At 70.8% G+C, this 56,297-nt stretch carries 54 protein-coding genes and 1 pseudogene (2 of these 55 running past the window's edge); 24 read left to right on the plus strand and 31 right to left on the minus strand.

Annotated elements, in window-relative coordinates; translation table 11 throughout:
* Positions 1-79 carry the 5' end (the start) of a transporter substrate-binding domain-containing protein gene (locus BCD48_RS13970; protein ID WP_083418603.1) on the minus strand. The gene continues 824 nt to the left of window position 1, outside the view, so 79 of the gene's 903 nt are visible here — the first part of the coding sequence; it begins with the start codon at positions 77-79; its stop codon lies beyond the left edge, outside the window.
* A gap of 189 nt (positions 80-268) precedes the next feature.
* Here BCD48_RS13970 and BCD48_RS13975 point away from each other — a divergent pair, with 189 nt between their 5' ends.
* A complete protein-coding gene (locus BCD48_RS13975) occupies positions 269-817 on the plus strand; it encodes an SDR family NAD(P)-dependent oxidoreductase (RefSeq protein WP_071048793.1) in 549 nt (182 codons plus the stop codon).
* A gap of 295 nt (positions 818-1,112) precedes the next feature.
* On the opposite strand, the gene BCD48_RS13980 is transcribed toward BCD48_RS13975, so the two are convergent.
* Complete coding sequence (locus BCD48_RS13980) at positions 1,113-1,586, minus strand: Rv1443c family protein (protein WP_071048794.1); 474 nt, start codon at positions 1,584-1,586, stop codon at positions 1,113-1,115.
* A gap of 393 nt (positions 1,587-1,979) precedes the next feature.
* Between BCD48_RS13980 and BCD48_RS13990 the strand changes: the two genes are divergently transcribed.
* The 5 genes from BCD48_RS13990 (at position 1,980) to BCD48_RS14005 (ending at position 5,200) form a co-directional block, all read left to right on the plus strand.
* Entirely contained in the window at positions 1,980-2,531 is a 552-nt protein-coding gene (locus BCD48_RS13990) for a hypothetical protein (RefSeq protein ID WP_131803985.1), read from the plus strand.
* Positions 2,532-2,875: 344 nt separating this feature from the next.
* Positions 2,876-3,151, plus strand: coding sequence for a hypothetical protein (locus tag BCD48_RS56595; protein WP_241841715.1), 276 nt, complete (start codon positions 2,876-2,878; stop codon positions 3,149-3,151).
* Complete coding sequence (locus tag BCD48_RS13995; RefSeq protein ID WP_241841716.1) at positions 3,076-3,537, plus strand: hypothetical protein; 462 nt, start codon at positions 3,076-3,078, stop codon at positions 3,535-3,537. The genes BCD48_RS56595 and BCD48_RS13995 overlap by 76 nt, the downstream gene beginning before the upstream one ends.
* Before the next feature lie 267 nt (positions 3,538-3,804).
* On the plus strand, positions 3,805-4,275 hold the full coding sequence (locus BCD48_RS14000; protein ID WP_071048797.1) for a nuclear transport factor 2 family protein: 471 nt from the start codon (positions 3,805-3,807) through the stop codon (positions 4,273-4,275).
* Positions 4,265-5,200, plus strand: coding sequence for a DUF7064 domain-containing protein (locus BCD48_RS14005; RefSeq protein WP_083418604.1), 936 nt, complete (start codon positions 4,265-4,267; stop codon positions 5,198-5,200). The genes BCD48_RS14000 and BCD48_RS14005 overlap by 11 nt, the downstream gene beginning before the upstream one ends.
* 168 nt (positions 5,201-5,368) lie before the next feature.
* Here BCD48_RS14005 and BCD48_RS14010 read toward each other — a convergent pair whose 3' ends face one another.
* The 3 genes from BCD48_RS14010 to BCD48_RS14020 form a co-directional block, all read right to left on the minus strand.
* Positions 5,369-6,730, minus strand: coding sequence for a hypothetical protein (locus BCD48_RS14010; RefSeq protein ID WP_071048799.1), 1,362 nt, complete (start codon positions 6,728-6,730; stop codon positions 5,369-5,371).
* 214 nt (positions 6,731-6,944) lie between these two features.
* Entirely contained in the window at positions 6,945-7,784 is an 840-nt protein-coding gene (locus BCD48_RS14015) for a MaoC/PaaZ C-terminal domain-containing protein (protein ID WP_071048800.1), read from the minus strand.
* Positions 7,785-7,867: 83 nt separating this feature from the next.
* Positions 7,868-8,482: a TetR/AcrR family transcriptional regulator gene (locus tag BCD48_RS14020; protein WP_071048801.1), complete on the minus strand. Its 615-nt coding sequence runs from the start codon at positions 8,480-8,482 to the stop codon at positions 7,868-7,870.
* A gap of 57 nt (positions 8,483-8,539) precedes the next feature.
* On the opposite strand from BCD48_RS14020, the gene BCD48_RS14025 reads away from it, so the two are divergent.
* Positions 8,540-10,081 (plus strand): FAD-dependent monooxygenase, encoded by a 1,542-nt coding sequence (locus tag BCD48_RS14025; protein ID WP_083418606.1) that lies wholly within the window; start codon positions 8,540-8,542, stop codon positions 10,079-10,081.
* A 79-nt stretch (positions 10,082-10,160) separates the two neighbouring features.
* Here the strand turns inward: BCD48_RS14025 and BCD48_RS14030 are convergent, their stop codons facing one another.
* The gene (locus BCD48_RS14030; RefSeq protein ID WP_241841717.1) at positions 10,161-10,907 is read right to left on the minus strand and encodes a methyltransferase domain-containing protein; all 747 of its coding nucleotides are present in this window, start codon (positions 10,905-10,907) and stop codon (positions 10,161-10,163) included.
* A gap of 401 nt (positions 10,908-11,308) precedes the next feature.
* On the opposite strand from BCD48_RS14030, the gene BCD48_RS14035 reads away from it, so the two are divergent.
* From BCD48_RS14035 to BCD48_RS14045, 3 genes are all read left to right on the plus strand, one after another.
* The gene (locus tag BCD48_RS14035; protein WP_071048802.1) at positions 11,309-12,202 is read left to right on the plus strand and encodes a HalD/BesD family halogenase; all 894 of its coding nucleotides are present in this window, start codon (positions 11,309-11,311) and stop codon (positions 12,200-12,202) included.
* Positions 12,203-12,380: 178 nt separating this feature from the next.
* On the plus strand, positions 12,381-13,361 hold the full coding sequence (locus BCD48_RS53545) for a class I SAM-dependent methyltransferase (RefSeq protein WP_241841718.1): 981 nt from the start codon (positions 12,381-12,383) through the stop codon (positions 13,359-13,361).
* Between the two features lie 214 nt (positions 13,362-13,575).
* Positions 13,576-15,516 carry a choline/carnitine O-acyltransferase gene (locus BCD48_RS14045; protein ID WP_083418607.1) on the plus strand — a complete coding sequence of 647 codons (1,941 nt, stop codon included), beginning with the start codon at positions 13,576-13,578 and terminating at the stop codon, positions 15,514-15,516.
* A gap of 317 nt (positions 15,517-15,833) precedes the next feature.
* Here the strand turns inward: BCD48_RS14045 and BCD48_RS14050 are convergent, their stop codons facing one another.
* On the minus strand, positions 15,834-16,196 hold the full coding sequence (locus BCD48_RS14050) for an HIT family protein (RefSeq protein WP_349308016.1): 363 nt from the start codon (positions 16,194-16,196) through the stop codon (positions 15,834-15,836).
* 256 nt (positions 16,197-16,452) lie between these two features.
* On the opposite strand from BCD48_RS14050, the gene BCD48_RS51245 reads away from it, so the two are divergent.
* Positions 16,453-16,593: a hypothetical protein gene (locus BCD48_RS51245; protein ID WP_157910496.1), complete on the plus strand. Its 141-nt coding sequence runs from the start codon at positions 16,453-16,455 to the stop codon at positions 16,591-16,593.
* A gap of 219 nt (positions 16,594-16,812) precedes the next feature.
* Here the strand turns inward: BCD48_RS51245 and BCD48_RS14055 are convergent, their stop codons facing one another.
* Both BCD48_RS14055 and BCD48_RS14060 read right to left on the minus strand, forming a co-directional pair.
* Positions 16,813-17,883: a tetratricopeptide repeat protein gene (locus tag BCD48_RS14055; RefSeq protein WP_071048803.1), complete on the minus strand. Its 1,071-nt coding sequence runs from the start codon at positions 17,881-17,883 to the stop codon at positions 16,813-16,815.
* On the minus strand, positions 17,880-19,256 hold the full coding sequence (locus tag BCD48_RS14060; protein ID WP_083418608.1) for an AAA family ATPase: 1,377 nt from the start codon (positions 19,254-19,256) through the stop codon (positions 17,880-17,882). Before BCD48_RS14060 ends, BCD48_RS14055 begins: the two co-directional genes overlap by 4 nt.
* A 35-nt stretch (positions 19,257-19,291) precedes the next feature.
* Here BCD48_RS14060 and BCD48_RS54875 point away from each other — a divergent pair, with 35 nt between their 5' ends.
* A complete protein-coding gene (locus tag BCD48_RS54875; RefSeq protein ID WP_274536526.1) occupies positions 19,292-19,417 on the plus strand; it encodes a hypothetical protein in 126 nt (41 codons plus the stop codon).
* Positions 19,418-19,463: 46 nt separating this feature from the next.
* On the opposite strand, the gene BCD48_RS14065 is transcribed toward BCD48_RS54875, so the two are convergent.
* Together BCD48_RS14065 and BCD48_RS14070 are read right to left on the minus strand one after the other, a co-directional pair.
* The gene (locus tag BCD48_RS14065) at positions 19,464-20,582 is read right to left on the minus strand and encodes an RNA polymerase sigma factor (protein WP_083418609.1); all 1,119 of its coding nucleotides are present in this window, start codon (positions 20,580-20,582) and stop codon (positions 19,464-19,466) included.
* A complete protein-coding gene (locus tag BCD48_RS14070; RefSeq protein WP_071048805.1) occupies positions 20,564-20,944 on the minus strand; it encodes a YciI family protein in 381 nt (126 codons plus the stop codon). The genes BCD48_RS14065 and BCD48_RS14070 overlap by 19 nt, the downstream gene beginning before the upstream one ends.
* A gap of 677 nt (positions 20,945-21,621) precedes the next feature.
* On the opposite strand from BCD48_RS14070, the gene BCD48_RS14075 reads away from it, so the two are divergent.
* Positions 21,622-22,860: an ABC transporter substrate-binding protein gene (locus BCD48_RS14075; RefSeq protein ID WP_071048806.1), complete on the plus strand. Its 1,239-nt coding sequence runs from the start codon at positions 21,622-21,624 to the stop codon at positions 22,858-22,860.
* Between the two features lie 221 nt (positions 22,861-23,081).
* Here BCD48_RS14075 and BCD48_RS14080 read toward each other — a convergent pair whose 3' ends face one another.
* Entirely contained in the window at positions 23,082-24,281 is a 1,200-nt protein-coding gene (locus tag BCD48_RS14080) for an amidohydrolase family protein (RefSeq protein WP_071048807.1), read from the minus strand.
* 483 nt (positions 24,282-24,764) lie between these two features.
* On the opposite strand from BCD48_RS14080, the gene BCD48_RS14085 reads away from it, so the two are divergent.
* Together BCD48_RS14085 and BCD48_RS14090 are read left to right on the plus strand one after the other, a co-directional pair.
* Entirely contained in the window at positions 24,765-25,682 is a 918-nt protein-coding gene (locus tag BCD48_RS14085; protein ID WP_198543235.1) for an amidohydrolase family protein, read from the plus strand.
* Positions 25,683-26,007: 325 nt separating this feature from the next.
* Complete coding sequence (locus BCD48_RS14090; RefSeq protein ID WP_083418621.1) at positions 26,008-27,351, plus strand: ABC transporter substrate-binding protein; 1,344 nt, start codon at positions 26,008-26,010, stop codon at positions 27,349-27,351.
* Positions 27,352-27,501: 150 nt separating this feature from the next.
* On the opposite strand, the gene BCD48_RS14095 is transcribed toward BCD48_RS14090, so the two are convergent.
* From BCD48_RS14095 to BCD48_RS14115, 5 genes are all read right to left on the minus strand, one after another.
* On the minus strand, positions 27,502-28,173 hold the full coding sequence (locus BCD48_RS14095) for a TetR/AcrR family transcriptional regulator (protein WP_071048843.1): 672 nt from the start codon (positions 28,171-28,173) through the stop codon (positions 27,502-27,504).
* Positions 28,174-28,369: 196 nt separating this feature from the next.
* Positions 28,370-29,224 (minus strand): SDR family oxidoreductase, encoded by an 855-nt coding sequence (locus BCD48_RS14100; RefSeq protein ID WP_071048844.1) that lies wholly within the window; start codon positions 29,222-29,224, stop codon positions 28,370-28,372.
* Between the two features lie 55 nt (positions 29,225-29,279).
* A complete protein-coding gene (locus BCD48_RS14105) occupies positions 29,280-30,380 on the minus strand; it encodes a phosphotransferase family protein (protein WP_071048808.1) in 1,101 nt (366 codons plus the stop codon).
* Positions 30,381-30,431: 51 nt separating this feature from the next.
* On the minus strand, positions 30,432-31,640 hold the full coding sequence (locus tag BCD48_RS14110; RefSeq protein ID WP_071048809.1) for a cytochrome P450: 1,209 nt from the start codon (positions 31,638-31,640) through the stop codon (positions 30,432-30,434).
* Complete coding sequence (locus tag BCD48_RS14115; protein WP_071048810.1) at positions 31,637-32,803, minus strand: Rv3169 family protein; 1,167 nt, start codon at positions 32,801-32,803, stop codon at positions 31,637-31,639. Before BCD48_RS14115 ends, BCD48_RS14110 begins: the two co-directional genes overlap by 4 nt.
* A 304-nt stretch (positions 32,804-33,107) precedes the next feature.
* Here BCD48_RS14115 and BCD48_RS14120 point away from each other — a divergent pair, with 304 nt between their 5' ends.
* From BCD48_RS14120 to BCD48_RS14130, 3 genes are all read left to right on the plus strand, one after another.
* Positions 33,108-33,713: a hypothetical protein gene (locus BCD48_RS14120; RefSeq protein ID WP_071048811.1), complete on the plus strand. Its 606-nt coding sequence runs from the start codon at positions 33,108-33,110 to the stop codon at positions 33,711-33,713.
* Positions 33,710-34,480 (plus strand): SDR family NAD(P)-dependent oxidoreductase, encoded by a 771-nt coding sequence (locus BCD48_RS14125; protein ID WP_071048812.1) that lies wholly within the window; start codon positions 33,710-33,712, stop codon positions 34,478-34,480. Before BCD48_RS14120 ends, BCD48_RS14125 begins: the two co-directional genes overlap by 4 nt.
* 61 nt (positions 34,481-34,541) lie before the next feature.
* Complete coding sequence (locus BCD48_RS14130; protein ID WP_198543236.1) at positions 34,542-36,140, plus strand: AMP-binding protein; 1,599 nt, start codon at positions 34,542-34,544, stop codon at positions 36,138-36,140.
* An 87-nt stretch (positions 36,141-36,227) separates the two neighbouring features.
* On the opposite strand, the gene BCD48_RS14135 is transcribed toward BCD48_RS14130, so the two are convergent.
* The 5 genes from BCD48_RS14135 to BCD48_RS14155 form a co-directional block, all read right to left on the minus strand.
* Positions 36,228-37,142, minus strand: coding sequence for a cyclase family protein (locus BCD48_RS14135; RefSeq protein WP_071048813.1), 915 nt, complete (start codon positions 37,140-37,142; stop codon positions 36,228-36,230).
* Between the two features lie 456 nt (positions 37,143-37,598).
* Positions 37,599-38,024: a nuclear transport factor 2 family protein gene (locus tag BCD48_RS14140; RefSeq protein WP_071048814.1), complete on the minus strand. Its 426-nt coding sequence runs from the start codon at positions 38,022-38,024 to the stop codon at positions 37,599-37,601.
* 133 nt (positions 38,025-38,157) lie between these two features.
* Complete coding sequence (locus tag BCD48_RS14145) at positions 38,158-38,565, minus strand: nuclear transport factor 2 family protein (protein WP_071048815.1); 408 nt, start codon at positions 38,563-38,565, stop codon at positions 38,158-38,160.
* A gap of 97 nt (positions 38,566-38,662) precedes the next feature.
* The gene (locus BCD48_RS14150; RefSeq protein ID WP_071048816.1) at positions 38,663-40,321 is read right to left on the minus strand and encodes a class I adenylate-forming enzyme family protein; all 1,659 of its coding nucleotides are present in this window, start codon (positions 40,319-40,321) and stop codon (positions 38,663-38,665) included.
* Positions 40,318-41,115 (minus strand): enoyl-CoA hydratase/isomerase family protein, encoded by a 798-nt coding sequence (locus tag BCD48_RS14155; RefSeq protein ID WP_071048817.1) that lies wholly within the window; start codon positions 41,113-41,115, stop codon positions 40,318-40,320. Before BCD48_RS14155 ends, BCD48_RS14150 begins: the two co-directional genes overlap by 4 nt.
* Before the next feature lie 149 nt (positions 41,116-41,264).
* On the opposite strand from BCD48_RS14155, the gene BCD48_RS14160 reads away from it, so the two are divergent.
* Both BCD48_RS14160 and BCD48_RS14165 read left to right on the plus strand, forming a co-directional pair.
* Entirely contained in the window at positions 41,265-42,380 is a 1,116-nt protein-coding gene (locus tag BCD48_RS14160; RefSeq protein ID WP_071048846.1) for an acyl-CoA dehydrogenase family protein, read from the plus strand.
* Entirely contained in the window at positions 42,370-43,590 is a 1,221-nt protein-coding gene (locus tag BCD48_RS14165; protein WP_071048818.1) for an acyl-CoA dehydrogenase family protein, read from the plus strand. Before BCD48_RS14160 ends, BCD48_RS14165 begins: the two co-directional genes overlap by 11 nt.
* Positions 43,591-43,608: 18 nt before the next feature.
* On the opposite strand, the gene BCD48_RS14170 is transcribed toward BCD48_RS14165, so the two are convergent.
* A complete protein-coding gene (locus BCD48_RS14170; protein WP_071048819.1) occupies positions 43,609-44,394 on the minus strand; it encodes an SDR family NAD(P)-dependent oxidoreductase in 786 nt (261 codons plus the stop codon).
* Between the two features lie 36 nt (positions 44,395-44,430).
* On the opposite strand from BCD48_RS14170, the gene BCD48_RS14175 reads away from it, so the two are divergent.
* Positions 44,431-45,420, plus strand: a complete 990-nt coding sequence (locus BCD48_RS14175) for a phosphotransferase family protein (protein WP_071048847.1) — start codon at positions 44,431-44,433, stop codon at positions 45,418-45,420.
* Between the two features lie 26 nt (positions 45,421-45,446).
* On the opposite strand, the gene BCD48_RS14180 is transcribed toward BCD48_RS14175, so the two are convergent.
* The gene (locus BCD48_RS14180) at positions 45,447-46,742 is read right to left on the minus strand and encodes an acyl-CoA dehydrogenase family protein (protein ID WP_071048820.1); all 1,296 of its coding nucleotides are present in this window, start codon (positions 46,740-46,742) and stop codon (positions 45,447-45,449) included.
* Between the two features lie 143 nt (positions 46,743-46,885).
* Here BCD48_RS14180 and BCD48_RS14185 point away from each other — a divergent pair, with 143 nt between their 5' ends.
* Entirely contained in the window at positions 46,886-48,112 is a 1,227-nt protein-coding gene (locus tag BCD48_RS14185; RefSeq protein WP_083418614.1) for an acetyl-CoA C-acetyltransferase, read from the plus strand.
* A 145-nt stretch (positions 48,113-48,257) separates the two neighbouring features.
* On the opposite strand, the gene BCD48_RS14190 is transcribed toward BCD48_RS14185, so the two are convergent.
* The 4 genes and pseudogenes from BCD48_RS14190 to BCD48_RS14205 form a co-directional block, all read right to left on the minus strand.
* On the minus strand, positions 48,258-49,067 hold the full coding sequence (locus BCD48_RS14190; protein ID WP_198543237.1) for an enoyl-CoA hydratase/isomerase family protein: 810 nt from the start codon (positions 49,065-49,067) through the stop codon (positions 48,258-48,260).
* Positions 49,068-49,139: 72 nt separating this feature from the next.
* Positions 49,140-49,549 (minus strand): annotated as a pseudogene (locus tag BCD48_RS14195) (LLM class flavin-dependent oxidoreductase).
* Between the two features lie 17 nt (positions 49,550-49,566).
* Positions 49,567-50,538, minus strand: a complete 972-nt coding sequence (locus BCD48_RS14200) for an acyl-CoA dehydrogenase family protein (RefSeq protein ID WP_071048822.1) — start codon at positions 50,536-50,538, stop codon at positions 49,567-49,569.
* Entirely contained in the window at positions 50,535-51,689 is a 1,155-nt protein-coding gene (locus BCD48_RS14205; protein ID WP_241841721.1) for an acyl-CoA dehydrogenase family protein, read from the minus strand. The genes BCD48_RS14200 and BCD48_RS14205 overlap by 4 nt, the downstream gene beginning before the upstream one ends.
* Positions 51,690-52,168: 479 nt before the next feature.
* Between BCD48_RS14205 and BCD48_RS14210 the strand changes: the two genes are divergently transcribed.
* Together BCD48_RS14210 and BCD48_RS14215 are read left to right on the plus strand one after the other, a co-directional pair.
* Positions 52,169-53,023, plus strand: a complete 855-nt coding sequence (locus tag BCD48_RS14210; RefSeq protein ID WP_083418615.1) for an SAM-dependent methyltransferase — start codon at positions 52,169-52,171, stop codon at positions 53,021-53,023.
* A gap of 303 nt (positions 53,024-53,326) precedes the next feature.
* Positions 53,327-54,208, plus strand: coding sequence for a tetratricopeptide repeat protein (locus BCD48_RS14215; protein ID WP_071048824.1), 882 nt, complete (start codon positions 53,327-53,329; stop codon positions 54,206-54,208).
* A 130-nt stretch (positions 54,209-54,338) separates the two neighbouring features.
* On the opposite strand, the gene BCD48_RS14220 is transcribed toward BCD48_RS14215, so the two are convergent.
* From BCD48_RS14220 to BCD48_RS14225, 3 genes are all read right to left on the minus strand, one after another.
* Positions 54,339-54,776: a cupin domain-containing protein gene (locus tag BCD48_RS14220; protein ID WP_071048825.1), complete on the minus strand. Its 438-nt coding sequence runs from the start codon at positions 54,774-54,776 to the stop codon at positions 54,339-54,341.
* A 56-nt stretch (positions 54,777-54,832) separates the two neighbouring features.
* Complete coding sequence (locus BCD48_RS50640; protein WP_131803986.1) at positions 54,833-55,273, minus strand: hypothetical protein; 441 nt, start codon at positions 55,271-55,273, stop codon at positions 54,833-54,835.
* A 146-nt stretch (positions 55,274-55,419) separates the two neighbouring features.
* Positions 55,420-56,297, minus strand: partial view of an aminotransferase-like domain-containing protein gene (locus BCD48_RS14225; RefSeq protein WP_071048826.1) — the 3' portion only. It continues 550 nt past the right edge of the window; only the last 878 of its 1,428 coding nucleotides appear in the window; its start codon lies off the right edge, out of view; its stop codon occupies positions 55,420-55,422.

Consider the following 56,297-nt stretch of genomic DNA (forward strand, 5'->3'; position numbering starts at 1 on the left):
CGCACGCGGAGAGCGCCAGAATGACTGCGGTGGTGCCGGACACTGCTGCGGCGAACCGTTTGGGCCGTGTGATGGCCAAGAGTGTCTCCTAGGTGAGACGAGAGAAAACAGGGTCAGCGCCAAGCGATCCGCAAGCTGTGCTGCGTATCGCCAACAGGTGCTTGGCTCATGTGGCCTCAGTATTCGGACCGCGCGCCACGGCGGGCAAGCCGCGCGAGGAAACTTCTCGTTTCCACCGCAATCCCGTCATCCGGCCCGCAGCTGGACTGTGAAAATCACGATTCCGCCCGGCGGCGCGCCCACCGCCCGCCGACTCGTCGCCCAGCTCCGCACCGATACCCACGCCAGTCTCGACACCGACCTCGTCCTCGCCGACCTTCACCGCAGCCGCACTCGCCGCCGGCGACCGGGTCGTCGGCGCGGCCCGCGATATCTCGCCGCTCGACGACCTCGCCGCCCGGCACCCGGGCCGCCTGCTGGCCCTGCGCAGGGCCGCCTGCTGGCCCTGCGCCTCGACGTCACGGACCGCTCGGCGGTCTTCGCCGTCGTCGGCCAGGCGGTCGGGCACTTCGGCCGGCTCGACATCGTCGTGAACAATGCCGGGGTGTTGTTCGCCGGGATGGTGGAGGAGTTCACCGAAGCCGAGGCCCGCGCTCAACTAGACCCCAACTTCTTCGGCGCCCTCTGGGTCAGCCCTGGGACATCGGGCTTCGTCACGGGTCTGGCAAGGCCTCCCTGGCCGTCGCCCTACTTTGGGTGGAGTACGCGCCCACGCTCGCGCCTGGAGAAAACGCCGCGGTCCGGCTCGCTCCGCTGAGTCCGCACCTATGGAGACACCTGATCATCGGCGACGTGATCCTGATGCATGAAGGTCGGCCGGCTGTCGACATCGGCTCCGTCATCGAAGTCGCTCCCGCCAGCCACCCTGTCGACGGGGACGACGCCACGCCCGCAGCCTGATCCAAACGTGTGGCTGCCAGCGTGGCTGCCAGAAACGATCAAAGGTCGCCGTCCCTGATCGACTTGGGGGCGGCGACCTGCAAGAACTACAGAGTGTAAGTGTGGGGCGTGTGGGGCTCGAACCCACGACCGGAGGACTACGAGTCCGGACGTCACCGTTCGAAGTGGCGCCGTAGCCGGCGATGGCGGTGTCCGAAGAAGGCACGGAGCAGGACCTGGAGCAGGGGGCCCGCGAGCCGCAGGATGACGCGCGGTTCCAGAGTGACCCGGTCGGTGACGACAGCCGTGCGGTCGGTTGTGGCCTCGACGGTGCGGTCGTGGACCCATCGCCGCATGCTGAGCATGGTGGATACCTCGTGGAACCGGCGGCCCGGCTCGAGCTCGGTGAGTGTCAGCCGGTCGTAGTCGAACGGTAGGACGCCGAAGAGCCGCAGCCACGCGCGGCCGACGGGCACCCCGACACGGATCGTCTCGATGGAGACCTCACCCACGCCGCGGGGCAGCGACATCGTCATCCAGGGACGCATCTCGTCGTTGATGCCCTCGGGCGTCACGATCCGCCGCCAGACCATATCCGCGGGCGCGAGAACGAGGCTGGTCACCTCGAACGACCACTGGCTCCTCATCGCATTCACCCCAGTCTCGGCAGTTAGCGCCATGGCGGCAACGGGATCGCAGGATGCTACGACAGCCTTTTCGCGATCATTAGGCCCCCGCCGTCGAGGCCGGGTCGACGCGCCGCGAGCGAGCGCTCCATCACATTGCTTCGTGCAGGTTTCCGCGCGATGACGAAACCGAGACACCTAGGCCCGCCGCGGGCTAGAGTGCGCGCTGTTCCTGATCAGCCGAAGTCAGGCATGGGGGCGCCCATGGACAGCAGGCGCGACATCGTGAGCGAGCGGTTCCCATGCGGCGAGCCCATGCTGGCCACCGTGGTTCGGGCCACGGGGCCGCCCGCCACCCCGGCGACAACCACGCCGTCGCCCTGGAGTGCGCAGGGCGCGACGACGGATTGGTTTGTGCCGCAACCCCCGCCGGCGGACCTGGCTGGTCCGCCCGCACCGCCAGAGACGCCGGCCACCCGCGGGCGGGGCTGGCGGGCGTTGACGGCCGCGGCCGGCGCCGCGGCCCTGGCGACCGCGGTGACCATCAGCGTGCTGCTCGTTCCCGGTGGCCGGACGGCCGAGACACAGGACCCGCCGTCCCAGTTGGTGGCCCGGGCCGCGGGCCCCTGGGTGAACCGCTACACGCTGGCGGGCAGCCGCGCCGACTACCAGTTGACGATCGACGGCGCGCGGTGGCATCTCACCGGTGCGGACTACGTCATGGTCGGGAACCATCGAAACGGAATCCGACAGTCCTGCTCAGGAACCGTCACGGCAGACGCCTACCAGCTGACCTTCACGACCAAGACCGGCACCGCTGAGCCGATCGGTTCCGGCCTGCCTGGCCGCCAGGCCGGCGGCTCGTTCTGCGCCGGCGTCTTCAACGCGGTTCTCTACCCGGCGGGCCAGACACTCGACCTGATCGACCCGAGGTCGGTGCGGACCTACCAGATGCGCCGACCCTGACTCCGCCAGGAAGCCGTCAGGCCGGACGACGGCAAGGACGGTGCGCGGCTTGACGGCGCGACGAAGGGCCTCAGCTCCGCCACGCTCGCCGGAACCGGCGGCGACCTCCTGCTGACGTACAGCTATACCGCCACCACCGCCGGCGCCTACCCGATCTACCTCGTGAGCCACGAGATCGTCCGCACCAGGGGCCTGGACTCCGCCCAGACCGCATTGGTCAAATCGTTCCTGACCTACACCTCCTCCGAGGCTGGCCAGAAGGCGATCGCCGCCCTCGGCTGCGTCTCGGTGCTGCTCCCCCCTGGGGTGAGGGCCTCGCCCGCTCCTGGTACCGGCGTGCGCTGGTGGAGCTCAGCCGCCTGCCACACGTCGAACGCGTCGCGATCCAGACCAACCTCAGCCATCGCGTCGACTGGACGGCCGGCGCGGATCTGTCCCGGCTCGCGTTGTGGGGCACCTACCACCCGAGCCAGGTGCCGTACGAGCGTTTCCTCGGCAGATGCCTTGACCTGGCCGGACGTGGGGTGCGCTACAGCGTCGGCGCGTGGGGCAGCCCGAGCACCTGGACGCCGCGCGCCAGCTGCGCGCCGACCTCCCCGCCGACATTTACCTGTGGGTGAACGCGGCCGAGGGCCGCGCCTACACCGACGCCGAGGCCGCCCACTGGGCGGAGATCGACCCGCTCTTCGCCTACAGCCGCGTGCCACATCCCAGCCGTGGCCTGCCCTGCCGGACCGGGGAGACCGTCGTGTCCGTGGACGGCGAGGGCACAGTCCGGCGCTGCCATTTCGTCCCGACGGTCCTGGGGAACCTCTACGACGGCTCGTTCGGCGTGGCACTGCGCCCCCGGCTGTGCCCCCTGGACGTGTGCGACTGCCACATCGGCTACGTCCACCTGGAACCGCTCGGCCTCTACAGCACCTTCACCGACGGCATCCTCGAACGCATCCCCATCGCCTGGCCGCGCCAGAGCGCGGGCGCTGCCGGGCATGACGGCGGCCGGTGAACCGGGGATTTGTGTTCGCCAAGGGGCGCCCCGTCAGGTTTCCTTCGCCGGCTCACGCGTTCCGCCAACGTGCCCGAGGAGCTATAGCCGATTTCGGACAGAGAGCAGTCATACGCAAGTGCGGAGTCACGGGGTCATCTGTCACCGGCGACGGCCGTCGGCGACACCGGCTGGATCGCTGACGCCGGATGGATCGCTAGAGAGTGAACGTGTACTTTCCTGTGAGGGCGTGGCCGGTGGAGTCCGTGCTCAGCGAGGAGGCCGTGTATGGACAGGATCGACCGGCTGGAGGCGATCGAGGAGATCCGCAACCTCAAGGCCCGCTACTTCCGCTGCATGGACTCCAAGCTCTGGGACGACCTGTCGTCCGTGTTCACGGACGACATGAAGGTCATCACCCCGCGCGGTGACGTGTGGATGGAGGGTGGCGCGAACTACGCCGCGAGCCTCCGATCCAGCCTCACAGCCGCTGTGTCGTGCCACCAGGGCTTCACCGGGGAGATCGAGATCCTCGACGAGCGGCACGCCACCGGCGTGTGGGCCATGCAGGACGTCATCGAATGGGCCGACCGGCACCCGCGCGAGGGCTGGAAAAGCATCCTGGGCCGCGGCCACTACCACGAGACCTACCGCAAGGAGAGGGGCTGCTGGCGAATCGCCACGCTAACCCTGACCCGGCTGCGGCTGGACATCGAGTGGCCGCATGACACGACCATCGGAGCAACCTGTGGGTCTTGATGCCGGCGACGAAGCCTTCCATCACGGTGCGGACCCATACTGGCGCGAAAGCGCGTGGTTCCATTTCTCGGTTCCGGAGCGGAACCTGATCGGGTTCGTCTACTTCTTCTACGACCCGCGCACCGGTGTCCCGGGCGGTGGCCCAGCGGTATGGGACCCCAGCGGCGAAGAGACCTACGACTGTCTCTTCTACGACTGGCGATGGCTCCAACCGACAGTCGAGCACCTCGACTCCACACATGTCGAGCTGCCGAACAGCCTCCGCCACGAGGTCCTCGACCCGATGCGGCGCTACCGGCTGTCCTACTCGAACCTCGGCCTCGAGCTCGACCTCGAGTGGACGGCGCTCATGGAGCCACACGAGATCCGCAGCGATCCTCTGTCGATCGCGAGCGGGGCCCGGCACTTCGACCAGCCCGGCCGGTGCACCGGGTCACTAGTCCTGCACGGCGAGCGCATCGACGTCGGCTGCTTCTCCCTGCGAGACCGGACCTGGGGGCCGCACCGCCCGGGCGCCACGCGGCCTGGCGACTATCTCTGGGCCATCACGTCGCCCGACTCGCACTGGCACGCGATCACTCTCGCCACCGACGAACCCGGGGTCGAGTCCGTCCGCAACGGCTACCTGTTCCGCGACGGAATCCTTGGCGATCTTGTTAGTGGAAGCCGACGCGTACTCGAGCGACGCGGGGACGCGCCGGCCCGTGTCGTGCTGGACGCCGTCGACGAGCATGGACGCGAGCTGCGGGCGATCGGGGAGATCCGGACAGTCCTGCGTTGGTTCGGCTGGCCGGGCCGACTCGCCTACTGGACTCTCACCGACTGGCGCTGGGACGGGCGACAGGGCTGGGGTGAGAACCAGGAGTTCCACCCGCTCGCCCAGGTCCGGGCGCTGCGCGCCGCGGGCCAGAAGGGATCGCCATGAGGCACCGGAACCTGCGCCAAGGCAGTCCGTATCGGTTGATGTCTTGACTGATGTCAGTCCTTCACAGCTACCTGGGACTGGCGCCCCTGTGACGCAGGGGCGCCAGAACCGGTAGCGAACGGTCCGCCAGGCGGGAAATTCCGGTGAAGGTGGCCGCCGAGCGTGGCGTCAGGCCTTGGGCACGAACTTCGTTTGGAAGATCTCCGCGATGCGGACCCACGTGTCCAGGGTTGGCGGGCCGAGGGCCATCACCTCCTGGTGGTCGGCGAAGGCCCGCAGCTCGAAGACGGCCAGCGGCTTCGGGCCGTCCTTCCGGTCCATCGGGAAGGCGCCCATGCCGTAGTACTCCCGCTTGTTCTCATCATCGCCCGGAAAGTCGGCGATCCTGTCCGGCCGCCGGCCTCGCAGCCCAGGGGGCGGCGAGGCGAGGTCCTTCCGGATCCTTGGCTCATCGGGTTGCTGCCCTGGCGCCGACCGCCCGTTGAGGACACTGTCCCACCACGCGCTGATCGTTGGACCGTGCTCGATGAGCTGCCATGTTTCCTGCCGAGTCACCCCGTCTTTGGGCCAGCCGCCGGCGGCGTATTCCGGGATCACCATCTGGGGGTCGGGCGGGTCCGCCCGGTACGCGAATGGGAACAGGAACCTGTCGGGCCAGTCCGTCGGCCACAGGGCGGGGGGAATATGACCCGGCTGCGTCCGGAGGCGGGCCTTCTGGTCTTCCGGGAGAGCGTCGAACATGGCGTGGAAGTCGGTCCGATGCAGCAGCGTGAACGACGACTTCGGCGAGTCGCGGTTGACGAGCACACGGCAGTGGCCGCTGTCAGCCTTATAGAAGGAGAACTCCTTCACCTTGGAGCCAGGGGGGAGATGTTCGAATGTTCTGAGATGTGCGCTGTCCTTGAACGTGAACACTCGGAAGAAGTCGCCGTCCTTGGCGATCAACGGTGTCCCGTCGGGGGCGACGGCGCGGTCGGGCGAGAAGTTCCAGACAGCGGCCAGCAGAAAGATGTGGCACGCGGTCAGGAAGCCGGTCAGCTCCGGGTTTTCCTGGTCGAAGACGAGCCCGCTCTTCGCACGTATTTCGGCCAGGCTCTCGAGATATTTCGCCCCGGCCGCGCCCTCGCTGTGGAGAACCTCCTCGACGAAACTTCTGAGCTTGGCCAGTGGGACGCCCACCGTGCCCTGCGGCTTCGCGACGAACGTCCTGTCGTTGATCTGGAGCGTGCAGTCCCGCTCCCAAATACCGCCGACGAACGTGTCGCCCTTCTCGAACGTCAGCTTGCCCCAGGTGGCTGGCGACAGTCTCGCCAGCTCGGCGGCGACGTCCCTCGCGAAGCCGACCGCCTCCCGAATCCTGGCGAGCGAGTTGACCGGGGCGGTGACGAACTCCAGCTCGGACAGCGCGCCGCTGAGTGTCTCGTCGCCTTCCAGCGTGAGGAGTTTGCTGCCGTGACGGTACGCGACCTCGCGGTCCTGCACCCCCTTGACGAACACGTTCTTGGATGCCTGCAGCTCGAGACCGAACACGTACGTCCACCCCCCTTTTTTTTGGACGATCAGATCCAGTCAGGCACCTTAGTCCGCTGTCATCTCGCTTCGCTCGGTAATGACTGAACCGAGGCGGCGCTGTCGCACCGGCCGAGGTGAGGCCGCGACCGCCAGGTCACGGCGCGTTAGTTCCTCACCGATCCGATGGCCGACTCCCGTCCACCCGGCGAGGCAGGCCACGGTGTCGCCCGCCCTAGCCACGCAGCTCCAAACGGCCGTGCGTCACGACCGGGCTTCCGGCGGAGTCCGCCTCGAAGGCATAGCTGAGCGGGCCCGCCTCGTAGACACCGACGCGCAGGTCTTCGCCGACGAAGGCCGGTGAGGCGAACCGCACCGCCACCCGCCGAACACGGTCCGGGTCGCCACCGGCCACCGCGTCGACGACTTCCTGCGCGCACAGCGCCATCGTGCACAGCCCATGCAGGAACGGCCGGTCAAAACCGCCGCGGCGGGCGGCCGCCGCGGCGAAATGATGATCCGACCAGTCCCCCGACACCTCCGCGTACCGGCGCGGCATGTCAGCGTCCACCGTCACCGTGTACTCCCCCACCGGGCTACGCCGCACGTCGGCGGGAAAGGCGTGGTCGGGCACGGGCGACCCGACCGCTCGGCAGGTGGTGTTCAGGTAGACGGTCGTCCACAACTGCTCGGCGACGACCTCGTCGCGCTCATCCAGCGTCGAGTAGCGCAGCGTGACCAGCGCGTTCCGGCCCGCTGGCCGGGCCCCGAAGCCGCGCACCCAGGTCCGCAGCGGCTCGCCGGGGACCAGCGGCCGGTGCAGCACGACATCGTGCTCGCCGTGCACCCCGCCCGACGCGGCCGCCTGCACCTCCTTGCTGACCAGAGCGCCCCGGCCGGCCTCCTGCGCCACCCAGATCTGGGTCACGATCGCGACCGCCGGCACCGCCAGGCCGGCCCGCGTCCGCTCCGACCGGTCACCGGTGGCCGCGGCGTACCGCCCTATCAGGTCGGCGTCCAGCGATCCCGGGAACGGACCCGTCGACTCCTCGACCAGAACTCCAGCGCCGGTCATGTCAGCGCCACTCCATTCCATTCCTCACGCCCGCCCCCCAGGTCGCGGCTTCTGGTGCCGGTCGGCACCGTCGTGCCGACGCCTCAGGTGCGATACAGCAGCTGGTGGATGAGGGTGTCGGCGAGCCAGGATTCGTACTGGTCGATGGTCCAGCGGCGTTCGAGCACGAGGGTGCGGTAGATCTCGGGCAGGACGAGGGCGACGTAGATGTCGAGGGCCCTACTGACGCTGACGCCGGGCGCAAGGTGGGCGGCGATGGCCTCGATGTGCCGGTGGAAGGCACGTTCCCGGTTGCCGGTGATCGTCTGCAGGTCGTGAGCGATGTCCGGATCGGTGCGGGCGGCTTCCTGGTAGATGGCGATCACGTCGTACATGAGTTCGTACTGGCGGCGCTGGATGCGCGCGGCCAGGCGCAGACCCCGCGCCGGGTCGGGCTGTGCGAGCGCCTCGTCGTGGCTGGTGTCGATGTCGAGGGTCGCCGCCACGCCCCAGGCGATCGCCTGCAGGATCTTGGCCTTGGTGCCGAACGCGGAGTAGATCGTCGGTGCGGGGATGTCGGCGGTCTCGGCGATCGCGTTGATCGTGGTCGCGACGTAGCCCTGCGCGGCGAACAGGTTCCGCGCGGCAGCGGCGATCTGTGCCTTGGTGGCCATCGCCTGGCGCTGCCGGTGGCTGGGGCCTTCCTTCTTGACAACCACCTGAGCACGGTACCACTCTACAAATCATAGTCTCGCTATGACGAAGAGTGTGGAGCTATGACTGCTGGAGTGGTCGAGGTACCGGCGCTGATCGTGGGCGGCGGCCCGGCGGGGCTGACCGCATCGCTGCTGCTGTCCCGTCACGGCGTCGAGTCGCTGTTGGTGGACAAGAGGGACACCGCGTCGCCGCTGCCGAGGGCGCGCGGGGTCCATGCTCGGGCAATGGAGATCATGCGGGTGTGCGGCGTCGAGCCGGACCTGCGCGCGGTGGAGCTCCCGATCACGCCGGGTGCACAGTGGCGGACGGGGCTTGCCGGCCCGGCCATCCGCGAAGATGTCCCGTCCTCCGCGGTCGCGGCCGAGGTCAGCCCGTGTGAGGGCCTGTCCGTCTCGCAGGACGTGTTCGAGTCCGTGCTACTGGAACATGCATGCGGCTACGACACCGCCCGACTTCGCCGCGGCGTCCGGTTGGAGTCGTTCGAGACATCCGCCGCCGGCGTGCGGGCAACCCTGCTTGACCTGGCATCCGGGCAGCACAGCCACGTCCGGGCCCGGTGGCTGATCGCCGCCGACGGCGCTCGCAGCGCGATACGCGAGCGGCTCGGTGTCGCCATGCTCGGCCCGCACGACCTGGGCCGGCAGCAGATGATCGCTTTCCGGGCCGACCTGACGCCGTACACCGGCGAGCACCCGCGAGGGATCTACTTCCTCACCGGCACCAACGCGGCGCTGATCTGGACCCACTCCGACCACCGCTGGGTCATCAGCGTTCCGGACACCGGCGACATATCCGATCCGGCGGCGGCCGTGCTCGGCGTGCTCGGCGTGCCGGACCTGCCGGTCGAGATAGTCGGCTCGAGCCGGTGGACCGCCGCCGCGCAGAGCGCGGCGCGTTACGCCGACGGCCCGGTATTCCTGCTCGGCGACGCCGCGCACCGGTTCCCACCCGCCGGTGCCACCGGCGTGAGCACCGCGATGCACGACGCCCACAACCTCGCCTGGAAGATCGCCTCTGTCGTGCACGGCCACGCACCCGCGAGGCTGCTGGACAGCTACCGATCCGAACGCGAACCGGTCGGCTGCCGTAACGCCGACGAGACCGGTACCGCCTGGTCGAGGGTCTTCGGCAGCGGCGCGGCGCCCTTCGCCGGTCGCAGCCTCGCCCAGATCGACATGGGCTACCAGTACCAGTCACCGGTCATCACCGCGGATGGCAGCCCACACGCCGACCCGCCCGGCGCGGACTACCGCCCCAGCGCCACCCCCGGCTGCCGCGCGCCACACCTGTGGATCGACACCTCGGCGGGGCGCCGATCGACGATCGACCTGTTCGACCGTGACCACGTCCTGCTCACCGCGCCGCCCGGCGAATCGTGGCGGACAGCCGCCGACACCGCCGCGCGAGCCCTCGGCGTACCCGTCGTCAACCATGTGATCCGCGAACCCGGCTGGCCCGACCAGTACGGCGTCTCGGCCGCCGGCGCGGTCCTGGTCCGCCCCGACGGACACGTCGCCTGGCGGCAGGCCACCCAGCCCACCTCCGGCGAGCTCGCCCACGGCCAGCTGCTCGCCGGGCTGAGAACCAGCACCGCGGCCTGACCCTGGAGGCCCCGCTGGGTACGACAGCGCCCTGGTTACAGGTCGAGCACTATCTCGCCATCCGGGTGAGAGCAGCGGATCAGCACCTCGCCGGGGGCCGGCGGCTCCAGGGGGTGGGTGCGTACCGCACGGATCCGGTCAGCAGCAGCGTCACACAGGTGTGGCAGACGCCGGTGCGGCAGGACCAGCGGGTCGGGACGTCGCAGGCGTCCGCCAGCTCGATGATGCTGCGCCGCTCATCCGACCAGGGCACCGACAGCCCGCTGCGCGCTGGGCCGCCAGGACTACCGCGGCTTGCGCCCCACGCCGAGATCAAAGGCGCGGTCGCGAGATCAAGGCGGCCGCTCGCAACGTTCGCGAGATGCTCCTCGATCTCCGTCTCGGTCGCCAGGCCCGCGGCAAGCAGACGTCCCCGTATCTGTTGCACAGTCGCGATCTCCAACACCGAGCACGCCGGCGACGTCACCGGGAAGAACGCGTCGGCCCGCACCGCGTCAAGCCCCGCCCCACGCAGCAGCCGCGGCAGCGTCCGCCCGAACGCCAGCTCCGCACCCCGACCAGCCATCAGCGTCCGGAACCCCTGACGCAGCCGGTTCGCCAACTCCTGCGCCGGCCCGTACTCGTCCAGGCAGACAAGCGGCTGCAACGCGGGGTCGGCGTCCTCGATGACCAGCCAGCCACCCGGGCGCAGCGCTCGCACCATCGAGGCAAGCGCCTCGACCCGCCGAGGCACATGCGTCAGCAGCAGCCGGGCATGCACCAGATCGAATCCACCCGCGGGCGGCGGCTTCACCGTGACCGGCCGCCACGCCGGCCCGGACAGCACCCCGTACGCCCTGGGCTCTCCTCGTCTGCTCCTCCTCGCCCGTCGCTGACCCACACCACCGTCGGCTGTGCGAGACACCCCGTCCCGCACAGCCGGCACCTCTCACGGCCCCCACACGAGCCGGAGAGATCCAGCGGGTGGTGAGCTGGGACCGGCGGGAGCCATCGAGATGCGGGCCGCCGATGTCGGCGCGACAGACCCGCGCTCGGCGATGCGTTCTACCTGCGCTTTTGCCGTCGCGGGCGGGATCAGGCCCGAGATCAGGCCGTGAGATGACCGTCGTGTTACATGTCACATTGCCGGACATTCCGCGGATACCTGCCGGAAAACTGTGCTGGGTTCCTTCGTGACGTTGAATTTCCGGACGGCGCGTCGTGTGGACGGTTGATGGAGGGATTTCCGTGACCAGGCCCGAGAGCGTCATTGACGACGTCGCGACGGCCACGGCGGCCGAGGCTGTCGTTAACACCGGGCTCTACCCGCTGTTCGCGCCACCGGGCAGCACAGCCTGGAATGAGCTCGTCCGGGGTGTCCGGCTCGAGCTGGCCGAGTCCGGATGTTGTGTGCTTCCGGCATTCGTCAGACCGAAGGCGCTGGAACGGCTGCGCGCCCAATGCGCCGCGCTGGCCCCGCTGGCCTACTACGGCGGCGAGACGGTGAACGCGTACAACATCGCGCCGGAGACGCCGCTGCCGCCAGGACATCCCGGGCGGGTCAGCATGCCGCGGGGCAACGCGTTCGTCGCCCGGGACCGCATCCCAGCCGACCACGCCGTCCAGCGGCTCTACACCAGCATCGCGTTCCAGACGTTCGTCGCGGCCTGTTTCGAACTGCCGGCAGTGCACGAACTGGCGGACCCGCTGGCGGGGCTGTGCGTTAACATCGTCGCTCCCGGGCGGGAACATCCCTGGCATTTCGACACCAACGAGTTCGCGGTGAGTCTGCTGACCCAGGAAGCCGACGGCGGCGAGTTCGAGTACTGCCCGGGGATCCGGTCCGCGGCCGAGGAGAACGTCGAGGACGTCGCGGCCGTGCTGGCCAGTAGAGGCGACAGGTTCGTCCGGCGGCTGCGCCTGCGGCCCGGCGACCTCCAGCTCTTCCTCGGTCGCTACTCCCTGCACCGGGTGAGCCAGGTGACCGGCCCGGTCCAGCGGCACAGCGTGATCTTTGCCTACAGTGCGCGGCCGGGCGTGGTCGGCAGCCTGTCCCGGACCAGGCAGCTGTTCGGCCGGGTGCTGCCGGAACACCGGGAGGCGGCCGAGCGGCCTGTCCGGATGGACGCGCTGCTCGACTGACCGCCGTGCACATCGCACCCCGGGGTCCGCCGACACGGACGCGCCTCGCCACCGATGACCGTCGGCTGACCGTCGGCCTCCGACGAGCGCTCCAGCCCGCCCAGTCCCGACCGAGCATTCCGGACCGATGCGCACCCTGATCGCCCAGCCGCTGGGCGTATCGAGAGGAGCACCGACCATGGATTTCGACGCCGCTGGAAAGGTTTCACTCGGGCATGTCTACGACCAGCCCGACCCGCGTTCCTACTTCCGTACACTGGGCGCACTCGGCTACCGGCTGCCTCAGCTGGCCAAGCCGTACTTCTCCAAAATCATCGACGAGTGCCAGGAAAGCCGCCCGGACAGGCGGCTGCGAGTGCTCGATGTCGGTTGCTCCTATGGCGTCAACGCGGCGCTGCTGAAACTCGACGTCGCCATGGACGAGCTGTACGACCGTTACGCGGGCGAGATCGGGCGGGCCGTCGGCGATCCAGGCGGCGGCCACCAGGATCGTGACCGTGGATCCGTCGGTGGCCAATTGACCGCGGCGCCCACGGCGACCGAGGCGACTGGGACGACCGGCCTCGCGGCTGACCCGCGAACCCGGGCGACGCTGGTGGCCAGCGACCGGGCACTGACCACGGCCCGCGGCGGCGCCACCGACATCGAGGTGATCGGTCTCGATGCGTCCGGTCCCGCGCTCGCCTACGCTCTCGACGCCGGTTTTCTCGACGACGCGCTGCACGCGGACCTGGAGTCCCGCGAGCCCACGGAACCGGAGCGGGCCCGCCTAGCCGGCGTGGATCTGGTCATCTCCACCGGCTGCCTCGGTTACGTCACCGGCCGGACTCTCACCCGGATCGTCACGGCGGCTACCAGCTCGGACGCGGCTGCCGAGCCAGACGCGGCGGCGGGCGGCGGCGGGCCGGGTCTGCCCTGGATGGCTCACTTCACGCTGCGCATGTTCCCGTTCGACCCGATTGCCGAGACTCTTGCCGGTTTTGGCTACCAGACGGTGGCCGTGGACCGGTTGTTCGAGCAGCGCCGGTTCGCCTCGCCGCAGGAACGGGACCAGGTGCTGGCGACCCTCGCGGGGGTTGGGGTGGATCCACGCCGGCTGGAGGCCGACGGATGGCTGTACGCCCAGCTGTTCATCTCCCGTCCGCCCGAATCCCTCTGAACACCCAATCGCTATGAGAACGTCACGGGCGGGGCGCGGCAACCGCCGGGATGACGCCCCGGCGTCATGATCGGCTGGGGCGCGGGCTTCGACCGCCCGGCCGGACAACGCACCCGCGTCGTCCGGCTCTGAGCCCGCCGCCCGGTTCCGCGCCCCTACCAGCACCCGTCGCCACGGCCCACCCTCCACGACCAGGACGAGGAAGACGACCAGGATGACCGTCCAGACCGGCCGCGAGGCCGCCACGACCGCGGCCGCGCCCACGAACGCAGGCCCGTCCACGAACGCGGCCCCGTCCACGACCGAGACGGTGCCCGCCGTGCGCACCTTCGACAACGAGGAAAGTCTGCCTCGGGTCCCGCTGCCCGACCTTGCGGACAGCTGCGCGCGGTTTCTGGACTGGTGTGCCCCGCTGCTCACCACCGAGCAGCTCGCCGCGACCGAGGCGGCCGTGAACGACTTCCTCGCGCCCGACGGCCCGGGGCGGCCACTGCACGCCGAACTGGCCCGGTTCAACGCGAGCGACGGTGTGCACAGCTGGCTCGACGAGTTCTGGCCCGCCCGCTACCTGGGCCGGCGGGACCGGATCGCGCTGAACGCCAACTTCTTCTTCCTGTTCCGGGACGCCGTTCCCCCGCCCGCCACCCCGACACCGCCCGGTGGCCCGCAGGCCGAGCGGGCCGCGGGCCTGATCGCCGCCGCGCTCGACTACAAGATCCGGCTGGACGCGGAGAGCATCCCGCCGCTGCTGCGGCGCGGCCAGCCGCAGTCGATGGTGCAGAACCGGTTCCTGTTTTCCACCACCCGCATCCCCGGCCAGGGGCAGGACACCGTCCGGGTGCCGTACAGCGCCGCGTGGCCGGGCCCGTGGGACGCCCGCCACGTCGTGGTGTTCCGGCATGGCCAGATGTTCCGGATGGACGTGCTCGGCCCGGACGGCACCCCGCACACCCTCCCGGAGCTCGCCGCCGGGCTTGCCGCCGTCCTCGCCGCCGCCGGTCCGGCGCCGGCGCCGGACGACGTCGCGGTCGGGCACCTCACCACCAAGGCCCGCGCGGCGTGGGCGGAGAGCCGGGCAGAGCTGCTCGCCCACGATCCAGCGAACGCGGCCGCGCTGGACGAGATCGAGCGGGCGCTGTTCTGCGTCTGTCTCGACCATGTCGTCCCGCCGGACACCCTCGCCACCTGCGACCAGCTGCTGTACGGCAGCGCCGCTGGCCGCTGGTACGACAAATCGGTCTCGTTCGTCGTCTTCCCGAACGGCCGCGCCGGGATCAACATCGAGCACTGCGGGCTGGATGGCACCACCGTTCTGAGCTTCGTCGACGAGCTGCTCGCCGCGCCGCCCGCCGAGCTGTCCGCCCGCTCGGGGGCCCGAGCGCACGGCCGCCCGGCGGTGCGCCCTGTCTCCTTCGTCCTGGACGCGACGCTGCGGGCGGATGTCCAGGCGGCGGCGGAGTCGTTCGCCGAGTTCGGCGAGGAAACCGTGGCGGTGACGCTGTCGTTCCCCGAGCACGGCGCTGACCGGTCCAAGACGCTGCGGATCTCACCGGACGCACTCGTGCAGCTGGCCTACCAGCTCGCGCACTATCGGGCGAGGGGCCGGACCGGCGCGACATACGAGTCGATCGCCACCCGCCAGTGGCGGTACGGGCGCACCGAGGCGATGCGAGTCGTCACCCCGGAGGTGCTGACCTTCGTCGCGACGATGGACGATCCGGCCGCCGATCCGGCCACTCGCCGGGCGGCGCTGCGCGCGGCGGCCGACGCCCACGTGCGGCGGGCCGGCGAGTGCCAGCGCGGGGACGCTCCCGAACAGCACCTGTGGGAGCTTGCCTTCATCCAGCGCCGCCGGGGAGCCGAGCTCGGTGTGCCCACCGCGTCGCCGCTGTACGAGTCGCCGGGCTGGCTGGTGATGCGGGACGATTACCTGAGCACCAGCTCAGCCCCGTCAGCGAACATCGAGCACTTCGGCTTCGGCTCGACCAGCGGGAAATGCATCGGCATCGCCTACGTGCTGCTGCCGGATCGGCTGAACATCTACCTGAGCACCCCGCGCCCGGTGGCTGCCGGTATGCACGCCTTCGCCGACCGGCTGCGCGACGCCCTCGGCGAACTCGACGACCTGCTCACCCTGGACCCCACCGGCTCCTGAGCGGCACGAGAGCGGGCCGACCCGGCGGAAGCCCGCGGCCTGCTGGCACTGCTGCACCGAGCGACAAACCTTCCAACGGCGTTGGCGGGCGGCCGTTCCACCTTCGGGAGCGCCCAGGCCCGGAAGGCGACGTTGCCTCGCATGGCGCGGACCTGGTCGCGCTCACCGTCGAGCTGGGCGAGGGCAGCCGGCCGGTCGGTGGCTGCGGTACTGAAGTCGAGTTCGACCATTGGGACGTGAACCTGGGGGACCTGACCAATACGCCAACGCCCTGCGGCGCCAGCATCAGCTTCTGTCGGCCGATGATGTCGAGGGCGTCAGTAATCATGGAGATGGCTGGTCAGGAGGGTCGCGATGCGGTCCATGTCGGCGGCGGGGACCCGGCGTTGCTCTGGTTCGCGCAGATACGCGAACACGTCCGGACCGCGCTCGGGCGGGGACAGGTCGGGGGCCCGCGGGATGACGTGGACGTGCAGATGCTCGAAGCCCGTGGCCTCGCCGAAGCAGGCGACATAGGTCTTCTGGCAGCCGAGCACCGTGGCGAGTGCGTTGCTCAGCCGCCAGGTCACCAGTCCCAGTTCCGCCGCCTCGGCAGGCGTGAGGTCCGCGACCGACAGGACGTGGCGGCGGGCGACGACGACGAGCCAGCCGGGCATGGCAGTTGTGAACGCGTGCGCCACCCGCCAACCGTCACCGAGAAGGATCCGCTCTCTGGGCGGGAGACTCGCCGACTCGACCTCATTCTGCGCGCAGGAAAAACAGCCAGTCCCGGACGGCTCCCCGTCAACCATGAGATCGACGCTACCGGCGCGGGCGGATTCCGCCCAGCAACGGATCAGGGACCAGAAGTCGACTATCCGATCGCCGGGGGCAGGGGACGCCACGGATCTTCCGGAGGCTACGGCGCATCGAGATGTGCAGTGATTCCGAGCGCCCATGCCACCCACCTCATACGACACGTCCAGCCCGGCGACCGTCGCCGCACCCTCACCCAACCCGCTGGCCAGCTCCACCCGCCACCGCAACCGCGACTGCCGCGCCTCCGCCTCAGCCACCAGCGCCGGCGAGACCCCCTGAGAGCCAGGCTCGAGCCCGGTCATCCGTCAATCCATTCACGATGGTGTTGAAGCCTCTGGTGAGCCTCGCAGCCTTCCGGAATCCGACAGATCTCGACCACCGCTCCCATCTCGTCAGACTTGCTCCGGGGCATGGTCAGCCGCTCCGCACCGCACCGCCCCAGCCGAATAGCGGGTTCTATCGCGTCGTGTCGCGCGGTGATGGCACTCAGTCGGTGGACTAGTACCTGAGCCGGCGAACGGAGATCGCGGTGAGGATGCGGACCGCGATGACGACAAGCAGCGCGAGGGCCCGAGTGGTGAGCCCGACAGGTCCGGAGGTCACGACGCCGACAGTGCCGAGAATGCCCACGACGGCAAGGCCGGCGACCACGACGCTGAGGATCGCGTCCCGGCTGACCAGATACCAGAGATGCCGCCGCAGGGGTGCGGTGAGCTGGCGCAGCCACCAGGTCAGGTAACCCAGAGCCAGGGCCTCGGTGACGATCCAGATGATCGCGAAAGGGAGCTGGACCCGGCCCATGGCCTCGCCGACGATGGTCAGGGACCTGGCGACCAGAATGGTGAAGACGAAGACCGCGAGGCAGGTCCGCGAGACGATGGCGTGGACGGTCACGCGCAGGTTGTGCTGCGCGACCGTGTCTTGAGGGTTGGCGGCGGCGGCTCGGATAAGCCCTTCGCCGGCCTGGCGGAGATTGTTGGTCCGGAGGTCCAGGACGGCGAGGTTGTTCCGGGCGGCGGCGTCGCCGGGTTCCACCCGGAGCGCCTCCTCGAAGGCCGACCGCGCACGGATGGGATCACGCTCCATGAGGAGCCTGCCGTAGACGACATGCGGCGCGGATTTGTGAGGAGCCAGTCGCAGCGCCTCGGTCGCGGCGTGGAGTGCCTGGTGTTCCGAGGCCAGGGCGTGGGCGGTGTCGGCGAGCTGGATCCAGGCCTGCCAGCGGTGTGGCGCCAGGATGGTGGCGCGCTGGGCGGCGTCTCGGGCAAACCAGTACTGCCCGAGCTTCTCGTAGGCAAGGCTGGCCAGCCGGTGACCCCACTCCTCCTCAGGGCTGACCGCGATGGCCCGCTGGGCCGTCTGGAGCGCGCTCGCGTGCTCGCCCAGGCCCAGCAGTGTCTGGGCGAGCAGGCACAGCACCCGCGGGTCGTCCGGCTGTTCGCCAAGCAGCGCCGCGGCACGAGCCCGAGCGTCCGCGAACCGGCGGACGTCGAGCAGGTTCTCGATCGCCCCTACGGCGGCGGCACGGTCGAGGCCGGTGGCCTCGCCGGATGAAGGAGGGGAGGTCACAGCCGCCTGATCTTCTTGAGGTAGGCGCGGAGGTCGGAGTAGGTGCCGTCGTCGTCGGCGAACAGGACGACGTTGCGGGCGATGTCGAACCAGGGGCCCATCGAGGGGCGCACCTCGGTGATGGCCGCCTGCAGGTCGGGCATGCCGACCAGGCGGGCCTGGCCGGTGCTAACGCTGTCCAGGAGCGCGCGCTCAACCGCTGTCTCGCAGATGTGGGCGATGTCGGCTCCGGAGTACCCGTCGGTGGCCTTGGCCAGCCGGCCCAGGTCGATGCCCCCGACGGGCCGCTGCGCGAGGTGATGCCGGAAGATCGCCTCCCGGGCGGCCTGGTCCGGTGGCAGGACCAGCAGGGTGCGGTCCAGCCGCCCCGGGCGCCGCAGGGCCGAGTCCACGTCCCAGGGTTGGTTCGTCGCCGCCAGGACGAACACGCCCTCGTTGAGGCCGTCCACTCCGTCCAGCTCCGCGAGCAACTGGGTGACGGCCCCCCGCGTGGCTGACTGGCGGGTCTGCGAACGCTTCTGGCCCAGCGCGTCCACCTCGTCCAGGAAGACCACGCATGGGGCTTCCCGCCGGGCCAGCTGGAACAGTTCGTGGACGTTGCGCTCGCTCGAGCCCACCCACATGTCCAACACGTCGGCCAGCCCCACCGACAGGAACTTCGCCCCCAGTTCTCCGGCCACGGCCCGGGCCACGAAGGTCTTGCCGCAGCCGGGCGGCCCGTACAGCAGCAGCCCACCCCGCAGGCTCTTGCCATACATCCGCCGCAGTTCGGGGTTGCGCATCGGCGCCAGGAACGCCTGTTCCAGCCGCTTCTTGACCTGCGCCATCCCGCCGACGTCCGCCAGCGTCACCCCGGCGCCGACCACGTCCCACGCGTCGCCGGGGCCCGGCGCTCCCGGCGACGCCTCGACCGGCTCGGCGCCGACGAACGCCGGCGGGACGACGCCGTCGACATCGCGTTCCGCGGCGCCCCAGTCGAAGTCGTCCCGCGCCGGCGGACCGGCGACGGGGACCTCGGCCTCCGGCTCCGACGAGCCGGTGGACGGCCGCGCATGTGTCGGGCTGACAGGGCTGACCGGCGCGCCGGCCGCGGCTCCGGACGAGGCATGGGTCTGCGCGCTCGGTCCGGGCGTCGGGGTCGGCTCGAGAGCCCGGACCATGAGCTCCCGGGCCTGCGCATTGTCAGGTGCCCGCCGCAGCGCCTCCGCGCACACGGCCACCGACTCGTCCCCCAGGCCCTGCAGCAACAGATGTTCGGCGAGGAGGAGCCGCAGCGGCAGATCGTCCGGCATCGCTGCGACCGCGCGCCGAAGGCTGTCGAGAAGAGGGTCAGCCCCACCTTCCCCGCCAGGAGGGATCATCACAGACCGCATCGTAGGCCCAGACACTGCACAAACGGGACGCGGCCGTGAGCTTGGCCCCCTGGCACAGGCGCCTCCCCTTGGAATGGGGCCGCGACACCTTCACCAACCTGACCGTGTTCCTCCGAGACGCCGCCACCGGCGGGGACGCGGTGCTGACCTGGATCGACTGACCAGGACGTCCGGACCGGGCGCGGGCTGGTCGGTGGCCACGTCCCGCTATGAGCCCCGCGTCGGGGAGATCTCCCCCGATGGGTTTCTCTCGACGGCGGCCAGTGCGTCGCGGGCGCCCTGGGTCGGCGCGATGTTGACGAGTGCCCGGTAGAGCCGGAGCAGGGCGTCCTGGTCGGTCGTGCCGGTACGTCGGCGGTCGGCATGGACTGACTGGATCGCGGCCTCGATCTGGAACCGGCCGAGAGGGGACCCGAGCGCGTGGGCCCGGCGCAGGTAGGCCTCGCCCTCGCGGATGAGGGCCGTGTCCCAGCGCTCGGGATCCTGCTGCGCGAAAGGCACGAACACGTCGCCAGGCCAACGCGCGGGGGCGCGGGACGACGAGAGCGCGATGAGCGCGGCGAGCCCCCACGCCTCGGGCTCGACTTTGAGCAGCGCCGCGACAGTGACGGCGAGATAGAGCGACTCCGCCGCGAGCGACTCGTGCGGCGCGACACGGGCGTCGGGAGAGCCGAGCGACTCCCAGTCGATCGTGTAGGCACCGTAGATCGCCTCGAGGACGAAGCCGAGCCGTTCGGGCAGGTCCGCACGGGTCGGGACGGTGAACGGAATGCCGGCGGCGCGGATGCGGCGCTTCGCCCGGACCAGACGCTGCGCCATCGTCTCTGAAGGCACGCGGAACGCGGCGGCGATGCTGGCCGCGTCGAAGCCGAGCACGGTCTGGAGCATGAGGGGGGTCCGCACCTCGGGCGCGATCGCGGGGTGGGCGCAGGCGAACAGGAGCTCCAGGCGCTTGTCGGGGATCGCATCCGGATCGACGGCGGCGAGCGGGTCGATCGCGACGGCCGCGACGGTATCGGCGTCGGAGGCCATGGGAAGAGGCGCCGACATGCGGTGGGCAGCCGACTTGAGCACGTCGCGCTGACGGTTGCGGGCGACGGTGAGCAGCCACCCTCCGGGGTTGCCGGGGATGCCCGAGGCCGGCCAGGTGCGCAGCGCCTGCTCGAAGGCGTCGGCGAGCGCGTCCTGCGCGAGGGCGATGTCCCGGGTCGGTGCGGCGAGCAGGGCGAGCAGCCGGCCGTACGAGGTCCGCGCCGCGCCCTCGGCGGCGGCGCGGACCTCGTCGGGGACGCGCGCGGGCAGGTCGGTCACCGCCTCGATGTCCACGCGCCGTCCTGCCAGTGGGTCATGCCCGGCCGTACCTCGACCGGCCCCCACGCGACCGAGGGCGCCCGCTTCGCCCACCCCAGCGCCGCGTCCAGGTCGGCGACGTCGATCACGAACGTGCCGGCGAGCTGTTCCTTGGTGTCGGCGAACGGGCCATCCTGCACGCGGAACTCGCCGTCGACGCTGCGCACGGTCGTGGTGGCCGACGAGTCGCCGAGCACCTCGGCGGAGATAAGAACGCCCGCCGCGTCAAGGTCGGCGGCGTACTTCTGGAAGGCGGCCATACCGTCCTGAACGGCGGCCTCGTCGAGCTCGCCCGTCGCCATCAGCTCCCGGTAGTGCAGCAGGATCGTGTAGCGCATGAGACGTCCTCTCGGATCGGTTCGACGCTGACACAGCATTGACGAGTGAGGCCGGAGCAGATCGACAGGTCAGGACTGGAGGACGACCGAGCCACCCACACCCGGCACGCTCGGGTGCGTTCTCGGTCGCGGAGGCCGGCCCGGTTCCCATTCCAGCGCCCTCCGCGGGGCGCCGGCCGTCACCGGAAGGCGCCGCGGCACTCCGGCGTCCGGGAGAGCCCGCTAGGCCCAGCCCGTCGTCACTGTGCCAACACCCACCCGCTAAGGTTCGCGGATGTCGAGGTCGACGTCAACGTCGATAGCTAGTCGGGGAGCAAGAGCCGCCATGGACCACGCTTCGTCGAGACCGTCGCCGGCCCCAGGCAGGCGCGTGCCCGAGTGGGCCGTCGTCTCACGACGTGCCCTCGAGCCCTGACAAATACCGAAGAGAAACGACCCGGAGATCAACGTGCCTAGTCGGTACAAAGTCCAAGGCCATTGCCCCCGCGCCCGGTCCGCCGCGCGAGGGCCACTCGCCCTGAGCCGGGGGTGACGGGATGCTTGACAAGCAGAATGATCCCCGAAATGGCGGCTGGCCCGCATGGCGCCTCCGCCGGCGACCACACCATGATCGGCCGTCCTCCCGCCCATGGGACGCGGTGCCCGGTCCCGCCGCCCATGCCGGGCCTCGGCGCGGCGTGGCGCGGCCCGCGGCATTCGTCGCTGCCCTGGTCACAGCGCTGGCCGCGGGCTGTTCGGCGTCCGGCGGCGCGGGCGACAACCCGGTCGCCGGCTGCGGCACCCCCGGGTACAGCGGCAACGAGATCCGGCTGGGCTTCGTCTATCCCGGCAGTGGCGCGGGCTCCACGTCCTTGAGCGCCGCCAGGGGCGGGTTCGTCGCGCGGATCGAGGAGGCGAACGCGGCCGGCGGGATCCACGGCCGCAAGCTGATCTACACCTGGCGCGACGACACCAGTACGCCCGCCCAGAACCTCGAGGTCGTCCGCGACCTCGTCGAGAACCAGAAGGTCTTCGGACTCGTCGAGGCATCCATCGCCGCCGCCCAGGGCGCAGGCTACCTGCGTGACCACAGCATCCCGGCAACGGGAATACCAGCCGAGACCTTCTGGGCGGACCACGGCTACCGCAACATGTTCGCCTACACATACCTGTTCGGCGACGGCCCGTCCGTCTCGACCTTCGGCGACTTCGCGAAGGCCCAGGGCGGCACCAAGGCAGCTGTCATCCAGAACGACGTCACCGCCGCCGGAAACGACATCGGATCGAAGATCGGCACCAGCCTGACGGCGGCCGGGATCCCGCTCGTGCCCGGCCGCTTCACCTACAACCCGAACTTCACCAACCCGGTCCAGCTGGGCCAGCAGCTGAAGCAGGCCGGGGCCGATGTCGTGACCGCGGCATTCGCCGGCACCGACCTGGCCGAGGTCGTCCGCGGCATCCACGAAGCCGGCGCACCGGTGAAGGTCATCCTTGCGCCCAGCGGCTACGACAAGTCACTGCTCAAGACGTACGGCCAGACACTCGGCGGGCTGACCGCCGCCGTCAACTACATCCCGTTCGAGATCGGCGGCCCCGCCCACCAGAAGTACCTCCAGGCGATAAGCAGCTACGCCCCCGAAATCCAGCCACCCGACCAGGAGCTGGCCCTCGTCACCTACATCCTCACTGACCTGTTCCTCTACGGCCTCGACAAAGCCGGCGCCTGTCCCACCCGCGCCCAGTACATCGACGCCCTGCGAGCCAGCACATACGACGCCGGCGGCCTGCTGCCGGGCCCCGTCGACATGACCAAGGACTGGGGCCAGATCGCCACCTGCTACACCTTCATGCGGGTCAACGACGCCGGTACCGGTTACGACCTCGTCCCCGGCCCCACCGGCCGCGACCGCTGGTGCGGCCACCGGCTCGACCAGTAGTCCGCCAACCTGAACCGGCCGCGGGCCCAGCGGCCCGCGGCCGGTTCACGGGACTTCGGGTATCGGGCTTCGGGGCCGACTGGGCAGGCGCCGTTCGGGTGGCGACTGCCAGGCCCGCCCGAGAATTCAGATTGTCGAATGCCAGCGGAATCTCCGCCGTGCCGCCGGCCGGCGACCGGCGGCCCTGGCATGGTCTCCGGCGGGGGAGACTGACCCGCTGGTCAGATGGCGGAGAGGGCCAGGACCTGCAGTGCGTTGTCGTGGGAGATCTTCCGGACGTCGTCCTCGGGCAGACCCGCCAACGACTCGGTGACGAAGTCGACGGGCTCGACGACGCCCTCCGCGTGCGGCCAGTCAGAACCCAGCAGCAGCCGGTCGACCCGCACATCAGCGAGCAGGTCATCCACCCGGTCCTCCCAGAACGGCGTGACCCAGACGTGCTCCCCGAACACCTCCCGGGGATGCTCCTTGAAGTAGCCCGGATTGCGGCCGGCCACGTCGTCGAGTCGGTGCAACAGGTCCGGAATCCAGCTCGCGCCGTTCTCGACACTCGCCATCCGCAGCCCCGGGAAACGCTCGAACACCAGATGACACAACGCCGCACCGTAGAAGTCCGTGACCGCCCGACCCTTCGTCAACACCCCCCGCAACGGCGACCGCAGAACCGACTGCTCCTCCCGCCCCGGCTCCCACATCCGCACCAACGCGTCATAACCATCAACCCCGGCATGCGTCGCCACCACGACACCCGCCTCCTCCGCCAGCCCCCAGAACCCGTCATACACCGCGTCGAACGGCGACCGGTAACCCCCCGCCACCGGCACCGGCGCGTTACGCACGTTCACCGCGACAGCACCGCCATCAAGCACCACCCGCAACTCGGCCACGGCGGCGGCCGGATCCAGCAACGGTATGTAGGGCACCGCGTACAACCGGCCCTGATACCGATAGCCCCAGTCCTCCGCCAGCCACCGGTTGAAACCATGAAACACCTTCGCCGCCGCGTCCGGATCGTCCCTGAGCGCCTCCTCCAGACCGACGCCAAGCGTCGGGAACAGCAGGCTGCCCAAGACCCGCTGCCCGTCCAGAGCCCGCACCCTCGCGTCCCGGTCCCGGTACTCCGCCCGGATCGGCTCCAGCACCCCGAACGCCTCCCGGATACCCCTACGCTCCGGATTCCCCCGATACCACGCATACAGCGCCCCGGGACGCGCCACCGGGTCGAACGTCGGGTTCGCGATGTAGCTGTTGACCCTGCCCCCGACGATCAACCGACTACGCCCATCGACCTCCGCCCAGCGCACACCCCGACCACCCAACGAACGGTCCTGATACCGGGTGAACGCATCACGCGCCTCGTAGTAGTGACTGTCAAAGTCAAAGATCCACGCGTCCCGTACATCCTGTCCCACACCACCCATGAGACCGCCTTCACGTTTCGATTGTCAACGTTGACGTCGATATAGACCGAAGCCTGACGGTGGCCGTCGTACCTGGCACCGCCAGAGCCCGCGGTGCCCGACCGCGGCAGGCCGCCTTCTACCGGGAGTAACGGACGGCCAAACCGCCGGCGCAGCCCGGTCGTGCCCGACGAGTACCGCATCAGGTCACCAGGTGGCTCGGCCGCCCGCCGCCCGCATCGAGCCCCGTGCGACCGGGAACCAGACCGCGGGTGGAGTCCACCGCGGGTAGGCACGACACATCCACCGCCACGGCGGACGTTACCTCATATCAATATCGATGTCGACATTAACGACGATCATGGCTATGGTCGAAGCCGTCCACCAGGCGACCGCCGCCGGGCGCACCGACGCCGCGGCGATGCCCGGCCGGCGCCAGCATCCAGCCCGCGGCGGCCGTCCTGGCCGCGCCGTCCCGACGGCAACGTCACGAAAGGTGCCGAGGTGGTCCCAGCTCTCCCACCGGACCCATCCGCCGCCCGGCCCCGGCCGTTCGACGTCGGGGTGATCGACACGATGGTCGGGTTCCCGCAGGACCCGGCCGCGCTCTACCAGCAGATCCGCTCGGTGCTGCGCGACCGGCAGTCACGGGAGGAGTTCGCGATGCCGGCGCAGTACATGTTCCACGACATCCCCGAAAACCACGTCCCCGACGACGTCGACCCTGTCGCGCTCGTACTCGGCGAGATGGACCGGCACGGCATCGAGATCGCCCTGGTCAGCGTCAGCGCGAACGAACCGGTCGCCAGCCGGGCACTGACCGAACACCCCGGTCGCTTCACCGGCTCCTGGACCTGCGAACCGAACAAGGGCATGACCGGCATCCGCGAACTCGTCCGCGCGCACGAGACCTGGGGCATCCGGGCCGCGGCCGTCTTCCCGCACGGCGGGCAGCCACAGGTCGCCATCGACGCACCCCAGATGTACCCGATCTACGCCAAATGCGTCGAGCTCGACATCCCCATTTTCGTCACCGTCGGCATCGCCGGCCCCCGCGTGCCGTCCATGGCCCAACGCGTCGAGCTCATCGACCAGGTCGTGTACGACTTCCCCGACCTGGTGTTCGTCATGCGCCACGGCGCCGAGCCGTGGACCGACCTCGCCGTCAAACTCATGCTCAAATGGCCGAACCTCTACTACTCCACCAGCGCCTTCGCCCCACGCTACTATCCCGCGAACATCATCGACTACGCCAACACCCGGGGCGCCGACAAAATCCTCTACGGCGGCTACTTCCCCATGGGCCTCACCCTCGACCGCATCATGACCGAGCTCCCCCACGTCGGCTTCAAGGACGACGTCTGGCCCAAATTCCTGCGCCACAACGCCGCCCGCGTCCTCGGCCTGACCGCCAACACCTGAGCTCCAACACCTGAGCTCCAACGTCTGCGACAGCGGCGTCGCCGCCACCGTGCGCACCCACGCCGGCGTGGCCGAGATGAGACGCGGCTTCTAGCGGCGCGCCCGGAAAGCGCGTGCCCACGGACGCGGTGAGCCAGTCCGCTCCGCCGGACTCCCCCAGGGGATCCGAACAACGATATACGCAGGCCCCCGCAGCCCTTTGCGTGGGTCGCCACGAGCGAACAGGAAATCCGGGGGCGCATCATCCGGCGGGCCTTCGGTCGATTCAGGCGAACAAATCAGCGATCCTCACAGTGACTCGACGTCCGACGACAAGGTGAAGAACATGCCGCACACCCGCACAACGACCGGTCGGCGGGCGGGTGCCCGACCGCGCTGGGCCATCGCGTCCGCGCGATCCTCCACCCGCCCGACCGGGCTACGGCTGGCTGGCATCGCCGTCCTGGCCGCGGGCCTCACCTTCGTCTCGGCCTGCGGTGGCGGCTCCGACGACCAGAGCGGCCCGACCGCTTCGGCAAGCGGCTCCGCGGGCTCCACGGACATTCTCGGCCCGATCGACAAGGCATCCGGCGCGCCAGTCAAGATCGGTGTCATCACCGAAGGGGCGAGCCCGACCGCCGACCACACCAACGACAACAAGGTGGCCCAGGCTACCGTCAAGTACCTCAACGAGCACAAGGCCGGCATCGGCGGCCGACCCATCGAGCTGACGGTCTGCGAGACCCTCGGCGACCTGTCCAAGGCCGCCGACTGCGGTAACCAACTGGTCGAGGACGGTGTCTCCGCCGCCGTCATCGGCACATCCGCCGTCGTCGAGGCCGCCTGGAAGCCACTGAACGACGCCAAGGTCCCCGTCATGCTCTACACCTCGGGCGAGCCAGCCGTGCTGACCAGCCCCACGACCTTCGTGCTGGGCAACCCGACCTTCGGCTTCGTCGACCTGGCGATCCAGCTCGCCAAGGACAAGGGCAACAAGAAGGTCACGACGATCGTGATCGACGTCCCCGCCGCGCTGCACTCCGTGCAGGAGGTCGCGCCGCCGCTGTTCGCGAAGGCCGGCGTCGGCTACGAGCTCGTCCGGGTCGCGCCGGGCACCGCCGACATGACGCCGCAGATGCAGCAGGTCGTGTCGAACGGCTCCAACCAGGTGTTCATCATCGGTAACGACTCGTTCTGCATCAGCGCCATGAACGGCCTCAAGGCCGTCGGCTTCACCGGCACCATCAGCGGCATCTCCCAGTGCGTCACGGACGCCACCCGCAAGTCCGTCCCCGGCAGCACTCTCAAGGGCATGGTCGTCGCCGCCACCGCGCCACTGGGCCCGGACAGCCCGTCGATGCGCCTCTACACGCAGGTCGCCGAGACCTACGGCAAGGACATCGACCTCAGCTTCCAGGACGGCATGATCATGTTCACGCTGCTCTCCGGCCTCCAGGCAGCCACGGATGGCATCTCGGGTGACATCACCCCGGCGGCCATCACCTCCACCATCAAGGCCATGAAGGAGATCGAACTCCCGGGTGCCGGCGGGATGAAGTTCCGCTGCAACGGCGAGGCCGTCACCGATTCCCAGGCCGTCTGCGTCCGCGGCGGGCTGTCCACCACCTTCGACGACAAGGGCCAGCCCGCCGAATACAAGGTCCTCGCCAACACCCCGATCCCGGACTGACCTCCCACGGGAGCCGGAGGACGGGCAACGCTCAACCACCAGCCCGCCCTCCGGCACACCGTGACCGCGTCGCTCGCGTCGAGAACGCGCCGCTGGGCCGGTTCGCGGAGCCAACAAGATCGCGAGCGTCGTCTACTTCCTTGCCTCGGATCAGGCGTTGTTGGTCTCCCGCGCGCTGTACGGACCGACGAGTGCGCGCACGATGTATCTGTCGACGAACTCCCGCTTCCCTGCCGGCGACCAGCTGGACCACGGGGGGCTCATGATGATGACGCCCGCGGCCATCATCCAGCGGACGGTCTCCTTGAGGTCCAGGTCGGCGGCGAGTTGTCCGCCCTCCTGCCACTGCCGCAGGAGCGGCCGGAGGTGGCGGTACACGGCGTCGACGATGGGTTCCTCGGTCAGTTCCAGCGACTCCGCGAGCGGTCGGCTTCCCGTGGCGAAGAGCGCCTCGTTGATGGCGTCACCGTTGATCAGGTCCGTGCACTTCAGGAACACGTCACAGATCGAGCTCGACGCGTCTTCTGGCCGCGGAAGAGAGCTGACAACGCCCTGCATGGCGACGTCGACCCTGCTCAGCAGAACAGCGAGGATCAGTTCATTGCGGCCTTTGAAGTACCGGTAGACCGTGGAGCGGGAGACGCCGGCCTCGACGGCCACCTCCTCGACGCGAATCCGGCTGGTGCCCCGCCGCGCGAGGCAGCGACCCGTGGCCGCGACCAGGCGCCGGCGTGCCTCCTCGTCGTCGAGCAGCGCGCTGTCGCTCCCCCACCATCCTGGTGTGCGCTGTCCCGCGCCATCCTCTTCGGCGACCACCGTCATGGAGCCATGGTAGAGGCGGCGCGGCATCCGTCCGTCCCCGTGACATGGGCCGACACCCCCGACCAGTCCGTGGCCCGCACGGCCCGCGGTGGGAGCGGACCGCCGCGCACCGCGCCGCGCACGGCAGGCCCGACGCCCGGCGGGAACGCCTTGGCGGGAGACCCGACGCGCATCGTCCAGCCACTCGTCGCCCGTTTCACGGTCCGGCGCGGGCCGGTTCCGCCTTCCCCAGCAGGGCGTCCCTCCCCCCGAACCGGGGCGCGACCAGGGCCGAGTAGTCCGGGCCCCGGCGCAGGCTGAGGCCGCCGTCAACGTTGACGATCTGCCCGGTCACCCGCCCGGCGCGGGACGACAGCAGGAAACTGACGAGCTGCGCGACGTCGTCGACATCGGATGCGCCTCCGAGCGGGGTGTTCTCGTCGTAGCTCTCGTAGACCGGCGAGCCCGGTGTCGCCCAGCTCATGATCTCCGTCGACGTGAGTCCCGGGCGGACGGCGTTGAACCGGATACCCGCGGCCCCGTACTCGTCGGCGGCGTTGCGGATGAGCTCCTCCACGGCGGCCTTCGCCACCGGGTAGGCCCCGAAGTAGGGGTGGGTGACGTGCCCGGCGATGGAGGAGATGGCGACGAACGAGCCCACGCCGGCCCGGGCGAACAGCGGAACCGAATGCTTGACCAGCAGCAGCGTGCCGACGACGTTCAGTGTGAGGACGCGGGTGAACTCGTCGACCTTCTGGGCATGTAGAGGCGCCAGCGCGCCACCGCCGCCGGCGTTCGCGACCACACCGTCGAGGCGTTGGCGCCAGCCGGCCGCGGCCTCGATGACCCGCTGGACATCCGGCTCGCTGGTGACATCCGCGATCTCGTATCGGACCGCCTCACGGCCGGCCTCGTCGTTGATCGAGTCCACCGTGGACCGCAGGGAGGCCTGCGTGCGGCCGCAGACGGTGACCCAGGCGCCCTCGGCCGCCAGCCGCCGCGCGATGCCCGCGCCGATGCCGGTACCGCCGCCCGTGACCAGCACCGACAGCCCGTCAACCTCGTTCGTCATCTCCATGCCTCCGTCTTCCTTGATCGCGGGCTCGTCGGCTCACGTCCGATGGTGGTCAGCGAGTTGGGCCCGCGGAGGTCCCACGGACCGCCAGGAGACGCTCCGGCCGCGGCTCGACGGGCCCGGAAGGCAGCGGCTCGTCTATGCCGAATCCGCGCAGCGCCCGCCGGGTGTAGGGCGGAATACCCATCCCCATCAGGCCGAACCTGAGGTCGTCCGTGTCGCCCGCGTCGAACAGCATGGCGCCGACGAGAAGAATCACGCAGGTCTTGAACGACTGGAACGCCCGGTACCACTCTCGATGCCGGACCGGTATGCCGGTGAGCTCCTCGTAGTACGCGAGCGCCTCGTCGGCGGTCAGGGCCGACGGCCGGCTCGTGAAGAAGACGGGTGTCTTCCAGAGAAGGTCGAGGTATCCGACGTCGGCGAGCGGGTCCCCGATCCCGGCCATCTCCCAGTCGAACACTCCGGTCACCTCGCCGTCGACGAACGCGAAGTTCCCGGGTTTCGGGTCGCCGTGAACCAGGGTGACGCGCTCGGACGCAGTGGGCCTCCGGTCCCGCAGCTCGGTGAGCAGCCGTTCCAGCGACGGGAGCTCGGCGCGCTGGACCCGGCGCATCTCGGCCGTCCAGTGGTCGAGCTGGTCGTCGACATACGACCGGCCGTCGCCCAGGGCCGCAAGGCCCGTACCGGACAGGTCCACCGAGTGGATCGCGGCGAGCTGCTCGACGAGTGCCTGGGTCATACGGTGGAGCGTCGCCGGACGCTCCACCAACTCCGTCGGTGTCTCCTGCTCGTAGACGTCCCCAACGACCCGTTCCATCACGTAGAACGGCCGCCCGAGCACCTCGCCCGACTCGTCGAGCCACAGCACGGCGGGACCGCGGACGTCGGTGTTCTCCAGTGCCCGCAGGATGGTGAACTGCCGGGTCATGTCGTACGGCTCCAGCAGGCCCGGAAACGGCGGGCGCAGGCGCAGCACGACATCCCGGCGATGATGCTCGGTTCCGGTGCGCCAGGCGAGCGCCAGCATCAGCATCTCCGCCGAGTGGCCGAAGGTGACGCGGCTGGAATTCTCGACCCGGACGTCGGTCGCGGACGGGATCCGCTCCCGTAACCATGAGGTGAGCCGCTCGAGAGCGTCCTCGGTTCGCATCGCTCGACATGCTCCCTGTGTTCGCGGCCGGTCAGCTCGGGTGAGCCGTGGTCAGCTCGGGGTGAAGCGGATGCGGATGCGGTCGTACGCCCTGGCAAAGGTGGCCGGAAGGATCGCGGGCTCGTCCGGGTCGACCAGCTCCCAGTCCGGCATCCTGCGCAGCAGCTCCTCGAACATCACCCGGATCTCGAGGCGGGCGAGATGGGCGCCGAGGCACACGTGGGTACCGAATCCGAAGGCGAGATGCCGCGCGGACGTTCTCGACACGTCGAGAACGTCAGGGTCGGTGAAGGCCCGTGGGTCACGGTTCGCGGCGGGATAGAGCAGCAGGATCTCGTCACCCTCGCGGATGTGCTGCCCGTGCAGCTCGTGGTCCTCCGTCGCGGTGCGCCTCATGTTCAGGACGGGCGACACCCACCGGATGAACTCCTCGACCGCGCTGTGCGCGAGCAGCTCGGGCCGCTCCCGCAGCAGCCGCCGCTGCTCGGGGTACAACGCGAGGTCACGGATCATCGTGCCGATCACGGTCCGGGTCGTCTCCGCCCCGCCGTCGAGGACAAGGATGGTCTCGTCGAGAACGCGCTTGGTGTCCCACTCCGGGGTCGTCACCCACAGCGAGATGAGATCATCGCGGGGCTCCGCTCGGCGGGCCTCGATGATCTGCGCGGTGGTCCTGATGAAGTCCTTGATGACGGGGATGAGCCCGGGGTGGGTGACGTGCGGCGGGCCGTCCGGCGACGTCTTGCCGGACAGCAGCATGATCTGCTCCGACCAGTACCGGACCCGTTCCCACATCTCCCGCGGGTACCCGAGCAGGTCGCCGATCACGATGGCGGGAAGCCGCGAGGCGATGGACTCGATCGCCTCGCACTCCCCCAGCGGTGTCACGGCGTCGAGGATCTCCGAGACCAGGCCGCGGACATGCTGCTCGTGACTGCGCACCGCGCGCGGCGTGAAGCGCCGGGCCACCACGTTGCGCTGGGCCTGGTGGTCCGGGTCGTCCATATTGATCATGGACTGGTCTTCGCGCAGGTCGATGTGCGGCCGGGAGCCGTAGAACGACGAGTACCGGGCGCCGTCCTTCTCCACCGCCAGGACGTCCTGGAAACGGGAGACGACCCACAGCTTCTGTGCCGGGTCCCAGAAGACCGGGGCCTCGTCGCGCAGCCAGCGGTACGAGTCCCACGGGTCCACGTAGAACTCGGGGTCGAGAACGTTGACCCGCCGTTCGGCGGCCGTCGCCGTCGTCGCGCCCGTCACGCGAAGGACACCTGGTGGTCGGAGTCCGCCGTCAGGCCGAGCTCGGGCCACTCGCCGTAGATGAGGCTCTCCAGGATGCCGTAGCCCACCGCGTCGCCCTCCCGGACCCGGACCGGCGTGTCGCGAAGCTGGCCGAGGACGCCCAGGTTCTCCTCGCTCCAGCAGTCCTCGAAGTACTCGCCGTCGAGGTGCAGCTTTCCCAGCCACGACCCGTGGATGTGCCCACCCCACGAGCCGTATCCCCCGGTCTTCAGGAAGAAGCCGGACTCGCCCAGGGCCTCGACCTCGATGACCCGCTTCTCGCCGGAGTCCATCGTGAGGCGCAGCTCCCCGCCCTTCACGAACCGCGTACGGGTGTCGTACTCGATGCGCGGCTCGGCGTCGCGGATCTTCAGCTGGGTGCCGTCGGAGGAGTTCAGATAGGCGGAGGTGTATCCCCAGGCGCCTTCGGCGATGAAGATAGCGGTCTCGTAGTAGGAGCCGTCGGGCCGGCGCAGGAAGGCCGGCGTCCATTTCATGCCGCCCTTGACCTGTGTCTCCTGTCGCGGCGTCCGGCTCCGGATCAGGTCCGTCGGCGGCGCCCCGACGGCCTGCCGGACACCCCACGAGTGGTCCCGGTAGCCGAACCACGCCTCGGGGCGGACTTCGTGGGTCTCGCCGTCGACCGTCACGGTGCCCGACACCCAGCCGCCCTGGTGGTAGCGGATGACGTTGACGTCCACCCGGCCGGTGCGACGGTTGCGGACGAGGTTGCGGTCCTCGAAGAACGGCGGCGTCACCCCGGACAGGACGAGGTCGAAGGAGATGGGCTGGACGTCGTTGGGCTCCAGCCGGAACCACACCTGGTTCAGCGGCGCGACGATCTCGTAGTGGATCGGGCCGACGGCCGTCTCCTCCGGGTCGCTCCGCAGTTCCCGGCTGCCTCGGACCGTCCACTGCGCACGGCCCCGGGAGACGCCGGCGAAGCCGTCGATGATGCCCCGGTTGTGGTACTTGCCCAGCCCGAAGTCGACCTGCAGGGATCCGTCGGTGCTCGCCAGCGAGCCCCAGATCTTCTCGGTCCAGGCGAGATCGGACTCCGCCACGGTGGCGAACGTGTCCGCTAACTGATGGTTGAGGGTCTCGTCGGCGCCACGCAGCGCGCCGATGTCCTTAGGTGCCATCTGTCCTGTCCCCTTACGACGCAGCGCGACTGCGACTCACGACGACACGCATGTCGCATGGCGACACACTATGGCATGTATGTCTTATCTCCCTCAAGAAGTGGACGGGCACCAACCAGTGGCACCGCAAGCCGCCGGCCAGATCGGGACGTGAACCCGCGTTGGTGCGCCGTCGGGCCAAGCCTGGTCGCATGGCGAGACAGGAGCAATCAATCGACTCAGCATGAGACAGTCAATAGATTCTGTTGCGACCCGGCGCGCCGCCGCGGGCCTGACGTCGCACCGGAGCAGTGGGAGACCACGCATGACGACCGACACCGGACCGGACGAGGACGATGTTCTGCAGGCGTTCCGGCTCATCGAGCAACGACTGGTCGAGACACCCGAGCACAGCGGGCTGCGGCTGCTCCGTGAGCGTCTCGCCGGCGAGCTGATCGGTGACGCCGACCGCGTGGGGACGACGCTGGGTCCGACGTTCACCCTCGTGACGCACGCGGGCGGAAGCGTCACGAGGACCGACCGGGCGGCCCTCGTGGAGACGATCCACCGCCAGGGCAGCGCGAAGGGCGCGGCGATGACCTGGCTGCGGCTCGACGACCTGGTCGTCGAGCGCGACGTCATCGCCGGCCAGGGCGTGCTGCGCACGCTGCTGACCGCCGCGCTGGCCCAGCGGCAGGGCTGGCGGGACATCGGCCCGGCCGACCTGTGCCTCACGACCATCCCGCTGGCCTTCTTCATTCGTTTCGCGGGCGACCTCATGGCGTCCGAGGTCCTGCATCTGGCCGCCGACGCGAGCGAACGGACGGTCCTGACGAACGGCTCGCGGCCCGACCCGGACCACTGCCTCAGGCTCATCGACGGCGGGGGCGTGAGCCTGACGGCGGGCCTTGCCACGGAAGGCGGCTCATGAACCTGACAGACACGTCGGCGATCGTGACGGGCGGCGCCGGCGGCCTCGGCGCGGCCACCGTCCGCCACCTCGTCGAGCTCGGCATCGGTGTCGCGATCTTCGACCGGGACGGCGAGCGCACGAGGAACCTCGCGGCCCAGCTTGGGCCCGCGACGGCGGCGATCGTCGGCGACGTCACCGCCGAGGCCGACGTGCGGACCGCGATCGACGCCGCCCGGTCGCTCGGCACCCTGTCGATCGTGGTCAACGTGGCCGGCGGCGGCACCCGCCCGGCGCGCACCGTCGGCCGCGACGGGGCACCGCACGACATGGCGACGTTCGTCGACACGATGGCGAAGAACGCGTTCGGCACGTTCAACGTGACCCGGCTGGCGGCCGCCGCGATGGGAGCGAACGCGCCGGACGAGGACGGTCAGCGCGGCGTCGTGGTGAACACCGGGTCGCTGGCGGGGCTGGAAGGACAGGCCGGCCAGGTCGCGTACGCGTCGGCGAAGGCGGCCATCCTGGGGATGACGCTGCCCCTCGCCCGTGACCTGGCGCCGCTGGGTATCCGAGTGTGCGGCATCGCGCCCGGCACCATCGGCACCGACCTCATGCTCAGCGCCTCCCAGGGGCTGAAGGACAAGCTGGTCGCCAGCATCGTCTTCCCGCCCCGGATGGGCCGCCCCGTCGAGTTCGCCCTGCTGGTCGAGGCGATCATCCGAAATTCCTATCTCAACGGGGAGAACATCCGGCTCGACGCCGCGCAGCGGTTCCCCGCCAAGTAACCACGTGAGCAAGTGAGCAAGTGTCCACTTGACACGTCTAGAAGCAGGAGGTCGCACCACCATGAGCGGCGCACTGCCCGACGAGGCGGCGGACCTGTACCGCGGCGTCTTCCTTCCTGATCTGCTGATCGCCGCGCTGCGCCGCCACCCTGACCGGCCCGCGATCCACCTCGGGGGCAGCGTCCTGACCGGCGCCCAGCTCAGCGCGCGGATCAGCCGGTACGCGCAGGTCTACGCGGCGAAGGGGGTGCGGCCCGGCAGCGGCGTCGCCATGCTCTCCACGAACCGCCCCGAGGTGCTGTACGCGATGGGTGCCTACATGGTCGCGGGCGCCCGCAACACCTCGCTGCATCCCCTAGGATCGCTCGACGACCACGCGTACGTCATCGAGGACGCCGAGATCGAGACGCTGGTGTTCGACCCGTCCTTCGCCGAGCGGGCCGCGCGGCTCCAGGAGCGGGTGCCGGCCCTGAAGCGGCTGCTGTCGTTCGGGCCGTGCGACGTCGGCGAGGATCTGAGCGCGCTCGCGGAAGACCACGACCCGCTGCCGTTGGTCGCGCCCCGCCTCAATGCGGAGGGGATCTCCGCGGTGGCCTACACCGGCGGGACGACCGGGCAGCCCAAGGGCGTGATGGCCACCTACCGCAGCAGCGCCGCGATGACGCAGATCCTGCTCACCGAATGGCAGTGGCCGACCGATCTGCGCCACCTCGTCTGCACACCCCTGAGCCACGCGGGCGCGCCCTTCATCGTCCCGGTGCTGCACCAGGGCGGTTCCGTGGTCGTGCTCCCCAGGTTCGACGCCGGCGCGGTCCTCGACGCCATCGAACGCCACCGCATCACGTCGGTCTTCCTCGTCCCGGCGATGATCTACGCGATCCTCGACCATCCCCGGCTCGACCAGACCGACCTTTCCAGCCTCCAGACGGTCTTCTACGGAGCCTCGGCGATGTCGCCCACCCGGCTGCGGGAGGCCATCAGGCGGATCGGGCCGGTCTTCTTCCAGTTCTACGGGCAGACGGAGGCGCCCCAGACGGTGTTCGTGCTGCGCAAGGAGGAGCACGACCCGGACGACCTGTCCCGGCTGGCGTCCTGCGGACGACCGGTGCCGTGGCTGAAGGTCACGCTGCTCGACGACGAGGGGCACCAGGTATCGCGCGGCGAGCCCGGGGAGATCTGCGTGCGTGGGCCGCTGGTCATGAAGGGCTACTGGAACAAGCCGGAGCAGACCGCCGAGACCCTCACTGGCGGCTGGCTGCACACCGGCGACATCGCCCGGCAGGACGAGCACGGCTTCTACTCGATCGTGGACCGCAAGAAGGACATGATCGTCAGCGGCGGCTTCAACGTCTTTCCCCGTGAGATCGAGGACGTGCTTTCCACGCACCCCGCGGTGGCCGCGGCCGCCGTCATCGGCGTGCCCGACGAGAAATGGGGCGAGGCCGTCAAGGCCGTCGTCGTGCTCCGCGCCGGCACGGCGGTGTCGTCCGACGAGCTGGCGACGGAACTCGCCGCGCTGGTCAAGGAGCGCAAGGGCTCCCACCACGCCCCCAAGAGCGTCGAGTTCGCCGACGCCCTCCCGCTCACCGCCGTCGGCAAGCCGGACAAGAAGGCCCTGCGCCAGCGCTACTGGGCGGGCGCGGACCGCAAGGTCGGCTGACCACTCGTTCCGCCCGCTCGTTCCGCCCGCCGACAGCCGCCTGGTCCCGGCGACGGGCTGCCGCCAGCGGGGCCCGGTGGACCGGCGTTACTTCACCGCCAGCGGGTTGAGGGGCGTCCCGACACCCTTCGCGACCTTCAGGACCGGCGCGCACAGGAGGAACTCGTAGACACCGTCCGCCGCGCAGTCGGCGGCGAGGACCTCCAGGTCGAACATCTCGCCGAGCGTCATGCCCATGTCCCGGATGAGCACGTAGTGCACCGGCATGATCGCGTTCGGGTCGCCGCTCGGATACCGCTCGACCGCCCAGTTGTCGGCCGCGACGGCCGCGACGTCGCGCTCTCGGAGCCACTGGCAGCATTCCAGCGTGAGCCCGGGCTCACCGCTCATGAACTCGGCGGCCGAGCCCTCGGTGAACCTCCGGGTCCAGCCGGTCCGCACGAGCAGGATGCTGCCCGCCTCCAGCGACACGCCCTGCCGGTCGAGGGCCGCGTCGAGCTCGTCCGGGCCGATCCCGTGGTCCGGGGCCAGGCAGGCGACGCCGTGGACGCGGGCGACGTCCACGAGCACGGCGCGTCCGACGACGCCCCGCGCCAGCCGGTCGATGGCGAGCCGCTCGGCTCCCCGCGCGGTGATCGACGATGCGGGCACGTCGTTGTAGCAGCGGCCGTCGTAGGAGACGTGCGCGAGGCCGTCCCACTGCGTGGCGCACTGCAGGGGCATGAAGACGAAGTCGTCGGCGATCCCGGCACCGTCGGGGAGCGGGGGCTGCCCGGTCATCGACATGAGATGGACGGGGTTGACCCGCCCCCCTAACCCGATCTGCGGACCGTTCGCCGAGAGGGTGTAGCCGAGGTCGAAGACGCGACCCGTGCGCGCCAGCGCGGCCGCCGCGGCGACCCGAGCCGGTGTGATCAGGTTCAGCGTGCCGACCTCGTCGTCGGCCCCCCAACGTCCCCAGTTCGACAGCCCACGGCCGACAGTGCGGAAATCGGTGCTCATCGTTTCCCCTCGTGCGGTCACCCTGGCCGCCTCGCGGCGATTACCAGGAGCCTGCACGACCGGTGGGCGAGCCGGGGCAGGCAGCGCCGGCGTCGCTGAACCCGCCTCGGCCCCCCGCCACGGCCGTAGGGCCGTCCCGTCTGACCGGGCTGACGGTGAATACACTGTCCCATGTAGCAATATCGATGTCAACTTCGACATTCGCCACTGGCGAGACCGCCCGGAGGGATCAGACCGCCGTGAGCACCTTCTCGTCCGGGTCGCTATCGAACCGCGGAAGTCCCCGCCGGTCCGAGCCCACCCCGGACGACCACTACCGCGACCACCCATGACGTGATCGCCGTTCGCACCCTCCGGTGGTCGTGAAAGGGCCGCGGGCACGACCATCGGAGGGCAGAAATCACAATCAAGCGTCAGCGGAGCGGGGCGACGTCGTCAGGGCGGGGCTGGTGGCCGTCACGCTTTCGGGGCGGGCTTCTTAGGGCGCGCGGGCCGGTCGGACAGACCGTCCGGCGTGATGAACTGGCACCGGCAGCGGCTGATACGCCAGCCATCCGGGGTCCGGACGAGCTCGTCGCTGTATACGGCGTGCCGCGCGACGCCGTCGGAACGGTCGACGAAGAGCAGGTTGCGGCTCGTACGGGCCTCGTCCGGACCGACCATGTCGATGACCGGCGGTCCACCGAGGTGCAGTCCGCCCGGAGCCGCGGCCATCATGGCGCGCAGCGCGTCATGACCGTCGAAGGAACGCCCGTACACCAGGTAGCTGGCGTCCGGAGTGAACAGGCCGACCCAGCCCTCCACGTCATCGAGGTCGAGCGTCAGGCAGTAGCGGGCCAGCAGGCCGCCGATGGCCACCTGGTCCTCGGGTGAGGGAAGCATCAGAACTCCTCCTGGCGGCCGTCAGAGGTGTACGGAACATCCTGGCCGGCCGGTCGCCCGGCCGACCAGCCCGTCGCGGCTGGCTGCGGCGCCGGCCGTCGGCTCGGCGAGGTGCCGCGCCGGCCCGGGCCGGTCACCCGGGTTTCTCCAGGGTGTGTACCTCGCGCCGGGCGAACCGCCAGGCGCCGTCGACCCGGACGATCTCGTCGTGGTAGCGGCCGGTGATCGCCGGAACCAGCCGGTCGCCCGCGAAGCGCAGGAACACGAAGTCGGCCACCACCCGGACCAGGCCCCTCCCACCGTGCTCCAGCACCGCGTTGACCGTCACATGCTTGCCCCGCTGGCTGGGTCTGCTCTGGGTGCTCTGGAAGAACTCCAGCAACTCGGCCGTGCCACGGGCAGTCCGGTCGCCGTGGATGAGGACGCCGTCGGCGGTGAACAGCGCCACGACGCCGGTGAGATCGCCGTCGTCGCAGCGGTGGCAGTACCGGGCGAGCGTCGCGCGCACGGCGAACTGGTCCTCGATCGCTAGGCCGGTCACGGCGCCAGTGTAGTAAATATCGACGTCGACTTCGACATATGTGATGATCTCCGACCGGTCGGGCCGCGGGGCTGGCGACCCGACCGGGGTCTCGGAGTCAGCCGCCCGTCAGCCGGGCGGCCAGGTCGCTGTCCCTGCCGGGCGTCTCGATCACCAGCCGGGACCGGACGACCTTGCCCGAGGCGGTCCGGGGCAGCGGTGCGTCCCAGCGGACGAGCTGCTCGGGCAGCTTGCGCGTCGCCGTTCCCCGGGCGACCAGGTGGGCCACGAGGGCGGCGAGGGTGACGGCGGCGCCGCCGTCCGGCCAGACGGCCACGGCGAGCCGCTCGCCGGTCGACGGGTCGGGCATGCCGAAGGAGGCGGCCTCGACGGCTCCTGGCAGGTCGGCCAGCGCGGCGTCGATCTCGGTCAGCGAGATCTTGAGGCCGTTGCGGTTGACGACCTCCTTGAGCCGGCCGACAACGGTCAGCCGGCCGTCATGCAGCTCGAGTTGGTCGCCGGTGCGGAACCAGCCGTCCTCGAACGCGGCCTCGTTGTCCGCCGCGTCGAGGTAGCCGAGGAACAGGTTGGGGCCACGCAACAGGCCCTCCCGCGGGTGCTGGCTGGAGCCGACGCGCACCTCGCTGCCCGGCAGGAGCGCGCCGTCGTCGGACAGCCGCCGCTCACGGTCGTCGCCCGGCAGGCTCCCGGAGAAGGTGGGCGCCTCGGAGGAGCCGTAGACCCGGGCGATCTCGATCCCGAAGGTGTCCGTCGCCAGCTCCAGCAGGGGGCGCGGCAGCATCGCGCCGCCCAGCGCCAGCGTCCGCAGGCCGATCCCGGCGCCGTCCGGCCCGGCGGCCACGGCGGCCCGCAGCAGGCGCTCGGCGATGACCGGCGCGCCGCCCAGCAGGGTCGCGCCGACGGCGTTCATCTGGCGCAGCGTCCGCTCCGGCTCGAACCGGTCCTCCAGCGCCAGGGTCGCGTGCCGGTCCGCCGCGAGGTGGATCTGCGACAGGCCGGTGATGCTGGTGAGCGGGCTGACGAGGAAGACCACGGTGCTCTCGTCCGCGGACGTGGTCCATGCCATGTTGTCGGCGCCGGCGGTGAGCGTGTTGAGCGAGTGGACGAGACCCTTAGGCCGGCTGGTGGTGCCCGACGTGAACAGCACCACCGCGGCGCGGTCGCGGTCGGGCTCCGCCCAGGCCCGCGCCCACGGCGACGGCGGCCGCGAGCCGGCCGAGCCGGAAGGTTCGGAAGGTTCGGAAGGTTCGGCCGATCCGGAAGGCTCGCCTGGAGGCCCACTCACCTCGTCGAACAGCTCCAGCGGCACGACCTCGGCCGCCTCGGCCAACGGCTCGGCGAGCCGCTCGGCCTCGGCCGCCGGCACGATCACCCGGGGCCGCGCCGAGAGCGCGTCGAGGGCGACGCGCAGGTCCGCGACCCCGCACCGGCGGTCCAGCAGGATCGTTGTCGCTCCGGCGCGCAGCAGCGCATGGTAGGCGATCACTCCATGACGGGTGTTGCCACTGACGAGCACGACGCCGTCGCCCGCCCGGACGCCCCGCGCGGCCAGGGCGGTCACGCCCGCCGCCACGGCCGTCGCCAGCTGGGCATAGGAGAGCCCGCGGTCGTTGTCCACGACCGCCACGACGTCGGGACGGCGGTCCGCGCCCGCCTCGACGCCGTCGGCGAGCAGGCGGTTGTCCCACAGCCCGTCCGCACGGTGGCGCGCGGCGCGGTCGGCCGGGGCGCGCGGAAGCCCGGCCAGGGCGCTCACCGGCTCGCCCGGCCGGCCGCCCGGCTCAGCATCGCCGCGAGGTTGCGCTGGAACGCCGGCTCGTCGAACGACGCCGTCTCCCGGTCGAGCGCCGCCGACAGCGAGGACGTCATCGCGTGGTGCAGCGCGCCGTTGAGGATCGCCTTGGTCTCGGTGACCGCCTGCGGGGGCAGCGCGGCCAGCCGGGTCGCCAGCTCCACGGCGGTGGTGACCGATGTCCCCGTCGGGACCACCCGGTTGGCCAGGCCGAGGCGCAGCGCCTCCTGCGCCGGCAGCCGGTCGCCCAGCAGGATGAACTCCTTGGCGCGCAGCAGGCTGGTCAGCAACGGCCAGGTCAGGGCCCCGCCGTCGGCGGCGACCAGCCCCAGCGCCACGTGCGGGTCGGCGAAGTACGCGTGCTCCTCGATGACCACCAGGTCGCTCATGGCGGCCAGGCTGCAGCCGAGACCGACCGCCGGCCCGTTGACTGCGGCGACGATCGGTACCCGCACGGACGTCATCCCACGGACGATGTCCGCCGCCTCCGCCATGATGTGGGCACGCAGCTCGACGTCCTTGACCATCCTGTCCAGGAGGCCGAGGTCGCCGCCCGCCGAGAACGCCGTGCCCGCCCCGGTGAGGACGATCGCGCGGACCTCCGGGTCCGCGTCCAGCTCCGGCCACACCTGGGCCAACGCCGGGTGCAGCGTCTCGTCGGCGGCGTTGAGCGCGTCGGGGCGGTTCAGCGTCACGACCCGCACGGCCCCGCGCGCCTCGACGAACAGGGGGCCCGGCGTGCTCGGACCGTCGACCATGTCACTCCTAGGTGGTCTGCTGACATCGAGAACTCCCGCGTCGTCTCCGCGCGGCCGGGTGGCCGGACGTCGCGTGTCCCGATCATCGTCGGACCCGGCTTGACGCCGGGCACATAGCGACCAGAATATCGAACTCGATACCAATGTCGATGTTTGTGTCGGCCTCGGCGGCCCAGCCAGGCGCGGGAGTTGACGCCGTTCTGACCACCACTGTCGTTGACGATGTCGTCACCACCGACGACGTCGTCGCGCTCCGCGACGCCCTGCGCGGCGCGCTCGGCACCACCCGTCAGGATCTCGCGCCGGCGGTGGACGCCGACTGGCGCACGAGCTGGCCGATGCTGGCCGAGCTCGGCCTGCCCGCCCTCTGCGCACCGGAGGAGAAGGACGGCTTCGGCCTGCGGGCCGACGCCGCCGTCGCCGCCGCGACGGAACTCGGCGCCGCGCTGCACGGCGGCCCGTTCGCCGGGCTCACGGCGAGTGTCCACGCCCTCGCCCACGCCGCCGACGACCCGGTCGCCGACGCCCTGCTGGCCGGCGTCCTCACCGGCCGGCGCGTCTGCGCGTTCGGACGCCTCGGCCGGGACGGGCGGGTCGGCCAGAACGAGCGGGTCGCCCGGCTGGTCGACGGCGTGCCGGGGGCGGACGCGCTGCTGTTACTGGACGACTCGCGGGATGACCTGGTGCTCCTCCTCGACCCGGCCGACTGGACCGCCGACCCGTCCCGCCACCGCTTCGACATCACCAGGACCTGCGCCGACGTCATGCCGGTGGCGGGCCGCGGCCACCGCGTCGCCGTGCCGGGCGACGCGGCCCGGCGGGCCGTCGCCCTGTACGAGCTGCTGCTCGCCGCGGACGCGGTCGGCGGCGTGCGGCGGATGCTGGACCGCACCGTCGCCTACGCCGGACAGCGCCAGGCGTTCGGCAGGCCGATCGGCGGCTTCCAGGCGGTCCAGCACCGGCTCGCCGACCACGCCGTCCGCGCGCGGGGCATGACGCTCGTCGTCGCCGAGGCCGCCCGGCGCTTCGACGACGAGCCGAGCCAGACCCGGCGCGACGTCGCCCTGGCGTCGGTGAGCGTGAGCTCCGGTGCCCCGCGCCTCCTGCACGACCTGCTCCAGCTCACCGGTGGCATCGGCTTCACCTGGGAGTACGGGCTGCACTTCTACGAGCGCCGCGCCCATCAGGACGCCCGGCTGGCCGCGAACCCGCGCGCCGCCCAGAGATCACTCGCTGACGTGGAGGGATGGACCGATGGCCGCTGACGTCAGGACGAACGACGTCCAGGCGAACGTCGTCGAGGCGGGCGCCGACATCGAGGCGTACCGCGCACAGGTCCGCTCCTTCATCGCCGGGCGGGGCGTGCCCATGCAGGGCGAGGGCGTGCGGGTCCCCCGGGACGCGGAGGAGGAGAAGGCGATCCGGGGCTGGCTGCGCTCCCTCCACGAGGCCGGCCACCTGGGCGCCGGCTGGCCGGCCGAGTGGGGCGGCCGAGCCGGCCACCTCCCCATCCACGACCTCGTGCTGATGGAGGAGCTGATCCGCGGCGACGCCTACCGCCCGCTCGACCAGGTAATGCTGGCCGCTCACGCGATCATCGAGTTCGGGACCGACACACAGAAGCGGGAGCTGCTCCCCCGCATCCGGGCCGGCGAGCACGTCTGGTGCCAGCTGTTCAGCGAGCCCGAGGCCGGCAGCGACCTCGCCTCGCTGCGCACCCGCGCCGAGCCGGACCCGGACGGCGACGGGTACCTCGTCACCGGCCAGAAGATCTGGAGCACCGACGCCCAGTGGGCCGACATGGGCCTGCTCCTCGCCCGCACCGACCCGGCCGCGGGCCGGCACGCCGGCCTCACCGCCTTCGTCGTGCCGATGGGCCTCCCCGGCCTCGACGTGCGCCCGATCCGCGAGATGACCGGCTACGCCGAATTCTGCGAGGTGTTCCTGGACGGCGTCCGGCTCGGCGCCGAGCACGTGCTCGGCGAGGTGAACAGCGGCTGGAAGGTGATCACGTCCGGCCTCGCCTCCGAACGGGCGTTCGTCGGTGCCAACGCGGTGCAGCTCGAGCGGATGTTCGACGACCTGGTCTCCCTCGCGCGCACGGCCCGCCTCCCGGACGGGAGCGCGGCACTGGAGCACGAGGACATCCAGGCGAAGCTCGCCGACGCGCTCGCCCGTGTCGAGGAGGTCCGGCTCATCGTCCGGGACACCGTCGAACGGATCCTCGTCGACGACGAGCACCCGAGCGACGGGCCCGTCGCCAAACTCGCCTACTCCGAGACCAACGTCGCCCTGACAGAGCTCGCCATGGAGATCATCGCGTCCGCCGCGTCGATCGACGCCGAGGGCGCCGAAGTGGCTGACCGATGGCACCACAACTTCCTCTGGGGCCGGGCCCTGACCATCTCCGGCGGCGCGTCGGAGATCATGCGAGGGCTGATCGGTCGCCAGCTGCTCGGTCTGCCGCGCGCTTAGACCCCAGGTCCTCAAACCTCAGACCAGACGGCCGAGCTCCTGGAGGAACGGCTGCGTGTAGACGACCCTGCCAGTCGTCGTCGTGGGGTCGGCGGTGCAGAGGATGAGCGCGGTCTCGGTGATCAGGTCGATCTCCTCGGTGTCCTCCTTGGCCAGGTCGAGCGTCCCGGCGCCCGGCGTGGACACCGGCTGGAACGGCGCGGCCGCGTTCACCGCGATCCGGTCGGCGTACAGCTCGGCGGCGAAGGCGGCGGTCAGCCGGTCGAGCGCGGCCTTGACGGTGCCGTAGACACCGAATCCGGCGGTCCGGTCGAACTCCGAGAACGGCGGCCCGACCGGCCGCTGCCCGGCGATCGAGGTGAGGTTCAGGATCCAGCCGCCGCCACGGGCGCGCATGCCCGGGACGGCGAGCTGGATGAGGTGCATCGGAGCGAGCACATGCATCTCGAACATCAGCCGGGCGCGCCGCTCGGGAAATCCTTCAAGGGTACGTAAGAAGGTCACGGCGGCGTTGTTCACCAGGATGTCGGGCGGGCCGGCGGCCTCTACGGCCGCGGCGAAGAAACGCTCGCGGTCGGTGTTCTGAGAAAGGTCGCACTGGATCGCGACGGCCGATCCGCCCGCGGCCCTGATCTCCTCCGCCGTCTCCCGTAACGAACCCACGTACTTGTCGTCCGGCTCCATCGTCCGCGCCGTGATGACCACGGTGGCGCCCTCGGCGGCGAGCCGCTGGGCGATCGCCTTTCCGAGTCCTCGACTCGCCCCGGTGACCAGCGCTACCTTGCCTTCGCACAGCCCTGACATGCTGTCTCCCGAATATCAGCCCTACGACGGGGAGTGATGACGATAGAAATCGACCTGAGCACGCTCGAGTCGCGGCTCGCGGTCATCGGACTCACCGGCCTGCGTCGCCTGTCCGGCGGCGCGTCCAGCCTGTCGTACGCGGGAACCGCGACCGTCGACGGCATTTCTCGCGCGGTCGTCGTGAAAGCGGCGCCCCCAGGCCTGGAACCGGTGCGCAACCGTGATGTGCTGCGCCAGGCGTCGCTGCTGCACCGGCTGGCGGCGACCGCCGTGCCGGTGCCCACGGTCCTGTGGGAGGACCCCGGCGACCCACCCGAGGTACCGCCGGTCTTCGTGATGTCGTTCGTGCCGGGCTCCTCCTTCGAGCCGCTGTTCGACCGCGACGGCGGCGATGACCGCGACGATCCGGCGGTCGTCGCCGACCGCATGCTTGACGCCGCCCGCGCCCTCGCCGCGCTGCATCGGCTGGACCCCGCCGCGCTGGGGCTCGCCGACGAGCCCCGGGTCGGCCTCACGGACGAGGTGCGTCGCTGGACGCGCGCGCTGGGAACCGTCGACGCGACGCTCGTGCCCGGCTGGGAGGCGGTCGCGAAGGCGCTGCTCGCCACCGAGCCGGCCGCCGCCCGGCCGGCCGTCGTCCACGGCGACTTCCGCCTCGGCAACCTGCTGGCCACGGGCCCCGCCGTCACCGCCGTCATCGACTGGGAGATCTGGTCGGTCGGCGACCCTCGGGTGGACCTCGGGTGGTTCCTCATCAACGCCGACCCGGCCACCTACCGCCGGCGGACCCGCTACGCCGCGGCGCTCCCGACGCCGGCCGACCTCGCGGCGGCCTACGCCGAGCACCTGGGCCGCGACGTCCCGGCGCTGGGCTGGTTCCAGGCACTCGCCTGCTTCAAGTCGGCCGCCACCTGGTCGCTGATCGTGAAGCACTCCCGGCGTCGGCCGGCTCCGGACCCGATGGCCGAGGAGGTGGCCGGCGCGCTGCCCGGGCTGCTCACCCGGGCCGCCGACCTGCTGGGCTGACGGTCGCGACCGGCGGCCGGCGCGCATCAGGCCCGGGGGATGCCGGCGAGGCGGTCGGCGAACTTCGCCTCGGCCTCGGCGCGTAGGCGCACCAGGTGGCCCGACGGGAACAGGCCCTCGGCGGGCGAGTACCCCTTCAGCAGCTCGCGGGCGAGGGTGACCTTGTGGACCTCGGTCGGCCCATCGGCGAGCCCGAGCACGAACGACTCGACGAGGTAGTGCACGAAGGGCATCTCGTGGGTCGTGCCGAGCGAGCCGTGCAGCTGCAGCGCCCGCGAGCTGACGTCGTGCAGCACCTTCTGCATCATCGCCTTGACGGCGGAGATGTCCGCGCGGACGGCCTTGTAGTCCTGGAACTTGTCGATCTTCCACGCGGTCTGCAGGGTCAGCAGGCGGAACGCCTCGATCTCCATCCACGAGTCGGCGACCATCTGCCGGACGAGCTGCTTGTCTCCCAGCACCTCGCCCTGGGTGAAGCGGGAGACCGCGCGCTCGCAGATCATGTCGAAGATCCGCCGGACCAGCCCGACCGTGCGCATCGCGTGGTGGATGCGGCCGCCGCCGAGGCGGGTCTGGGCGACCATGAACGCGCCGCCGCGCGGGCCGAGCATGTGGTCGGCGGGGACGCGGACGTTCTCGTACCGGACGTAGCCCTCGCTGCCCTGGCCGACCGGCTCGTAGCCCATCCCCACGTTGCGCAGGATGTTCACGCCGGGTGTCCCGGCCGGGACGACGAACATCGACTGACGCTGGTACGGCGGCGCGTCCGGGTCGGTCACCGTCATCACGATCAGGAACGACGCGAGGGCGGCGAACGAGGTGAACCACTTCTCGCCGTTGATGACCCACTCGTCGCCGTCGAGCGTCGCGGTGGTCGTGAAGATCTTCGGGTCGGCGCCGCCCTGCGGTTCGGTCATCGAGAACGACGAGACGATGCGGTTGTCGAGCAACGGCTCGAGGTAGCGCTTCTTGAGCTCCGGCGTGCCGAAGCGGGCGAGGATCTCGCTGTTACCGGAGTCGGGCGCCTGCGAGCCGAAGACGATCGGCGCGCAGACCGACCGGCCGAGGATCTCGTTGAGCAGGGCCAGCTTCACCTGCCCGAAGCCCGGCCCGCCGAGCTCGGCGCCGAGATGGGTCGCCCATAACCCCTTCTCCTTGACGATCGCCTGCAGCGGCGGGATGAGCGCCTGGCGGACCGGATCACCAAGATCGTGTGACTCCCGAACCACCAGGTCCAGCGGCTCGCACTCCTCGCGCACGAACGCGTCGGCCCAGGTCAGGAGCTCGGCGTAGTCCGGATCGGTCGAGAAGTCCCATGCCATGCCCGCCCAGCCCCTTCGCTTGCACCAACATCGACATCGATATTGGCTGTCTACCATGAGTGAAGCCGACATGTGCGAGGGCCGGACCTGCATCGTCACCGGCGCCGGGCGGGGATTAGGCCGGGACCACGAGGTCAACTGACATGGACGCCTGGATCGTGGACGCCGTGCGAACCCCGCGCGGCAAGGGACGGCCCGACGGCGCGCTGCACGGCGTGCACCCGCAGGAACTGCTGGCGCAGTGCCTGCGCGCGCTCGCCCGCCGGGTCGGCTTCGACCCGGCCGACGTCGAGGACGTCGTCGCCGGCAACGGCATCTTCTCCGGCGACCACGGCGACTGCATCGGACGGCTCTCCACCCTGCTCGCCGGCTGGCCGGAGACGGTGCCCGGCATGACGCTGAACCGCTTCTGCGGCTCCGGGCAGCAGGCCGTCACCATCGCCGCGACCGGTGTGGCGAGCGGAGCGCAGGACCTCGTCGTCGCCGGCGGCGTGGAGTCGATGTCGCGCTGGGACCTCGCGGCCGGGTCGGTGACCATAGACGGCCGCAACCCCGCGCTGCGCGCGCGGTTCCCCACCGTGCCGCAGGGCATCTCGGCCGATCTCATCGCCACCCTCGCCGGGCTGGGCCGCGCGGGCGTCGACGCCTTCGCCGTCACCAGCCAGGACCGCGCCGCCAGGGCGGTCGCCGAGGGCCGGTTCGACCGCGGCATCATCCCGGTCACCGGCCCGGACGGCACGGTGCTCCTGGACCACGACGAGCACCCGCGCCCCGGGACGACGATCGAGGGGCTCGCCCGGCTGCGGCCGGCGTTCGCGGCGGCCGGCGCGACCCGGCCGGACGGCGAGGCGCGCACCTACGACGAGCTCGCCCTCGGGCGCTACCCGCGGGCCGACCACGTCGAGCACGTCCACCACGCCGGCAACTCCTCCGGGGTCGTCGACGGCGCCGCCGCCGTGGTCGTGGCGTCCGACGCGTGGGTGAAGGCCAACGGCGTCACCCCGCGGGCCCGGATCCACGCCACCGCGGCGGTCGGGTCCGAGCCGGTCATCATGCTCACCGCTCCCGCGCCCGCCGCGCGGCGCTGCCTGGCCAAGGCCGGGATGGCGATCGGCGACATCGACCTCTGGGAGATCAACGAGGCGTTCGCCGCGGTCGCGCTCACGACGATCGACGACCTCGGACTCGACCCGGACCGGGTCAACGTGAACGGCGGCGCCATCGCGCTCGGCCACCCGATCGGCGCGACCGGCGCGATGCTGCTCGGCACGGTCCTCGACGAGCTGGAGCGCCGGGACCTGACGGCGGGCCTGGTCACCATGTGCACCGGAGGCGGCATGGGCACCGCCACCATCATCGAGCGGGTCTGACATGGCACGACGCTGACCGTGCCGGCCGGCCGGGCGGCCGGCCGCCCGGCACGGTCGGCGTCACGGGCGGGACGCGGTCCGCGTTCCCGGACCGACGCCGTCAGCGGTCAGTTCCCGCGGTCCCCGCGGTCCCCGCCCGCCGCCATCACCGTGCGCTCCACGTCACGCGCGCCGCGGCCGCCTCGTCGGTGGCGTGGGCGATCACCTGGTTGCGGTTCTCCAGCTCGACCGCCGCGGCGAGGCTGGGTGCGTCGGTGTTCTGGGCGAGGGCGCGTTTCGTCATCCGCGCGGCGAGCGGCGCGTGGGAAGCGATCAGCCCGGCGGTCCGCATGGCCTGCTCCCACAGTTCGCTGTCGGGGTGGACGGCGCTCACCAGCCCACTGCGCAGGGCCTCGTCGGCCGCGACCGTCCGCCCGGTGAGCATCCAGTCGGCCGCGATGCTGGTGCCGACGACGCGCGGCAGGTGGTAGCTCATCCCCATCTCCGCCCCGGACAGCCCGAGGCGGATCGCGGCGTTGCCGAACGTCGCGGACGCGCCGCAGATCCGCACGTCGGCGGCGAGGCAGAGGGCGAGCCCACCGCCGAACGCCGGCCCGTTGACCGCGGCGACGACCGGCTGCGGCAGGTCCCGCACGACCTGCGGGAGCGCCGCCATCATCTCCTGGAACCGCAGGCGCTCGATCGCGGGCGCCGCCGCGTCCGGGACGTCGCCGCCGAAGTCGCGTACGTCGATGCCCGAGCAGAATCCCCGGCCGGCCCCGGTCAGCACGACCACCCGGACGTCGGCATCGTCGGCGATCGCCGCGCAGGTCTCGCGCAGCGCGGCCACCAGCGACGCGTCGAGGGCGTTGAGGCGGTGGGGACGGTTGAGTCGCAGCACGACCACGCCCTCGGACCGGTCGACCAGCAGCACCGGCGCCGCGTCCCGCGACGTCGACTCCTCAGACCTGGACACCCGCGACACGCCACCATCCCCGATCACTGCCCGCGGTCGAGCACTGTAGCGCCGTCCGCGGCGGCCCGGAAGTCACCGCGTCCCGGCCAGGCCGGTCCAGCGAACGCCGGCCAGGTACTCACGCGTTATCTGGACCGGCGTGCGGTAGGGCACGCCATGCCACCCTTCGACGACCTGCGGCCCCGACGCTCCCAGCCCGAGCACGAAACGCCCCCGGACAGCTGCTGCAACGTCAGCACGGTCATCGCGGTCGCGGCTGGCGTCCGCGCGGGCATCTGCGCGATGGCCGTGCCCAGCCGGATGCGGCTGGTGACCGCGGCCACGTAGGCCAGCGGCGTGAAGGCGTCACTCCCCCACGCCTCACCGGTCCACACGGAGCCGTATCCGGACTCCTCGGCTCCCCGCGCCACCGCGGCGAGCGGGGCCGCGTCCCGAGGGATCCCGGCGAGGCTCAGCCCCAGCTCGACCTTCGACACCGGCACTTTCTCCCCTTTTCTCCTTACTCCGACAGCAGCACGGCCGCGGGCGCGGCCGGGTCGGTGCCCGTCTCGCGGAACCAGGCACCCAGCGCGTGGGTCAGCTCCGCGGATGTCCCGAGCAGTGCGTCGAGGGCGAGCACCCGGCTGTGGAAGTGGTGGTGATCGTGCTCCGTGGTGAACCCGATGGCGCCCAGCACCTGTAGGGCTCGTTCGCAGACCCGGCGGCCGTTGCGGCCCGCCAGGGCCTTGACGATCTCGTCGTGACGGGGTGGGGTCGCCTCGTCCAGGCGGACGGCGACGGTGGTGACCGCCTCCAGCGCGACGCAGTCGGTCCGCGCCCAGGCGAGCAGGTGGCGGACGGCCTGGAACGCGCCGATCGGCTGGCCGAACTGCTCTCGAGTGGCGGCGTGCGCCACCGCGAGCGCCAGGGCGCCCTCCGCCGCGCCCAGGATCTCCAGGGCCATCGCGAGACGGCCGAGAAACCGGCCGCGGGCGCGCGCGGGCTCGGCCGTCCGCTCCGCGACGGTGGCCGTCCAGATGCAAGGGCCGAGCTCCACCTCGTACATGGCCAGGCGCCCGGCGACGGCGACCGGGTGAAGCTCGACCTGGTCGCTCGCGACGACCGCCGCGCCGTGGCCCGGCCGGTCGATGAGCAGGGCCGCACCGGCGACATCCCCGACAACCACCAGCCGCTCCCCGCGCCGTGGCGACCAGCGGCTGACCGTCGCGACCAGCGAGCCCGGGGGCAGGCCGGTCGCGACGAGGAAGGGCTGGGCCATCAGGCCACCCAGCGCGGCGGAGCCGAAGAGCTCCCGGCCCTGGGCACGGAACAGCGCCAGCGCCGCCGCCCGGGCGTCCCGGTCGGAAAGCTCCGACAGGAGGTCCCACCAGCCCAGCGCGTCGAGCGGGTCGCCGCCGTCGGTGGGGGCGCGCAGCGCGAGGCAGGCGGCGTCGACGAACTCGCGGTCGGCCTGTTCCGTCACCGACGTCATGGCAGCCGCAGGATCTGCTTGGCGATGGTGTCCAGCTGCATCTGCTGCGAGCCTCCGTAGACGGTGACGATCCGGGAGAACAGGTAGTCCTGCCGGCGCACGGCCACGTAGTCGTCCTGCATCCCGACCGCCAGGTCCGGGTCGGTCGCCAGCACCCAGTCGTTGACCGCCTGCTCGCCGGCGGCCAGCATCAGCTTCACGAAGGCGGCCTGGGGACCAAGCGCGGCGCCGGCGGCATGCGCCCGCAGCCCCGCGTGGCTGCTGGCCCGGACCGCGGCCAGGTCGAGCAGCGCGTTGCCGAGCAGGGTGTCCCCCGCCGGCGACGGCGATCCCTGGGCGAGGTTGTCGAACAGCTGGCGGTACAGGAAGCCGTGCCGGAACCAGCCGAACGTCCCGCGTTCGTGCGCGAGGATGTGCATCGCGACCCGCCAGCCGCCGCTGCGCTCACCGACGATCCGGTCCGGCCCGACGAGGACCTCGTCGAAGGTGACCTCGGCCAGTTCGTCGGTACCGTTCGCCTGCTCGATCGCCCTGACCTCGACGCCCGGGGAGCGCAGGTCGACGGCGAACGCGGTCAGGCCACGGTGGCGTGACTGGGTGGTCCCGGTCCGCGCGAGGACCAGGCACCATGTGGCGTACCGGGCCCAGCTCGTCCAGATCTTCCGGCCGGTGATGGCGTACCCGCCGTCGACCGCGACGGCGCGCGTACGGGCACTGGCCAGGTCGGAGCCGGCATCGGGCTCGGAGAACCCCTGCGACCAGCGTTCCTCGCCGCTCAGGAAACGCGGCAGCACCCCCGCCACGAAATCCTGGTCACCCATGGCCACGAGCGTCGGAGCCAGGATCTCCAGGTGCTCGAACAGCGCCATGGCGGGAAGCCCATGCCGCGCCAGCGCCTCCCACATCGCCGCCCGGTGCAGGATGTCGCCACCCAGGCCACCGACCGCCTCGGGCCACCCGTAGCGCGCCCAGCCTTCATCGAACAGGACGCGCATGAGGTCGGACGTGACGGCGACCCGCTCCGCATAGGACGCGACGGGGCGGGCCGCCGCGACGAACGCGGCGGGGCGGGAGGCCAGCCACGCCTCGACCGCGGCGGCGTAGGTAGGCACCTCGGCGCGGAACGAGCCACGACTGTTACCGGATGTCATGTCCAGCATCGGCGTCTACCGGCCGGACTAGCGGGCTTCGAAGCGACGCCGGCGGCCCGCGCTGTTGCTCACTGTCGATCCGTCCGGCCACACCGTCATCGTCGCACCCCATCTCGACCGAACGTCGAGGTCGACGTCGACTTCGACAGTATGGCATACGCCAGGCTCGACCGCGCGCGCTCGACCCGGCCAGACCGGACACCACCGAACACAGCACCGAACAGCACCGAACAGCACCCCGGAACCACCGAGGGCCCACCGCGCCCCGACGTGAGCTTGACCCCCTGATCACGGACACCTCGCCTGAGCCGGCGCCGTGCCCGCTCCGCCACCCCACGATCATCCGACCCGTCGCTGTCCCAGCCCGGGGAGCGGGCCGGCGGGCCAACCACAACGGGCAGACCACGCCGGCTACCGCCCTGACCAAGCTGGATCAGCGCTCGCTAAGTTCGATTTGTCATCGAAACGTGGAGGTAGGGATGTCACCGTCCGAGCCAGCCGCGAGGTCGCCGGAACGGACCGACCCCACCTGGCTGCCGGCCGAGATCGACACCTCGACCGCGCACCCGGCTCGGCGCTACGACTACTGGCTCGGCGGCAAGGACAACTTCAAGGCCGACCGTGAGTCCGGGGATGCCGTGGCCGCCGCGTTCCCCGAGGTGCGGACCGCCGCGATCGAGAACCGGGCGTTCATGCGCCGGGTCGCGCGGTTCCTCGCCGGCGAGGCCGGGATCGACCAGTTCCTTGACATCGGCACGGGCATCCCCACCTCGCCGAACCTGCACGAGATCGCCCAGTCGTTCAACCCCACGGCGAGGGTCGTCTACGTCGACAACGACCCGATCGTGCTCGCGCACGCGCGCGCCCGCCTGGACTCCGACCCGAACGGGTCCACCGCCTACCTGGACGCGGACATCCGCCGGCCCGACGACATCCTCGGTCATCCCGACGTCCGCCAGGCGCTGGACTACTCCAGGCCGCTGGCGCTGATGGTCGTGGCCGTTCTGCACTTCGTCCCGGATGCCGACGACCCATACAGGGTGGTGTCGCGCCTGGTCTCCGAGCTGCCGTCGGGCAGCTATGTCGTGCTGTCCCACGCGACCAGCGACTTCATGCCGCCGAGCACCGCGACAGGCGTAAACGACGCCGACACAGCCACAAAGGTCACGTTCCAGTTCCGCGGACGCGACGAGTTCGCCCGGTTCTTCGACGGCCTTGAGTTCGTGCCCCCGGGAATCACCTCCGTCGCCCACTGGCGCGCCGACGATGAAAGCCAGCCCCGCCCCACCGCCGCCGAGACCGCCGTCTACGGTGCGGTCGCCCGCGTCCCGTAGCCGCGGCGGCCGGCCGATCACCGGCCTTCTCGGCCTCACCCCGCCGGGCGTATCCGGCGGGACGTACCTGAGTTGCTTGGCGTCCGTCGTCCAGCGCGCGGGCGACAAGGACCGGGATGTCGATCGAGTTGTGGCGTGATTTGTCGCCTGTCCGGGCGGAGCGGGACGCGGGATGATGCTGCCTGTCGCGCAGCTGACGCCGACCTTGAAGCTCTGCTGGTGCGTGGGAGTCTTGCGACGTCGATCGGCGCGGGGCCGCATCCACATCGGGTGGGTGGTCCCGGCGCACCGCTGGAGGCGAGTGTGGCGGTCTACTACTGTTCCGCCTATTTCTGCGACCGGATGATCTCGGTCTCGATGATGCCCGGGGGCAACCCGGTGGCCCACGCCAACCCGGGATCGTTCGCCGGCCAGCACATGATCTGCGGCGACTGCAAACGCCGCTTCTGCCACCAGTGTGTGCAGGCGAAGGCGCGGTGGTTCGACGCCGCGCTGTGCCCCCGGTGTCTCGGCACACTCACCGACCCCGCCGACTGGCCGCAGGTCAAGGACCGGGCCATACCGGCTGAGATCGACCTCGTCGAGCGAGGCAACGAGCTGGCCCGCTCCGGCCGCGACACCGAGGCGCTCGCCGCGTTTACCGAGGCGATCGAGCTGCGGCCGCGCTACATCGACGCGCACTTCTACCAGGGCCTGATGCTCAACGATCTCGGCCGTACAGACGAGGCAGCCACCGCCTACCGCCAGGCCCTCGGAATCGACCCGGGCCACCTCGGCACCCTGCTCAACCTGGAGCGGCTGTACTTGCGGCGTGACCAGCTGGACGAGGCGCTGGCCGTCTGCGAGCAGACATTGCGTTCAGAGCCGAACTTCGTGCTCGGCCACCTCGACAAAGCGGTCGTCCTGCACCTGATGAACCGCCTCGACGAGGCCCTGGCCGCCTGCACGCGCGGCCTGGAGATCGAGCGCGACGGCACGGGAGTCGGCTCGCTGCCAGACCGGACCAACCGTGCCACCGGCCAGAGCATCAAGGCGGCGATCCTGCTCGACCTCGGCCAGCACGCCGAGGCGCTGGCTGCGGTCGACGCCGCGATCGCTGGCGGCGGCGCGACCCCGATCGACCGCCAGAACCGCGGCGAAATCCTGGAAGCCCTCGCTCGTCACGAGGAAACCCGGCGTGCCTGACCGTTCGCTCACCTGGCGCCGGTGCGCTGGCCGACCAATGCCCGCGAGGTCGAGCGCCATGAATCGCATGAACAGCTCCCGACGGAACGCCCGCCTACCGCTACTTCCCAGTCGGCGGGCCCTGCTGCCGTCAGTTGGTGCGCGAGGCTCGGCGGTCCTGACGTCGGATGAGTTCGCCCTCGTCCACGAGCGTAAGCATCGGTTTGCCCGGTTCGCAGAGCATGGTGACGGTGAAGCGCACGGGGATGTCGTCGCGGTTGTTGCCGTCCTGGTAGTGGATGACGTCGCCACCCGGCTCCCAGAACGCCTCGCCGGCCCGGACGACGCGCGCCGGCTCGCCTTCGAGCTCGAACACCATCTCGCCGGCCAGCACATAGCCGAAGGCCGGTCCGGAGTGCCGATGCGGAGGGGTACCAGGGTCGCCCGGTGGGAACTCGACGACGATGGTCATCGCGTGCGCACCCGCCGGGATGAAAGGAGGCTCCGCCTCCTGCACCACGGTGATCGCTGACCGCCACGCGTCCGATCGCGGCTTCTGCCGGGCGGTCGTCGACTCAATGTCCGACATAGAAAGACCTCCAGATCCGCACATGAAAGACGATCACCACGCATCGAACTGTTGATCTATTCTTTCGTTACCGACCGGCGATTCGACTGCCGACGCCGCCAACGGTGGAAATATATGCCGCTTACGGTAACGAACACCACGAGCCAAGGTAGCCATAGGGTATCCGTGGTGTGATGAGCAAAGCAGCCGTCGATGTCCTGCGATTGATAGCAGCCGGCGAAGTTCCTGCGCGCCCACCATTCTTGAAGCGGATAGGCGACGATGAGATCCGCGCAGAGGCCGGATACCGCGCCGAGCGCGGCCCCACGCACTATAGCCGTTTCCCGTGGAATTCCCCAGTCTTCCACCCGGTAGCTTGCAAGCAACAGCAATGTCAGCGTAATTCCAAGAATTATCGAGAGGGCTCTCCATGGACCGGATGCCAGGATAAGCGCGAGAAAGGCGGCCAGCGCGGTTCCCATCAGCGCCCCTGGGTCGATCCCCGCTTCCTGGCTCATTTCTCCCCGCTACTAAGTGAACGCGCCCCGCACTCGCGGCCCCGAGAATAGCGGAGGCGGTGCGTGCCTGCCGGGCAGTTACGTCGTGAGGAGCCCGGGCGTGCGGAGCCGCCGCCGGCTTGGCGATCAGATGGCCGGGTCGGCGGTCAGATCGCCAGCGTCGGGGTGGAGGGGGTGCGGTGGGGCTGCGGGTGGTAGACGCGCCAGGCGGCGGTGAGGCGGCGGACGGCTTCGCTGAGGTCTTCCGGCGTGGCGAGGAAGTGCAGGCGCAGGTATTCGTGGCTGCCCACGCCCGCGTCCAGGCCGGTGCCCGGGAGGATCGCGATGCCGTGGCGCAGCGCTGTCTGGGCGAACGAGGTGCCGTCGCCGCGGGGAAGGCGGACCCACAGCGTCTGGCCGCCGGGCACAGCGGGCGCGTCCCAGTCGGGGAGGTGGCGGGCGAGCTCGGCGCGCAGGTGGTCGTGGCGGGCCTGTCGCCGCGCGGCCTCGCGGCGTTGGATGGCGTCGAGGTGCCCGAGCAGGTCGGCGGCGGCGAGCTGGGCGGGGATGTTGCCGCCGAGGTCGTGTACCGCTCGTAGCCGGCCCAGCCGGGTGATGAGCGGCACCGGGGCACGTACCCAGCCGATTCGCAGGCCACCCCAGACAGCCTTGCTCAGCGACCCGATCGTGATCACCTGGTCGTCGTGGGCTGCCAGCGGCGGTGGTGGCTGCTGGGCACCGGGGAAGCCGAGGTCGGCGAGGGCCTCGTCGTCGATGAGGGCGACGCCCGCGGCGGCGGCGGTCCGGGCGAGGCGCTGTCGGCGCAGGGTGGGCAGGACCGCGCCGGTGGGGTTGTGGAAGGAGGCGATCACGTAGGCGAGGGCGGACCGGTGCTCGGCGGCCGCGGCCGCGAGCCCGTCGAGCCCGACCGGCAGCCCACGCGGCAGCGCGCCCTGCTCCCGGAAGGCCTCCAGCGCGCCGGGATAGGTGGGTGTCTCGACCAGTACCCGGTCGCCCGGCCGCAGCAGCGCGCGGGCCAGCAGGG

Source organism: Pseudofrankia coriaricola (assembly GCF_001854805.1).
In the GTDB taxonomy this organism is placed as follows: Bacteria; Actinomycetota; Actinomycetes; order Frankiales; family Frankiaceae; genus Pseudofrankia.

Coding starts and splice junctions, on each gene's coding strand:
- BCD48_RS14095 (WP_071048843.1), bottom strand. CDS start 28,173: ATGACGGTGGTCGCCGAAGAGGATGGCGCGGGACAGCGCACACCAGGA.
- BCD48_RS14070 (WP_071048805.1), bottom strand. CDS start 20,944: ATGCGCTACACGATCCTGCTGCACTACCGGGAGCTGATGGCGACGGGC.
- BCD48_RS14025 (WP_083418606.1), top strand. CDS start 8,540: ATGACTGCTGGAGTGGTCGAGGTACCGGCGCTGATCGTGGGCGGCGGC.
- BCD48_RS14135 (WP_071048813.1), bottom strand. CDS start 37,142: ATGAGCACCGATTTCCGCACTGTCGGCCGTGGGCTGTCGAACTGGGGA.
- BCD48_RS51245 (WP_157910496.1), top strand. CDS start 16,453: ATGCCACCCACCTCATACGACACGTCCAGCCCGGCGACCGTCGCCGCA.
- BCD48_RS14100 (WP_071048844.1), bottom strand. CDS start 29,224: ATGACGAACGAGGTTGACGGGCTGTCGGTGCTGGTCACGGGCGGCGGT.
- BCD48_RS14015 (WP_071048800.1), bottom strand. CDS start 7,784: ATGACCGGCGCTGGAGTTCTGGTCGAGGAGTCGACGGGTCCGTTCCCG.
- BCD48_RS14175 (WP_071048847.1), top strand. CDS start 44,431: ATGACGATAGAAATCGACCTGAGCACGCTCGAGTCGCGGCTCGCGGTC.
- BCD48_RS14200 (WP_071048822.1), bottom strand. CDS start 50,538: ATGACGTCGGTGACGGAACAGGCCGACCGCGAGTTCGTCGACGCCGCC.
- BCD48_RS14080 (WP_071048807.1), bottom strand. CDS start 24,281: ATGGGTGGTGTGGGACAGGATGTACGGGACGCGTGGATCTTTGACTTT.
- BCD48_RS14205 (WP_241841721.1), bottom strand. CDS start 51,689: ATGACATCCGGTAACAGTCGTGGCTCGTTCCGCGCCGAGGTGCCTACC.
- BCD48_RS14210 (WP_083418615.1), top strand. CDS start 52,169: ATGTCACCGTCCGAGCCAGCCGCGAGGTCGCCGGAACGGACCGACCCC.
- BCD48_RS14170 (WP_071048819.1), bottom strand. CDS start 44,394: ATGTCAGGGCTGTGCGAAGGCAAGGTAGCGCTGGTCACCGGGGCGAGT.
- BCD48_RS14045 (WP_083418607.1), top strand. CDS start 13,576: ATGACCGTCCAGACCGGCCGCGAGGCCGCCACGACCGCGGCCGCGCCC.
- BCD48_RS14130 (WP_198543236.1), top strand. CDS start 34,542: ATGAGCGGCGCACTGCCCGACGAGGCGGCGGACCTGTACCGCGGCGTC.
- BCD48_RS14185 (WP_083418614.1), top strand. CDS start 46,886: ATGGACGCCTGGATCGTGGACGCCGTGCGAACCCCGCGCGGCAAGGGA.
- BCD48_RS50640 (WP_131803986.1), bottom strand. CDS start 55,273: ATGAGCCAGGAAGCGGGGATCGACCCAGGGGCGCTGATGGGAACCGCG.
- BCD48_RS14090 (WP_083418621.1), top strand. CDS start 26,008: ATGCCGCACACCCGCACAACGACCGGTCGGCGGGCGGGTGCCCGACCG.
- BCD48_RS14060 (WP_083418608.1), bottom strand. CDS start 19,256: ATGCGGTCTGTGATGATCCCTCCTGGCGGGGAAGGTGGGGCTGACCCT.
- BCD48_RS14125 (WP_071048812.1), top strand. CDS start 33,710: ATGAACCTGACAGACACGTCGGCGATCGTGACGGGCGGCGCCGGCGGC.
- BCD48_RS14105 (WP_071048808.1), bottom strand. CDS start 30,380: ATGCGAACCGAGGACGCTCTCGAGCGGCTCACCTCATGGTTACGGGAG.
- BCD48_RS14000 (WP_071048797.1), top strand. CDS start 3,805: ATGGACAGGATCGACCGGCTGGAGGCGATCGAGGAGATCCGCAACCTC.
- BCD48_RS14155 (WP_071048817.1), bottom strand. CDS start 41,115: ATGGTCGACGGTCCGAGCACGCCGGGCCCCCTGTTCGTCGAGGCGCGC.
- BCD48_RS14220 (WP_071048825.1), bottom strand. CDS start 54,776: ATGTCGGACATTGAGTCGACGACCGCCCGGCAGAAGCCGCGATCGGAC.
- BCD48_RS14160 (WP_071048846.1), top strand. CDS start 41,265: ATGTTTGTGTCGGCCTCGGCGGCCCAGCCAGGCGCGGGAGTTGACGCC.
- BCD48_RS53545 (WP_241841718.1), top strand. CDS start 12,381: ATGGATTTCGACGCCGCTGGAAAGGTTTCACTCGGGCATGTCTACGAC.
- BCD48_RS14140 (WP_071048814.1), bottom strand. CDS start 38,024: ATGCTTCCCTCACCCGAGGACCAGGTGGCCATCGGCGGCCTGCTGGCC.
- BCD48_RS13980 (WP_071048794.1), bottom strand. CDS start 1,586: ATGAGGAGCCAGTGGTCGTTCGAGGTGACCAGCCTCGTTCTCGCGCCC.
- BCD48_RS14165 (WP_071048818.1), top strand. CDS start 42,370: ATGGCCGCTGACGTCAGGACGAACGACGTCCAGGCGAACGTCGTCGAG.
- BCD48_RS14115 (WP_071048810.1), bottom strand. CDS start 32,803: ATGGCACCTAAGGACATCGGCGCGCTGCGTGGCGCCGACGAGACCCTC.
- BCD48_RS14180 (WP_071048820.1), bottom strand. CDS start 46,742: ATGGCATGGGACTTCTCGACCGATCCGGACTACGCCGAGCTCCTGACC.
- BCD48_RS14120 (WP_071048811.1), top strand. CDS start 33,108: ATGACGACCGACACCGGACCGGACGAGGACGATGTTCTGCAGGCGTTC.